Source organism: Comamonas odontotermitis, from assembly GCF_020080045.1.
Taxonomy (GTDB): domain Bacteria; phylum Pseudomonadota; class Gammaproteobacteria; order Burkholderiales; family Burkholderiaceae_C; genus Comamonas; species Comamonas odontotermitis.
The window spans coordinates 4035442-4093112 of sequence record NZ_CP083451.1; the positions used below are offsets into that span (position 1 = coordinate 4035442).

The 57671-nt window shown below is 61.9% G+C and carries 51 protein-coding genes (2 of these 51 only partly in view); 24 read left to right on the top strand and 27 right to left on the bottom strand.

Going from position 1 to position 57671, the window contains the following annotated elements:
- Positions 1–985 (bottom strand): IS3 family transposase gene (locus LAD35_RS18520; RefSeq protein ID WP_396022754.1). Its coding sequence is split into 2 segments (ribosomal slippage): positions 1–628 and positions 628–985, totalling 1263 coding nucleotides (it extends 277 nt beyond the left edge of the window); the frame shifts between segments, so codons are not numbered across the junction.
- Between the two features lie 130 nt (positions 986–1115).
- Here LAD35_RS18520 and LAD35_RS18525 point away from each other — a divergent pair.
- Entirely contained in the window at positions 1116–2024 is a 909-nt protein-coding gene (locus tag LAD35_RS18525; RefSeq protein WP_224150413.1) for an amino acid ABC transporter substrate-binding protein, read from the top strand.
- Positions 2025–2248: 224 nt separating this feature from the next.
- On the opposite strand, the gene LAD35_RS18530 is transcribed toward LAD35_RS18525, so the two are convergent.
- The 5 genes from LAD35_RS18530 to LAD35_RS18550 all read right to left on the bottom strand — a co-directional run bounded on the left by LAD35_RS18530 (position 2249) and on the right by LAD35_RS18550 (position 6695).
- A complete protein-coding gene (locus tag LAD35_RS18530; protein WP_184704033.1) occupies positions 2249–2986 on the bottom strand; it encodes an amino acid ABC transporter ATP-binding protein in 738 nt (245 codons plus the stop codon).
- A 24-nt stretch (positions 2987–3010) separates the two neighbouring features.
- The gene (locus LAD35_RS18535; RefSeq protein WP_224150414.1) at positions 3011–3682 is read right to left on the bottom strand and encodes an amino acid ABC transporter permease; all 672 of its coding nucleotides are present in this window, start codon (positions 3680–3682) and stop codon (positions 3011–3013) included.
- Between the two features lies 1 nt (position 3683).
- Positions 3684–4439 (bottom strand): amino acid ABC transporter permease, encoded by a 756-nt coding sequence (locus LAD35_RS18540; RefSeq protein WP_224150415.1) that lies wholly within the window; start codon positions 4437–4439, stop codon positions 3684–3686.
- Between the two features lie 124 nt (positions 4440–4563).
- On the bottom strand, positions 4564–5463 hold the full coding sequence (locus tag LAD35_RS18545; RefSeq protein ID WP_224152804.1) for a transporter substrate-binding domain-containing protein: 900 nt from the start codon (positions 5461–5463) through the stop codon (positions 4564–4566).
- Between the two features lie 293 nt (positions 5464–5756).
- Entirely contained in the window at positions 5757–6695 is a 939-nt protein-coding gene (locus LAD35_RS18550) for a LysR substrate-binding domain-containing protein (RefSeq protein WP_224150416.1), read from the bottom strand.
- A 306-nt stretch (positions 6696–7001) separates the two neighbouring features.
- Between LAD35_RS18550 and LAD35_RS18555 the strand changes: the two genes are divergently transcribed.
- The 3 genes from LAD35_RS18555 to LAD35_RS18565 all read left to right on the top strand — a co-directional run bounded on the left by LAD35_RS18555 (position 7002) and on the right by LAD35_RS18565 (position 10003).
- Complete coding sequence (locus LAD35_RS18555; protein ID WP_224150417.1) at positions 7002–7595, top strand: TRAP transporter small permease; 594 nt, start codon at positions 7002–7004, stop codon at positions 7593–7595.
- A complete protein-coding gene (locus LAD35_RS18560; protein ID WP_224150418.1) occupies positions 7592–8890 on the top strand; it encodes a TRAP transporter large permease in 1299 nt (432 codons plus the stop codon). The genes LAD35_RS18555 and LAD35_RS18560 overlap by 4 nt, the downstream gene beginning before the upstream one ends.
- 75 nt (positions 8891–8965) lie before the next feature.
- Positions 8966–10003, top strand: coding sequence for a DctP family TRAP transporter solute-binding subunit (locus LAD35_RS18565; protein ID WP_224150419.1), 1038 nt, complete (start codon positions 8966–8968; stop codon positions 10001–10003).
- 119 nt (positions 10004–10122) lie between these two features.
- Here LAD35_RS18565 and LAD35_RS18570 read toward each other — a convergent pair whose 3' ends face one another.
- Together LAD35_RS18570 and LAD35_RS18575 are read right to left on the bottom strand one after the other, a co-directional pair.
- Positions 10123–10944: an aldolase/citrate lyase family protein gene (locus tag LAD35_RS18570; RefSeq protein WP_224150420.1), complete on the bottom strand. Its 822-nt coding sequence runs from the start codon at positions 10942–10944 to the stop codon at positions 10123–10125.
- A gap of 204 nt (positions 10945–11148) precedes the next feature.
- On the bottom strand, positions 11149–12129 hold the full coding sequence (locus LAD35_RS18575) for a Bug family tripartite tricarboxylate transporter substrate binding protein (RefSeq protein WP_224150421.1): 981 nt from the start codon (positions 12127–12129) through the stop codon (positions 11149–11151).
- Between the two features lie 227 nt (positions 12130–12356).
- Between LAD35_RS18575 and LAD35_RS18580 the strand changes: the two genes are divergently transcribed.
- The 5 genes from LAD35_RS18580 to LAD35_RS18600 all read left to right on the top strand — a co-directional run bounded on the left by LAD35_RS18580 (position 12357) and on the right by LAD35_RS18600 (position 19004).
- Complete coding sequence (locus tag LAD35_RS18580) at positions 12357–13139, top strand: alanyl-tRNA editing protein (RefSeq protein ID WP_224150422.1); 783 nt, start codon at positions 12357–12359, stop codon at positions 13137–13139.
- A gap of 77 nt (positions 13140–13216) precedes the next feature.
- Positions 13217–13411: a hypothetical protein gene (locus LAD35_RS18585; protein WP_224150423.1), complete on the top strand. Its 195-nt coding sequence runs from the start codon at positions 13217–13219 to the stop codon at positions 13409–13411.
- A 28-nt stretch (positions 13412–13439) separates the two neighbouring features.
- Positions 13440–13739: a hypothetical protein gene (locus LAD35_RS18590; RefSeq protein WP_184704050.1), complete on the top strand. Its 300-nt coding sequence runs from the start codon at positions 13440–13442 to the stop codon at positions 13737–13739.
- 331 nt (positions 13740–14070) lie between these two features.
- Positions 14071–16338 carry a protein-disulfide reductase DsbD family protein gene (locus LAD35_RS18595; protein WP_224150424.1) on the top strand — a complete coding sequence of 756 codons (2268 nt, stop codon included), beginning with the start codon at positions 14071–14073 and terminating at the stop codon, positions 16336–16338.
- 374 nt (positions 16339–16712) lie between these two features.
- Positions 16713–19004: a DUF5979 domain-containing protein gene (locus tag LAD35_RS18600; protein WP_224150425.1), complete on the top strand. Its 2292-nt coding sequence runs from the start codon at positions 16713–16715 to the stop codon at positions 19002–19004.
- A gap of 180 nt (positions 19005–19184) precedes the next feature.
- On the opposite strand, the gene LAD35_RS18605 is transcribed toward LAD35_RS18600, so the two are convergent.
- From LAD35_RS18605 to LAD35_RS18625, 5 genes are all read right to left on the bottom strand, one after another.
- Positions 19185–21140, bottom strand: a complete 1956-nt coding sequence (locus LAD35_RS18605) for a family 2A encapsulin nanocompartment cargo protein cysteine desulfurase (RefSeq protein WP_263434663.1) — start codon at positions 21138–21140, stop codon at positions 19185–19187.
- A gap of 15 nt (positions 21141–21155) precedes the next feature.
- Entirely contained in the window at positions 21156–22088 is a 933-nt protein-coding gene (locus LAD35_RS18610) for a family 2A encapsulin nanocompartment shell protein (RefSeq protein ID WP_184704056.1), read from the bottom strand.
- A 94-nt stretch (positions 22089–22182) separates the two neighbouring features.
- Complete coding sequence (locus LAD35_RS18615) at positions 22183–22470, bottom strand: helix-turn-helix domain-containing protein (protein ID WP_224150426.1); 288 nt, start codon at positions 22468–22470, stop codon at positions 22183–22185.
- On the bottom strand, positions 22467–23408 hold the full coding sequence (epsC, locus tag LAD35_RS18620; RefSeq protein WP_224150427.1) for a serine O-acetyltransferase EpsC: 942 nt from the start codon (positions 23406–23408) through the stop codon (positions 22467–22469). Before epsC ends, LAD35_RS18615 begins: the two co-directional genes overlap by 4 nt.
- 10 nt (positions 23409–23418) lie before the next feature.
- The gene (locus tag LAD35_RS18625; RefSeq protein WP_224150428.1) at positions 23419–23892 is read right to left on the bottom strand and encodes a rhodanese-like domain-containing protein; all 474 of its coding nucleotides are present in this window, start codon (positions 23890–23892) and stop codon (positions 23419–23421) included.
- A gap of 334 nt (positions 23893–24226) precedes the next feature.
- Between LAD35_RS18625 and LAD35_RS18630 the strand changes: the two genes are divergently transcribed.
- The 8 genes from LAD35_RS18630 to LAD35_RS18665 all read left to right on the top strand — a co-directional run bounded on the left by LAD35_RS18630 (position 24227) and on the right by LAD35_RS18665 (position 33472).
- Positions 24227–24772 carry a hypothetical protein gene (locus LAD35_RS18630; RefSeq protein ID WP_224150429.1) on the top strand — a complete coding sequence of 182 codons (546 nt, stop codon included), beginning with the start codon at positions 24227–24229 and terminating at the stop codon, positions 24770–24772.
- Positions 24773–24973: 201 nt separating this feature from the next.
- The gene (locus LAD35_RS18635; RefSeq protein WP_224150430.1) at positions 24974–26305 is read left to right on the top strand and encodes a dicarboxylate/amino acid:cation symporter; all 1332 of its coding nucleotides are present in this window, start codon (positions 24974–24976) and stop codon (positions 26303–26305) included.
- Entirely contained in the window at positions 26305–27243 is a 939-nt protein-coding gene (locus tag LAD35_RS18640) for an amino acid ABC transporter substrate-binding protein (protein ID WP_224150431.1), read from the top strand. The genes LAD35_RS18635 and LAD35_RS18640 overlap by 1 nt, the downstream gene beginning before the upstream one ends.
- Before the next feature lie 205 nt (positions 27244–27448).
- The gene (locus LAD35_RS18645) at positions 27449–28333 is read left to right on the top strand and encodes an HlyC/CorC family transporter (protein WP_224150432.1); all 885 of its coding nucleotides are present in this window, start codon (positions 27449–27451) and stop codon (positions 28331–28333) included.
- Positions 28334–28444: 111 nt separating this feature from the next.
- Positions 28445–30031 (top strand): apolipoprotein N-acyltransferase, encoded by a 1587-nt coding sequence (gene lnt / locus LAD35_RS18650; RefSeq protein WP_224150433.1) that lies wholly within the window; start codon positions 28445–28447, stop codon positions 30029–30031.
- Positions 30032–30353: 322 nt separating this feature from the next.
- Positions 30354–30878: a bifunctional 3-hydroxydecanoyl-ACP dehydratase/trans-2-decenoyl-ACP isomerase gene (gene fabA, locus LAD35_RS18655; RefSeq protein ID WP_184704072.1), complete on the top strand. Its 525-nt coding sequence runs from the start codon at positions 30354–30356 to the stop codon at positions 30876–30878.
- Entirely contained in the window at positions 30875–32095 is a 1221-nt protein-coding gene (fabB, locus tag LAD35_RS18660) for a beta-ketoacyl-ACP synthase I (protein WP_224150434.1), read from the top strand. The genes fabA and fabB overlap by 4 nt, the downstream gene beginning before the upstream one ends.
- 118 nt (positions 32096–32213) lie before the next feature.
- Positions 32214–33472 (top strand): IS3 family transposase gene (locus LAD35_RS18665; RefSeq protein ID WP_396022762.1). Its coding sequence is split into 2 segments (ribosomal slippage): positions 32214–32562 and positions 32562–33472, totalling 1260 coding nucleotides; the frame shifts between segments, so codons are not numbered across the junction.
- A gap of 99 nt (positions 33473–33571) precedes the next feature.
- Here LAD35_RS18665 and LAD35_RS18670 read toward each other — a convergent pair.
- Both LAD35_RS18670 and LAD35_RS18675 read right to left on the bottom strand, forming a co-directional pair.
- Positions 33572–34162 (bottom strand): hypothetical protein, encoded by a 591-nt coding sequence (locus LAD35_RS18670; RefSeq protein ID WP_224150436.1) that lies wholly within the window; start codon positions 34160–34162, stop codon positions 33572–33574.
- Positions 34163–34176: 14 nt separating this feature from the next.
- Positions 34177–35115, bottom strand: coding sequence for an MBL fold metallo-hydrolase (locus LAD35_RS18675; RefSeq protein ID WP_224150437.1), 939 nt, complete (start codon positions 35113–35115; stop codon positions 34177–34179).
- A gap of 214 nt (positions 35116–35329) precedes the next feature.
- Between LAD35_RS18675 and LAD35_RS18680 the strand changes: the two genes are divergently transcribed.
- Positions 35330–36274, top strand: coding sequence for a hypothetical protein (locus LAD35_RS18680; protein ID WP_224150438.1), 945 nt, complete (start codon positions 35330–35332; stop codon positions 36272–36274).
- A gap of 146 nt (positions 36275–36420) precedes the next feature.
- On the opposite strand, the gene phhA is transcribed toward LAD35_RS18680, so the two are convergent.
- From phhA to hppD, 3 genes are all read right to left on the bottom strand, one after another.
- Complete coding sequence (gene phhA, locus LAD35_RS18685; protein ID WP_224150439.1) at positions 36421–37272, bottom strand: phenylalanine 4-monooxygenase; 852 nt, start codon at positions 37270–37272, stop codon at positions 36421–36423.
- A gap of 54 nt (positions 37273–37326) precedes the next feature.
- The gene (locus LAD35_RS18690; protein WP_317986717.1) at positions 37327–38292 is read right to left on the bottom strand and encodes a Bug family tripartite tricarboxylate transporter substrate binding protein; all 966 of its coding nucleotides are present in this window, start codon (positions 38290–38292) and stop codon (positions 37327–37329) included.
- An 81-nt stretch (positions 38293–38373) separates the two neighbouring features.
- Positions 38374–39498, bottom strand: a complete 1125-nt coding sequence (gene hppD / locus LAD35_RS18695) for a 4-hydroxyphenylpyruvate dioxygenase (RefSeq protein ID WP_224150440.1) — start codon at positions 39496–39498, stop codon at positions 38374–38376.
- Between the two features lie 235 nt (positions 39499–39733).
- On the opposite strand from hppD, the gene LAD35_RS18700 reads away from it, so the two are divergent.
- From LAD35_RS18700 to LAD35_RS18715, 4 genes are all read left to right on the top strand, one after another.
- Positions 39734–40237, top strand: a complete 504-nt coding sequence (locus LAD35_RS18700; RefSeq protein WP_224150441.1) for an Lrp/AsnC family transcriptional regulator — start codon at positions 39734–39736, stop codon at positions 40235–40237.
- 246 nt (positions 40238–40483) lie between these two features.
- Positions 40484–41239: a GNAT family N-acetyltransferase gene (locus LAD35_RS18705; RefSeq protein WP_224150442.1), complete on the top strand. Its 756-nt coding sequence runs from the start codon at positions 40484–40486 to the stop codon at positions 41237–41239.
- A gap of 319 nt (positions 41240–41558) precedes the next feature.
- A complete protein-coding gene (locus LAD35_RS18710) occupies positions 41559–44093 on the top strand; it encodes an IPTL-CTERM sorting domain-containing protein (RefSeq protein WP_224150443.1) in 2535 nt (844 codons plus the stop codon).
- A 52-nt stretch (positions 44094–44145) separates the two neighbouring features.
- Positions 44146–44493 (top strand): hypothetical protein, encoded by a 348-nt coding sequence (locus LAD35_RS18715; protein ID WP_224150444.1) that lies wholly within the window; start codon positions 44146–44148, stop codon positions 44491–44493.
- Between the two features lie 109 nt (positions 44494–44602).
- Here LAD35_RS18715 and LAD35_RS18720 read toward each other — a convergent pair whose 3' ends face one another.
- On the bottom strand, positions 44603–45991 hold the full coding sequence (locus tag LAD35_RS18720; protein ID WP_224150445.1) for a sulfatase family protein: 1389 nt from the start codon (positions 45989–45991) through the stop codon (positions 44603–44605).
- Positions 45992–46066: 75 nt separating this feature from the next.
- Entirely contained in the window at positions 46067–47050 is a 984-nt protein-coding gene (locus LAD35_RS18725) for a Bug family tripartite tricarboxylate transporter substrate binding protein (RefSeq protein WP_224150446.1), read from the bottom strand.
- Between the two features lie 303 nt (positions 47051–47353).
- On the opposite strand from LAD35_RS18725, the gene LAD35_RS18730 reads away from it, so the two are divergent.
- Together LAD35_RS18730 and LAD35_RS18735 are read left to right on the top strand one after the other, a co-directional pair.
- Positions 47354–47896 (top strand): MarR family winged helix-turn-helix transcriptional regulator, encoded by a 543-nt coding sequence (locus tag LAD35_RS18730; RefSeq protein ID WP_224150447.1) that lies wholly within the window; start codon positions 47354–47356, stop codon positions 47894–47896.
- 76 nt (positions 47897–47972) lie between these two features.
- Positions 47973–48860: an ABC transporter substrate-binding protein gene (locus tag LAD35_RS18735; protein WP_224150448.1), complete on the top strand. Its 888-nt coding sequence runs from the start codon at positions 47973–47975 to the stop codon at positions 48858–48860.
- 38 nt (positions 48861–48898) lie between these two features.
- Here the strand turns inward: LAD35_RS18735 and LAD35_RS18740 are convergent, their stop codons facing one another.
- The 7 genes from LAD35_RS18740 to LAD35_RS18770 all read right to left on the bottom strand — a co-directional run.
- The gene (locus LAD35_RS18740; protein ID WP_224150449.1) at positions 48899–49528 is read right to left on the bottom strand and encodes a vWA domain-containing protein; all 630 of its coding nucleotides are present in this window, start codon (positions 49526–49528) and stop codon (positions 48899–48901) included.
- A 44-nt stretch (positions 49529–49572) separates the two neighbouring features.
- A complete protein-coding gene (locus tag LAD35_RS18745) occupies positions 49573–50751 on the bottom strand; it encodes an ATP-binding protein (RefSeq protein ID WP_224150450.1) in 1179 nt (392 codons plus the stop codon).
- Positions 50748–54581: a cobaltochelatase subunit CobN gene (gene cobN / locus LAD35_RS18750; protein WP_224150451.1), complete on the bottom strand. Its 3834-nt coding sequence runs from the start codon at positions 54579–54581 to the stop codon at positions 50748–50750. Before cobN ends, LAD35_RS18745 begins: the two co-directional genes overlap by 4 nt.
- A 3-nt stretch (positions 54582–54584) precedes the next feature.
- Entirely contained in the window at positions 54585–55640 is a 1056-nt protein-coding gene (gene cobW / locus LAD35_RS18755; RefSeq protein ID WP_224150452.1) for a cobalamin biosynthesis protein CobW, read from the bottom strand.
- A 103-nt stretch (positions 55641–55743) separates the two neighbouring features.
- Positions 55744–56514, bottom strand: a complete 771-nt coding sequence (locus LAD35_RS18760; RefSeq protein WP_224150453.1) for a (2Fe-2S) ferredoxin domain-containing protein — start codon at positions 56512–56514, stop codon at positions 55744–55746.
- Complete coding sequence (locus tag LAD35_RS18765; protein ID WP_224150454.1) at positions 56511–57284, bottom strand: ABC transporter ATP-binding protein; 774 nt, start codon at positions 57282–57284, stop codon at positions 56511–56513. Before LAD35_RS18765 ends, LAD35_RS18760 begins: the two co-directional genes overlap by 4 nt.
- On the bottom strand, positions 57284–57671 hold the 3' end of the coding sequence (locus LAD35_RS18770) for a FecCD family ABC transporter permease (RefSeq protein ID WP_224150455.1). It continues 659 nt past the right edge of the window; 388 of the gene's 1047 nt are visible here — the last part of the coding sequence; its start codon lies off the right edge, out of view — the gene reads right to left on this strand; it ends in the stop codon at positions 57284–57286. The genes LAD35_RS18765 and LAD35_RS18770 overlap by 1 nt, the downstream gene beginning before the upstream one ends.

The window sequence follows — 57671 nt, forward strand, 5'->3', positions numbered from 1 at the left end:
ATGCTCTGGTAGTAGCTCGAGCAGTACTGGATGCCCCGATCCGAGTGGTGCACCAAGCGCTGGTGGCTTTGGCGGGCACGCAAGGCCATCTTCAGAGCCTGGGCCATCGGCTCGGTTTGCAGGCTGTCATGCACATGCCAGCCCACGATCTTGCGCGAGTAGGCGTCGGTGACCAGGCTCAGGTAGACGAACTTGTCAGCCGTGGGCAGGTAGGTGATGTCGGCCACCCAGACCTGCTCGCTGGCCCTGGCGCACACCTGCTGCTCGCCCGCCTTGAGCAGGTTGGGATGACGACGAAGCCGGTGATGGCTGTCGGTGGTCTTGTGGTACGCCCGCCGTGCGGGCACCAGCATTCGGGCGTTGCGCAGCACATCGAACAGCGCATCGCGCCCCAGACGGATACCCGCCTGCCCCAGCGGCTCGCGCAGCACATGGTGCAACTTGCGCGTACCCAGCCTGGGCTGGCGAACCCGCCAATCGCGCACCAGCTGCACCACCGCCTCGGCCCGGCTCTCACGCCGTGCGTGGCGCCGTTGGCCCTGGTAGTACGCCTGCCGGCTCAGCCCCATGCAGCGGCAAGCCCTCGCCACGCTCAGCCCTTGGACGAGCCGCTGCGCGAGGACTTGCCCGAAGGCTTTTTTACGACGCGCACTCCATAGTCCTTCTTCAGAACATCAAGCATCGCCTCGAACAGCTGGGCCTTCTCGTTGGCCTCTTTGAGCTGCACTTGCAAGGCCTTGATCTGCTGCTCGGGCGTCAGTGCTTGGGGCGTTTTGTCTGGGGGCATGGCTGCACATGATGCACCACGCCCCCAACCTTGGCGACCATGCTTGCGCAGCCATACCAGCACCGTTGATCGACCCTGGATCCCATAGCGCGTCTGCGCTTGCTTGTATGTCAACTCGCCTTTTTCCACCTGCTCGACCACTGCCAGCTTAAAAGCCAGCGTGTAGTCCCTCTGGGTTCGCTTGGAGCCTGATTCCATGAGACTTGCCTTTTCCTTCAAGAAAAGGTGTCAACCTCCGGCAGGACGGGTCAACCAGAGGAAAAAAGGGAGGGCTGCAGTGCAAGTGCGTGCCCAATGAAAGCATGATTACTGATGAAACTTAGTCCAAATGTTGCTAAGACACCTATTGCCTGCCGCTTCGTTGTTGGTCATTGCCAACATCTGCTTTGCGCAAGATCAAACCTCCTCATCGGGAAGTTGGGACAAGATTAAAAATGCGCGCGCGATCACCATCGGATACCGACCGGACGGCCTTCCATTCTCGTACGCGATAGAAGGATCGAAAATACCGGTCGGTTATGCGATTGATATCTGCCAAGCGTTGGTCGCCAAGCTGCAGCAGGCCATGGCCATTCCCCAACTCGACATCCGCTACCACGCCATCAATGGGCAGACGCGCTTTACCGATCTTGCCAGTGGCAAGATTGACATGGACTGCAGCAATACCACCAACAACAGGGAGCGGCGTGAAACACGGCGCGTTGCGTTCAGCATGCCGTACTACGTGACAGGGGTACGCATCCTCACCCTGAGCAGCAGCAAGATCAACGATATGTATGGCCTAGAGGGCAAGCGCGTCATCACCAGCAAGGGCACCTCCTCCTTTCAAACGCTGAACAGCGTACTGAACAACGGCCTGAAGTTAGAGCATTCCGAATGCCTGCAGCACCAGGACTGCTTCAATGCAGTGCAGAACGGCATAGCCGACGCCTGGTTGATGGACGATGTGCTGCTGGCCGCCTATCGTGCACAGGCCGCCAAGCCCGAGCAGTTCAAGATCGTCGGCAAGCTGATGTCGATCGAACCTCTCTCGGTGATGATGCGCGAGAGTGACACTCGCATGAAGAAGGTGTTTGACGAAGAAATGCGGGCCATGGCGAGCAAACAGGAGATCGCCCGCCTCTACAAGAAGTGGTTTGAGTCGCCGCTGCCAGGCAAGCGCTTCAACCTGAATACGCCGATGTCTTACCTGCTGACCGACATGTTGCGCTACCCCAGCGACAAGTTCGACAACTGAGCCTCAACAGGCCGCGCTAGCCACAGCTTTCGACAAAGCACCTACCGCAGCGGCGCAGGCAGAAAGCGACACGCGTCCAATGCATGCACTCCTATGCGTATGTCGTCACCAGTTACTTAAAAAAGAGCTGCCAGCGCACTCCTGTTGTGGGTTTTATGATGATTTTCATCTAAAACCCAAACAAGACAAGCGCTGGCAGCTCTTGTTTTTGAAGCAGTACCGAATCAGTGCTGCAGGATCTTGCTCAGGAAGTCCTTGGTACGAGGCTGACGGGCATCGGGGTTGCCGAAGAACTCGTCCTTGCTGCAGTCTTCGAGGATCTTGCCGCCCACGTCCATGAAGATCACGCGGCTGGCCACCTTCTTGGCAAAGCCCATTTCGTGCGTCACGCACATCATGGTCATCCCTTCATGGGCAAGGCCGATCATCACGTCCAGCACCTCGCCAACCATTTCAGGGTCCAGCGCGGAAGTGGGCTCGTCAAACAGCATCACGGTCGGGTCCATCGACAGCGCACGTGCAATGGCCACACGCTGCTGCTGACCGCCGGAGAGCTGGCCTGGGAACTTGTCCTTGTGCGCCATCAGGCCCACGCGGTCCAGCATCTTCAGGCCTCGGGTCTTGGCTTCGTCCGCACTGCGGCCCAGCACCTTCATCTGTGCGATGGTCAGGTTCTCCGTCACCGACAGGTGGGGGAAGAGCTCGAAGTGCTGGAATACCATGCCCACGGTGCTGCGCAGCTTGGGCAAATCGGTCTTGGGATCGTGCACTGCGGTGCCGTTGACCCAGATTTCACCCTTCTGCACCGGCTCCAGTGCATTGATTGTCTTGATCAGCGTGGACTTGCCGGAACCCGAAGGGCCGCACACCACCACCACTTCACCCTTGCTGATGCTGGTGGAGCAGTCGTTGAGCACCTGGAAGCTGCCATACCACTTGGAGACATTCTTCATTTCAATCATTTGGATATCCTTTGTATTGCAGCATCAACGGATGATGGCGATCTTTTTGTGCAGACGCTTCACAAACCACGACAGCGTAAAGCAGATGATGAAGTACAGGACGGCAGCCGCCAGATAGGCCTCGACCGGACGGCCGAAATTCTTGCCTGCCACTTCAAAGCCCTTGAGCATGTCGTAGGCGCCGATGGCGTACACCAGCGAAGTGTCCTGGAACAGAATGATGGTCTGCGTCAGCAGCACGGGCAGCATGTTGCGGAAGGCCTGCGGCAGCACCACCAGACGCATGTTCTGGCCGTAAGTCATTCCCAGCGCCTGGCCGGCATACACCTGACCGCGCGGAATCGACTGGATACCGGCGCGCATGATCTCCGAGAAATACGCCGCCTCAAACGCCACGAAGGTGATGATGGCCGACATTTCAGCGCCAATCGGCTTGCCGATCAACAAAGGCACCAGCAGGAAGAACCACAGGATCACCATCACCAGCGGAATGGAGCGCATGCCGTTGACGTAGATCGTCGCTGGCACCGTGAGCAGCTTGTTGCCCGACAGGCGCATCAGCGCCAGCAAGGTACCAAAGAAGATGCCACCCAGGGTCGCGATGATGGTCAGCATCACGCTGAAACCCAGACCCTTGATGATGAAGTTCTGGATCAGGTCCCAGTTGTAGAAGGAAAAGTCAAGATTCAGATTCATCTCAGTGGCCTCCCGATCCGCCGGCAGTAATGAAGCCTGGAATGCGGCTCTTCTTTTCAATGAAAGCCATGATGCGATTGATCACAAAGGCCGAGATCATGTAGAGGCCCGTCACTGCCAGGTAGACCTCGATACCGCGCGAGGTTTCTTCCTGTGCCTGCATGGCGAACAGGGTCAGCTCTGCCACCGACACGGCAAACGCCACGGACGAATTCTTGAAAATGTTCATCGCCTCGCTGGTGAGCGGCGGAATGATGATGCGGTAAGCCATGGGCAGCAGCACATAGCGGTAGTACTGGAACGTGGTGAAGCCCAGCGCCATGCCTGCATAACGCTGGCCACGCGGCAGCGCCTGGATACCAGCGCGCAACTGCTCGGCGATACGGGCAGAGGTGAAAAAACCCAGCGCCAGCACCACCAGCAGGAACCCGGGTACCTGCTTCAATACGGGGAAGATGGCCGGCACCACGTGGTACCACAGGAAAATCTGCACCAGCAGCGGCACATTGCGGAACAGCTCCACCCATGCATTGCCAAAACGCACCGTCCATGGCCGGTCTGGCAAGGTACGCAATGTACCGATGATCGAGCCGACGATCAAAGCGATCACCAGCGCACACAAAGACACGGAGACCGTCCATCCCCATGCAGACATCAACCAGTCCAGATACGTGATATCGCCGTTCTTGCCGAAACAGCCTTGCACGACCTGGCGCTCGATGGTGTCTTCACAAAATACTTGCCAATCCCAATTCATAGGGCCACCTCTTTTTTTGTCGTTGTAGCAATGTTTGGCACCGGCACGCAACTATCAATTACCAGTACCAACAAAAACGCCCCTCCAAACCGCTGGTTGGAAGGGCGGTACCCGTGAGGTGTGCTTACTTGACTTCGTAGGCTTCCATCGGCTTGTCGTTAGGATGCTCCCAGGCTTCCTTGGTCGCAGCCGACAGTGGCAGACCCACCTTCACGTTGTTCGGTGGGATGGGTTGCATGAACCACTTGTCGTACAGCTTGGCCAGCGAGCCATCCTTGATCTGGCGCACGATGGAGTCATCCACGGCCTTCTTGAAGGCGGCGTCGTCCTTGCGCATCATGCAGGCGATGGGCTCGACCGACAGCACTTCACCAACGATCTTGAAATCGGCAGGAACCTTGGACTTGGAGATGTTGGCAGCCAGGATGGAGCCGTCCATGATGAAGGCGTCAGCACGGCCCGATTCCAGCATCAGGAAGCTGTCGGCGTGGTCCTTGCCCATGACTTCCTTGAAGGTCAGGCCATCGGCGCGCTTGTTCTTGCGCAGGGTTTGCACCGAGGTGGTGCCCGTGGTGGTCACAATGGTCTTGCCATTGAGGTCCTTGATGCCGGTGATGCCCGAGTTGGCTTTCACGGCAATGCGGATTTCTTCCACATAGGTGGTGAACGCAAAGGCTGCGTCCTTCTGGCGGGCCTGGTTGTTGGTGGTGGAGCCGCACTCCAGATCCACGGTACCGTTCTGCACCAGAGGCACGCGGTTCTGCGAAGTCAGCGGCTGGTACTTGACTTCCAGCTTGGCCAGACCCAGCTGCTTTTGCAGGTCATCGGCAATGCGCTCCGACATCTCGGTATGGAAGCCCACGTACTTGCCGTTGCCCAGCGTATAGCCCAGGCCCGACGATTCACGCACGCCCAGGGTAATACTGCCGGAAGACTTGATCTTCGCCAGGGTATCACCCGCTTGCGCAAACGCGCTACCTGCAGCAACCGCTGCCACCGCAAAAGCCAGCAAATGTTTCTTCATCATCAGACCTCCAGAAAAATCAGTTTGGTTGTAGTCACGCTGTCAAAAACCATCAAGACACCAATGCGACAACCCGCGCGCTCGATTGTGCACCGGTCAGGCTAATGTGATGAGATCATGCTGACACATCTTCAGCAATTTAAATCCCATCATCATTGCCCATAGCATTTTCCAAAGAAAACCCTAAGCTCCGGCCTGCAAAAAATAAGCAATCCGTAAGCATTGCACAAAATAGTTGCGGGCCGTATTAGAAATTACCCTGCAAATCAGAAAAATAAATAGCGCTATCCATATCAGGGATGGCGTGCGGGATTCCGCGACGACAGATAGTCCCACAGGGCCTGCGCACTGCTTTTGACGGAGTCCTTGGACTGCGGCTTTTCCCGGTAGACGCGAACATCCATCTCCACCTCCCATTGCGCGGAACTGGGATGGTCTGCGCGGACCAGTTTCTTGGCCTTGAGCTCCTTTCGGACTGCACTTTGCGGCAGGAAGGCAATGCCATGACCTTCCATTGCCATCGCTTTCAGGCCTTCGGCCATATCGGTTTCGTACACGCGATCCAGATAGGCGGGCTCTGGCGCCTGTTTCAGTGCCAGATCGGTCACGCGGCTCAAATAAGCGCCAGGTGCGTAGCCCAGAAAGGGCAGGGGCACCTCCGAGGTGCCGGGCAGAGGAAACAGCGGCAGGCCGTCAAGCCCCGGCTTGCAGTATGGTGCCATGGCCTCGCAGCCCAGGCTCACCATTTCGTAGCGCTGCGGGTCGAGCTGGATGGGCTGGGATTCATGGTGGTAGGCAATCAGCAGGTCGCAACCGCCTTCGACGAGGCGCACCACCGCATCGTGCACGTTGAGCGCCATCAGGCGGCTCTTGAACAGGCCGAAATCATTGCGCAGGCTCGACACCCAGGCCGGAAAGAAAGTGAATGCCAAGGTGTGCGGCACGGCAAAGTCGATGATGTCCTTGCCGGAGGAGGCATGCACCCGCAGCATGGAGCGCGTGCTCTGCACCGCCTGCAGGATTTCAATGGCCTGGTTGTACAAGGTCTTGCCTGCGGGCGTCAGCCGGGTCGGGTAGGAGCTTCGATCCACCAGATCCGCCCCGGCCCAGGATTCCAGTGCCTGGATGCGCCGTGAGAATGCCGGCTGCGTGACATGGCGCAACTGCGCCGACCGGCTGAAACTGCGCGTTTCCGCCAGACTCACAAAATCTTCAAGCCACTTGGTTTCCATGCGCGCATTATCCACACGCTTCGCACCGGCCCAACCAATGCAGCGCAATTTGCGGCGAAGCCATTGGTCACTACGGCGACGTGTACCTTGCTTTCCGTGCATATGCGCAACGTTTGCGGGAAATTCATGGCATTTTGCCCTCCGCAACCGCGCCATAATCAGCGGCAACTGGTCTACCCACCAGGCAAATTTTGCTGGTTCAGCAGCCCATCTACCCGATTGCGATGGTCCGCCCACAAGGCGGCTTGTGTTTCATGCCTCTGCGTTTTGTCTGGCTCTGCCGAGCCTTTTTGGACCCCGGTTGTTATGACCCCACCTTCCTCCACCCGTCCGGGCGGCGCCGCCGCGCCTGACACATCCCCTCTCGCTCCCGCCACACCACCACCCGCCAAAGGTCTGTGGCTGGAGGACTGGCTCACGGTGCTGATCATGGCGCTCCTGGCGCTGATCACCTTTGCCAATGTCATCGTGCGCTATTTCACCGACGGCTCATTCGCCTGGACCGAGGAAATCTCCGTCTTCCTGATGATTCTGCTGGCCATGGTGGCAGGTTCTGCTGCCGTGGCGCGTGACCTGCACATCCGCATCGAGTACTTTGCCGACCGTGGCAACGCCCGCCGCCGCAAGGCCTTTGCCCGCTTTGGTGCACTGATGGTGGCCCTGCTGTTTGCTCTGATCTGCGTGCTCAGCATCCGCGTGGTCTACGACGACTACCGTTTTGAAGAAACCTCCCCTGGCATTGGCGTGCCGCAATGGTGGTACTCCGTCTGGCTACCGATTTTTTCGGCGCTGATCACGATCCGCGCGCTGGGCCTGTTCGCGCGCCAGGGCAAGGCCAGCTTTGAAGCACCGGCGGACGATACCGGCGACAGCACGGTCACCACCAAGGAGCTTGCATGATTGCCACGCTCCTGTTCATAGGCTTTATCGCACTGATGCTGATCGGCGTACCCATTGGTGCCGCGCTGGGATTGGCCGGAGCCGTGGCAATTGCACTGGCCAACGCCGATGCGCAATGGTTCGGCCTGCTGGCCGTGCCGCAGAACTTCTATGCAGGCCTGGGCAAATACCCGCTGCTGGCCATTCCGATGTTCGTGCTGGTGGGCTCCATTTTCGACCGCTCCGGCGTTGCGCTGCGGCTGGTCAATTTTGCAATTGCCATCGTGGGGCGTGGTCCGGGCATGCTGCCGCTGGTGGCGATTGCCGTGGCCATGTTTCTCGGCGGCATTTCAGGCTCGGGCCCTGCCAATGCTGCAGCCGTTGGCGGTGTGATGATCGCTGCGATGAGCCGCGCGGGCTACCCTGGCAGCTTTTCGGCCAGCGTGGTGGGCGCGGCGGCTGCAACGGACATTCTGATTCCGCCTTCGGTGGCATTCATCATCTACTCGGTGCTGGTGCCCGGCGCCTCGGTGCCCGCGCTGTTTGCGGCAGGCATGATTCCGGGCGTGCTGGCCGGGCTGGCGCTGATCATTCCGGCGGTATGGATGTCGCGCAAGCACAAGATGGGCGCACTGGAGTCGAGCCTGCCACGCCCACCGTTCTGGAAGAGCCTGCGCGAGGCCGCCTGGGGCCTTGCAGCACCGGTATTGATTCTGGGCGGCATGCGCATGGGCTGGTTCACCCCGACCGAAGCGGCCGTGGTCGCCGTTTTCTATGGCTTGTTTGTCGGCATGGTGATCCACCGCACCATCAGCCTGCGTGACCTGTTCCCCATCCTGCGCGAAGCGGGCGAGCTGTCGGCCGTCATCCTGATCGTGGTGTCACTCGCCGGCATCTTTGCCTTCTCGCTCTCGACGCTGGGCGTGATCGACCCGATCACCACGGCCATCGTCAACTCGGGCCTGGGCGAATGGGGTGTGATGGCGCTCCTGATCCTGATGCTGATCACCGTCGGCATGTTCCTCGACGGCATTTCGATCTTCTTGATCTTTGTGCCGCTGCTCATGCCCATCATGCAGCACTACCACTGGGATCCGGTGTGGTTCGGCGTGATTCTGACCTTGAAGGTGGCGCTGGGGCAGTTCACGCCACCGCTGGCCGTCAACCTGATGGTCAGCTGCCGCATCGCTGGTGTGCGCATGGAGTCGACCGTGCGCTGGGTCGGCTGGATGCTGTTTGCCATGTTCTGCGTGATGGTGCTGGTCATTGCCTTCCCGCAGCTCGCCCTGTGGCTGCCTGCCAAGCTGGGTTATTGATAAAAACATGCAAAAGCGCTTACCCAGTAAGCGCTGATTGCTCACTTTTTAGTATTTCAACAAGGAGACCGTCTGATGAAAACCCGCCAATTCCTCGCCTCCACGCTGGCCGCAGCTGCTGCGCTCTGCCTTGCCGCTCCTGCCGTGCATGCACAGGGCAACTACAAGAGCGAATACCGCATGTCGCTGGTGCTGGGCACCGCCTTTCCCTGGGGCAAGGGCGGCGAGATCTGGGCCAACAAGGTGCGCGAACGCACCCAGGGCCGCATCAACATCAAGCTCTACCCCGGCGTGTCGCTGATCCAGGGCGACCAGACGCGTGAATTCTCCGCGTTGCGCCAGGGCGTGATCGACATGGCGGTGGGCTCCACGCTGAACTGGTCGCCGCAGATCAAGGAGTTGAATCTGTTCGCCCTGCCCTTTCTGATGCCCGACTATGCCGCCGCCGATGCACTGACGCAGGGCGAGCCCGGCAAGCGCCTGTTTGCCCGCCTGGAGAAAGCTGGCGTGGTGCCACTGGCCTGGGGCGAGAACGGCTACCGCGAAATCTCCAACTCCAAGCACGCCATCAAGACGCCTGCCGACCTGAAGGGCCTCAAGATTCGTGTCGTCGGCTCGCCCCTCTTTGTGGACACCTTCACCGCGCTGGGCGCCAACCCCACGCAGATGAGCTGGGCCGATGCCCAGCCTGCCATGGCCAGCGGCGCCGTGGATGGCCAGGAGAATCCCGTGGCCGTGTACCAGGCTGCCAAGCTGTACACCGTGGGCCAGAAGCACATGACGTTGTGGGGCTACATCAACGATCCGCTGATCTTCGTCGTCAACAAGGACATCTGGAACAGCTGGTCCAAGGCTGACCAGGACATCGTGCGCCAGGCCGCCATCGAGGCGGGCAAGGAAGAGATCGCCATTGCCCGCAAGGGCATGATCGAAGCCGACAAGCCACTGGTCAAAGAACTGGCCGCCAACGGTGTGACCGTGACCCAGCTGAGTCCCGCCGAGCGCGACGCCTTTGTGAAGGCCACCCGCCCCGTGTATGACAAGTGGAAACAGCAAGTGGGCGCCGATCTGGTCGACGTGGCAGAAAAGGCCATTGCTGCGCGCAAGCAATAAAAGCTGGCCCCGCGCACAGGCGCGGGCTGTGCAATCAGTACAGAAAGCGCAAGAAGAACAAAGCCACCGGTTTGCGCCGGTGGCTTTTTTTCATGCGCGCAAGAGCGCGAACGGAGCAATCAATACGTGTTCTTCACGGCGCCGTCCGTGCCACGGTAGCTCGCCACCAATTGCCGGGCTGCCGCATGCAGCAGCATGGTATCGGCGCCCACCGCCACGAACTGTGCGCCTGCGGCGAGCCATTTGTCGCCCTGCGCCTTGTTGGTGGACAGAATGCCGGGCGCCTTGCCCGCCTTGCGGATGCGCGCAATCGCGTCGGCAATCATCGCCTGCACCTCCGGGTGGCCGGGGTTGCCCACATGGCCCATCGATGCAGACAGGTCGGCCGGGCCGATGAACACGCCATCCACCCCGGGCGTGGCGGCAATCGCGTCCAGGTTCTTCATGGCCTCCACGGTTTCAGCCTGTACCAGCAGGCACACCTGGGCATTGGCCTCGTGCAGGTAGTTGGGATAGGCCTGCCAGCGCGACGAGCGCGCGAGCGCACTGCCCATGCCGCGAATGCCCTGCGGCGGGTAGCGCATGGCATGGGCGAGGTGTACGGCCTGCTCGGCGGTATCGACCATTGGCACCAGAATGGTCTGTGCACCAATGTCCAGATACTGCTTGATGAGCACCGCATCGCCCGTGGGCACGCGCACCACCGGGTGCGGCGCAGGCATGCCCGGCGGCAGTGCCTGCGTTGCACTGGCTACCGCCTGCAGTTGCGCCAGCGTGCTGCGCAGGTCATTGGGCGCGTGCTCGCCATCAATCAGCAGCCAGTCAAAGCCGGTACCGGCGCTGATCTCGGCCGCGTAGCTGTCGGCCAGCGCCAGCCACAGGCCCAGCTTGACTTCGCCCGCCGCCATGGCTTGCTTGAAGGAATTGATCGGGGTTTGCATGCGTGTTCTCCAGATAGGCAGGCGCCCGTGCACAACGCGGGGCCTTGAACAGGTATTTGGTGCGATTATGGGCTGGAGCGGCGCGCCAGCCCGTCCCGCGCGGAACTGCCCCAAAACAAAACGCACCCGGACAGGGTGCGTTTGCGTGGTGGTATCGACTCTCTTTTTTATAGCGACTTGCGCTAGCCAGTCAAGCGCCAGTGCCTATTCGATCTTGAAACCCGTGTCCTTCACCACCTTTTTCCAGCGCTCGGATTCGGCCTGGATCTGCTGGGCAAACTCTTCCGGCGTCGTCTTGACGGGGATGTAGTCGTACTGCTTGAGCTTGGCCAGCACGTCGGGCATCTGCATGACCTTGTCGATGTTCTGCGACAGGGCAGCAATGACTTCCTTGGGCGTGCCCTTGGGGGCCAGCAGGCCCGCCCAGGAGCTGAATTCCATGTCCTTGATGCCCAGCTCGTTGAACGTGGGCACATCAGGGAAGGACGCAGCGCGCTGCGGCAGGATCACGCCCAGCGCCTTGACCTTGCCGGATTTGATCATCTCAACCGCTGCGAACGAGTCGAACGAGAAATCCACCTCGCCTGCCACCACGGCCTGCATCTGGGGACTCGTGCCCTTGTACTGCGCATTGATGAGGTGCGGCGCCTTGATCACGTGCTTGAACTGCTCGGTGATCAGGTTGATCATCGCGCTGCCCGACGAGATGGTGAGCGGCTTGTCCTTGTTCTGCGCCAGCGCGATCAACTCCTGCATCGAATTGACAGGCAGATCCTTGCGTGCAATCACCACAAAACCCACCGTGCACACCTTGGCCACGGGGGCAAAACTGGCAGCGGCCTCGTAGTTGGCCTTGTAGATGACCGGGCTGAGCGTTTGCGCACCTGCCGTGTTGAACAGCAAGGTGTAGCCATCGGCCTGCGCACGCGCCACCTCGCCGGTGCCGATCATGCCGTTGGCACCGCCCTTGTTGTCGATGACGAAGGATGCCTTCATCAGCTCGCCCATCTTCTGCATCACCAACCGCGCCACCACGTCGGTGGTGCCGCCTGCCGCAAAGGGAACGATCACCCGCACGGGTTTGCTCGGGTAGGCCGCTTGCGCGTGTGCCCATTGCGGCAGGCCCGCAGTGGCAGCGGCACCAGCCAGGGTGGTCAGAAAATGGCGGCGTTGGATGTCGCTCATGGTTTTGTCTCCTATTGCTCGAATGGTGGTTATGGGCCGACTCTGGGCTGATTGTGGGCGGCGCCACCTGCGCTGTCTAATATCAATCGCCAATGCTGTGATTCGCATTCGCTATAGGCCACCGTATGCCAGCCACCTGTGCCGCCATGCTTGCACAGGCGACAAGCCAGGTGCGCCAAACCCACTAGCATGGCTGTCTCCAACGTGTCTTTGCTCCCCTGCCAGAAATGAATTCCGTACCCTCTCCACTCTCCTTGCTACCTGCCACCGAAGAACTGTTCCGCGCCGACAGCTACCTGCAAAACTGTGAAGCCACCGTGCTGGCCGTGACCGATACCGGCATCGTGCTCGATCGCACCGTGTTCTACCCGCTGGGGGGCGGCCAGGCTGGCGACGCGGGGGTATTGCGCTGTGCAGATGGCCGCAGGATTGCCATTGCCGACACCCGCAAGGCCAAGGCGGAAGACGGCCAGCCCCTGCCCTTGGTGCTGCATGTGCCTGCGCAGGAAGACCATGGACTGCAAGCGGGCGACCAGGTCACCGCTGCCATTGATTGGCAGCGCCGCCACCGGCTGATGCGCCTGCATACAGCGTCGCACGTGCTCTGCCACCTGGTGCCTCACCTAGTCAATGGCTGCTCCATCACGCCCGAGCAAGCGCGCATCGACTTTGTGACCAATGAAGCCATCGACAAGGATGCCGTCACCGCAGGCCTGGCCGCCATCGTTGCCCAGGCGCTGCCGGTGCAGATATCCTCCATCACCGACGCCGAACTGGATGCCAACCCCGCCCTTGTCAAAAGCATGAGCGTTCAACCGCCCCGGGGCAGCGGCCGGGTGCGCACCGTTCGCATTGGAGGGGACGGCACAGGGGATATGCCCGCCGTGGATTTTCAGCCCTGCGGCGGCACGCACCTGGTCAACACGACGGAGATCGGCGCCATCGCCATCAGCAAGACCGAGAAGAAAGGCGCCAACAGCCGGCGCGTGATCCTGGCATTTGCGCCGTAGCGTACAAACAACGGGCGTTTTCAGCTATCGTTTTTACAGCGCCTCAACACAGAGAAATTTTGCCCAGGATAAAACCCATGACCAAGGGTAAATACCAGGGTCAGCTGTCACATATTTGTAAAAGTTCCAAGCTTATTGGATCCAAAAACGAAACAATGCGTCTGCAATTTGGTGATTTATCTGCATTCATACCAAAACTAAACTTCATTCCATCGTTAAACAAAACGCTGTCGCGCAAAGACGCACAGCGAGCGATACGGCAGGCCATGTGACCTGCCGCGACTTTGAAAGGAATGAAAAATGAACGCACGTATTCTCGCTATCGCCGCTACCCTGGCTCTGGGTGCCACCGTTGCCAACGCCAACCCTTTTGAAGGCGACCAAGCCATTGCAGCCCGCGCCACCGCCACCAGCGCCGTGAGCCGTGCCGATGTGCAAGCCCAGCTGGCCGATGCCCAGAAGAACCACACCATGGTGGTGCAAGGCGACAAAGTGGCCGTGAACGCCTACGAAATGGGCAAGGGCCAACTCAGCCGCGCTGAAGTGACCCAGGCCGCTCACCAGGCCATGGTCAACGGCTCGATCGTTGAAGGCGAATAATCGTTTCTGACCGCTGGCAGCCCACGACCCTGCCAGCTACCAACCGGGCGGCGCACACACTCCCCGCCCGGTTTTTCTTTGCCAGACCAACGAGCCAACGGGCTGCTGTTTTCAGGAACAGCAGCCTTTTCCTTTGGAGCGTTGCATGGCACCCCGCTTGCATCGACTCCCAGCCGGGGAACCAAACCCGGTGACTGCAGCTCCGACAGGGAGTGACTAATATGGTCAGCGCGCGGGCCGAACGAGCTTGCGCACGGAACACATCAGGCTGGACATCGGCACGCCACGCGCCTCGCGGATGGGCCGGCATTGGAGCGATTTGGGGTTTTACATGGCATATGACGGCAAGCGCCTGCCTTTGCGGGCGCTGTTTTTTACTCTTCTTTTCATAGCTACCAGCGCTCTGTGGACGGGCGCCAACGCCCAAATCAAACTCAATATTGGTGGCAGCGGCAATGCGCCAGCCATGGATACCCCGGCAACCGGCGGCACGGGCAGCCATGTCGTCACCACACCCAGGGTGCGCGCCGAACTGGTGGCCAATGCGCCTGATGGCATCGTTCCGGGCAAAGCCATTGAACTGGGCCTGCTGATCGAACACCAGCCGCAATGGCATACCTACTGGAAGAACCCTGGCGACTCCGGTCTGCCGACTCAGCTGGAGTGGCAGCTCCCCCCCGGCTGGGATGCCGCCGACATCGCCTGGCCCACGCCCCACCCGATCCGCATTGGCAATCTGGTGAACTACGGCTATGAAGGCAAGGTGCTGCTCCCCGTCAAAGTGCAGATTCCCACCACGTTCGCCGCAGACAGCACCAGCGCCACGGTGCAGCTCAAGGCGAGCTGGCTGGTATGCCGGGTGGAATGCATTCCTGAGGAAGGCAGCTTCAGTCTGACCATTCCGGCCAAGAGCAGCACCGGTATGTATGCCGCCGAATTTGCGGCCGCCCATGCCCAGGAGCCTATTGCGCTGCAAGGTGAGAGCAGTGCCACCGTGGAGGGCAGCAAGCTGCAGCTGCGCGTCTCCGGCTTGCCCGCTGCGCTGCAGAACCAATCGCTGCAGGTGTTGCCCGAAACCGCCAACACCCTGCACCATGCGATGGAAGCCGGCAAGGACTTCACCCAGCGGTGGGACGGCGCCGTCTGGACTGCCACCGTACCGCTGTCGGACGCGCGTGGCGACACCCCCACTGAACTGCCCCTGGTGCTGACCACCGCCGAACGCACCGCAACGGGCAGCACCGTTGCCTGGCGCACCGTCGCCCCCATCAGCGGCCAATGGCAAGCCGCTGCCGTGGCCCAGGTATCGCCCGAACTGGCTGCCGCATTGGCCAAAAATGCCGAGCAGCAAGGCGCTGCCCCAGCGGCACCGCCAGCAGCGTCGGGCAGCCTGTGGCTGGCTTTGCTGGGCGGCCTGATCGGCGGCCTCATCCTGAACCTGATGCCCTGCGTGTTCCCGATCCTGGCGATCAAGGTGCTGGGCTTCGCTGGCCATGGCAACCAGTTGCGCGAGCAACGCATGGCAGGCCTGGCCTACACAGCAGGCGTGGTGCTGTCCTTTCTGGCGCTGGGAGGCCTCTTGCTGGCCCTGCGTGCAGCCGGACAGCAGTTGGGCTGGGGCTTTCAGTTGCAGTCGCCCCTGGTGGTGGCACTGCTGGCAACCCTGTTTACCGTGATCGGCCTCAATCTGACGGGCCTGTTCGAGTTTGGCCATTTTGTGCCCAGCAGCCTGGCAGGCAAGCAGGCCAGCAATCCGCTCACCAATGCATTTCTGAGCGGTGTGCTGGCCGTGGCCATCGCCTCTCCGTGTACCGCTCCATTCATGGGCGCCTCCATGGGGCTTGCCATCAGCATGCCGGCAGGGCAGGCGCTGCTGATTTTTGCCGCACTGGGTATCGGCATGGCCCTGCCCTACCTGCTGGCCAGTTGGGTGCCAGCCGTGGTGCGCTGGCTGCCACGCCCAGGGGCATGGATGGACACTTTCCGCCGCGCCATGGCCTTCCCGATGTTTGCCACCGTGGTCTGGCTGGTGTGGGTGCTGGGCCAGCAAAGCGGCATCGATGGCGCCGCCACCTTGCTGGCCTTTCTGGTGCTGCTGGCCGCACTGATCTGGTCACTGACACTGCAGGGTCGCACACGCTGGGTACTTTCTATTCTTTTGATAGCTGGAGGCGCTTATCTGATAAGCGCTACAGGCAAAAATCTCTCCAGCCCAGAACCTCAGATCGCCAGTTCGACCCAGCCCAATGCACGCTGGCAGCCGTGGTCTGCCACGCTGGTGGCCGACACAACAGCCGCTGGCCACCCGGTATTCGTCGACTTCACCGCCGCTTGGTGTGTAACGTGCCAGTACAACAAACGCACCACGCTCAGCAATCCCGAGGTACTGCAGGCCTTTGACGGCAAGCAGGTCACCCTGCTGCGCGCCGACTGGACCCGCCAGGACCCTGCCATTACTGCAGCGCTGAACCAATTGGGCCGCAGCGGCGTGCCGGTGTATGTGCTGTACGCACCGGGCAAGGCCCCGGTGGTGCTGAGCGAAGTGCTGAGCGTGCAGGAGGTGGTGGACGCGGTGCAAGCGTTGCCACCGCGTATCTGAACCTGACTTTTCAATCGTAAATTGCAGAAGGGCACTTTCACAGTGCCCTTCGCTCTCTTGAAGGCCGCTGGAAGGCCGCGTCAGCCTTGCCCTGCAGTGTCGTTTTCGACACAGGCCACCGACCACTGCTTCCTCCTTTGGATCAGTAAAGCCTGCACCCGCTCACCCAAGCAGCGCGGCAATGCTCGCTCTACCACCCACACCGTTGTCGCCACCAAGCCAGTGACTGCGTGGAGATTCCCAACTTAAATAATTAGAAATTTGTAATCAATCGTTGTAAATTGATTTATAAACAGAAATCACAAAGCCAGCCCATCTTGACCATTGCCCACCGTTTGTGGGCAGGCCTTCCATCTCCTCGAAGGGACCGACGCATGATCCGAGCGAACAAGACCAAATGGAACCTGACACTGGGGGCCTTAGGACTATGCTGTGGCTCCACGGCCTTCGCCGTCTGCACCAACACCCCCAACTCGATCGCCGCAACAAACAACAGCAGTTGCACTGCGGCGGGAGGCTCCTACACGCCCACCGTGGGTTGGACCACCTTCATGTCAGCAGGCTACGGAGGCATATTGGATGCCACGGGAGACATGAACATCACCGTGACGCCTTCTTCGACTTACAACCCGTTCAGCACCACTGGCGTCGGTGTCAATGAGGTTCGCAATGGCACTGCAGCGCAGATTAACGCGCAGAGCATCACTCTCGACCTGACGGCCGGCCCGGCCAATGTAGCCAAGATCGGCTTGGGCGCTTCCAATGCAGGCCTCTACAGCGGCAAAGACTTCGCGGTTGACATCCTCATCAACAACCAGAGCACCTCGACCCTCAACATCCCATCATTGGGCTGGTATGCGTACACGCTGTACAACTACGGAATCCTTGCAGGCAATTCTGTAGATGCAGGTGCTGGATCTGCTGCCGCGCAAGCGCTGCTGTACTCCTACGTCACGCTCGACAACGCTGACATCACGATGGATACCACGCCATCCAGTGCATCCGGTGCTCAGCTCAATATCAGCGCAGGCATTCGTGCAATCTCGGTGCAAGGTACGTCTGGCCATGTCACGGTCAAAGGGCTGACCAAGATTGACACCACTGGCCAGTACAGCCCCGGTATCTACATTTCGGGCGGCGACAGCCAGGTTCACCTCAACAACAGCAACATCACGACAAGAGGTAACCTGTCCAACGCACTGAAGCTGGGCAAGGTGCGTGACCTGGGAGCCGGCAGTGCGCGGCTGTATTCCACCGGCACCATCTCCTGGGATACGACGGGAGCGCCCGGTACGCCAAGTGTTCTGCTGCTGGGCGACAACACGCTGTTGCAGGCCGATGGCGCGGGCAGTGCAGGCTCCATCAAATCCGCCGCAGAGACCATTCTTTTCGGAAACCGCGATATCACCGCCCGAACCCTGTCACAGAACGCGAAGGCGAGCTTCAACAACACCAGTTTCAGCACCACATCCGCCACAGCGTCGCTGTTCAAAGTCAGCGCAGGCCAGACGAATGCGTCGCTGGGCCTGAAAGGAGCTTTGTCCCAGTCCGTAGCCGCCAGCAATGGATGGTTGATGGAAGTGGAGAACGCCAGTGCCTGGCTCAACAATCCAGCCTCCGCCACGCTCACGGCCTCCGATGGAGCCACCCTGCAAGGCCTCACCAACAAAGGTAGTACAGGCTCGGACCTGGGAGTCAGCCTGAGCAACTCATCCACCTGGAACCTGGTGGAAAAAAGCAACGGCGACAAGACATCCACCTACACCACATTCGGCATGACGGCAGGGTCGACACTCAACGCCTTCAAGGCGGGAGCGGCAGCATTCGTGATGAACGGGCCGGTGAGCTCGGACGCCTCCACCGTCAACCTGGTGGACGGCGCGCCTGACGATGTACTGACCGTGCAGCCAAGCTACGCCGGCAGCAATGGTGCCGCGCTGGCGGTGGATACCTGCCTCGCAGGCAGCGGCGCGGCGTCGGATGTTCTCCGGGTCGCGGGCGACACCACCGGCACCACCGTGCTGAAGGTGACGCCATTCATCGATGCAGCCTGCCCCGGCGCAGACACCACAACCACCGGCGATGGCAACGGCATTCTCGTCGCGCAGGTAACAGGCAACTCCAACGCCGTCTTCTCGTTGGAAGGCGGAGTCGTCACCCAGGGCAACTACGTCTACAGCCTGGTGAAAGTGGGCAACGACTGGTATCTGCAATCGCAGCTTGGCACTGGCACCATCACCGTCGCCAAGCAGGTGAATGTTCCTGCCGGCGTGCCCGCCTTCAGCGGCGCCATTCCATTCACGCTGACCTGCTCCACACCTGCTTTCACGCAGGCGGGCAGCATTGCCGTCGCCAGCAACCAGGGCAGCGCGGCCCCCATCACTGTCGCAGCTGGCAGCACCTGCTCGGTGGAAGAAGGCGCGTTGCCGACTCCTCCAGCGGGCTATCGCTGGGGCCCGGCCAGCCTGCCTGCGGCCAGCACGCCCATGGTCTCTGCGGGCACGCAAACCTTAACCATCATCAATACCTTGGTGAAAGACACGGTACAACCTCGCACGCCCGCGCCCGTGCCCACCAACGCGCCGCTGGCCTTGGGTGGTCTGAGCGCCTTGATCGGTATGGCGGCATTGCTGCGCCAGCGGCGCAGCCGCAAGCACACCAGCTGATGCGGTATTGCCGCTGAAGGCGGCGCGATGCGCGTTTCTACAGGGGCAGGCAGCTTGAAGAAGGGAGCGTAGCAACGCTCCCTTCTTTGTTTTGCGCCTTTGCGCACTTGCCTGCCTGCAGATCCGCCAATGCGTTGACAAGCGTCATGCAGCGGCAATGCGCGCCCGGCCTTACACCGTTCAACGCCTCTGGCCTGCCAGCCGCCGCACCACAGCCACCAATTGATCGATCTCGTCAAAGGTGTTGTAGAAAGCAACCGAAGGCCGTACCGCAGTCTCCACGCCAAAGCGCCGCAGAATGGGCTGGGCGCAATGGTGGCCGGTGCGCACGGCAATGCCCTCGTCGTTCAGCGCCTTGCCGACTTCTTCCGTCGTGTAACCGGCCAGGGTGAAAGACAGCACGCTCGCCTTGCCCGGCACGGTGCCGATGAGACGCAGGCCGGGGATGGCAGCCAGCTGCTGCATGCCGTAATCAACCAGCGCATGCTCGTACTGGCTGATGGCATGGATGCCGATGCGCTCCACGTACTCCAGTGCCGCGCCCAGGCCCACGGCATCGGCAATGTTGCCGGTGCCCGCCTCGAAGGTATTGGGCAGCGGCTGGAACACGGTCTTCTCGAAGGTCACATCCGCAATCATGTTGCCGCCGCCCTGCCAGGGCGGCATGGCTTCAAGCACTTCGCGCCGCCCCCACAGCACGCCGATGCCGGTGGGCGCGAAGATCTTGTGGCCGGAGAAGACGAAGAAGTCCGCGCCAATGTCCTGTACATCGACCGGCGTATGCGCAATCGACTGCGCGCCGTCCACCAAGGTGGCAATGCCGCGCTGGCGGGCGATCTGCACCACCTCCCTGACCGGCACCACCGTGCCCAGCACGTTGGAGACATGGCCAATGGCGACGATCCTGGTGCGGTCGTTCAGCAGCTTCTGGTATTCGTCCAGGCGGATCTGGCCCTGCTCGTCTACCGGAATCACGCGCAGCCGCGCACCCTTGGCCTGCGCCAGTTGCTGCCAGGGCACGATGTTGGCATGGTGCTCCAGGTGGCTGACGATGATTTCGTCGCCTTCGCCCACATTCTGCCCGCCCCAGGCCTTGGCCACCAGGTTGATCGCCTCGGTGGTGCCGCGCACAAAGATCACCTCGCGCGCGTCAGGCGCATGGATGAAGCGGCGCACCACTTCGCGCGCATGCTCGTAGGCATCCGTGGCGCGGGCGGCCAGCGTGTGGGCCGCGCGGTGGATGTTGGAGTTTTCGTGTTCGTAGAAATGCCGGATGCGCTCGATCACCTGGCGCGGCTTGTGCGTGGTAGCGGCATTGTCCAGCCAGACCAGCTGCTTTCCATTCACGCGCTCGGCCAGAATCGGGAAGTCCCGCCGTACCGCGTTGATATCAAAAGGCGGGTGGCGGTCTGCCTGCGACTGCGGGGTTCTGCCCTGCTCGCCGTGTGGATGGGGCTTGGCCGGTGTGACAAAGCCGCTCGGCAGCTGAACTGCGTGGGCAAAGTAGTACTGCGGTGCGGCGGAAGAAGCCGGTGCTGCTGCCGCCGCACTTGCGCCGCGCGGCCCGCGCAGATCAATGCCATCTAAACCGGAGGCAGGTGCGCCAGCACGGGCCTGCTGGGCCAATGCCAGCAGGCCATCCTCTTGCACTGGTACCGCTGGCGATGGCTGTAAAAAATAATAGCTGCTCGCGCTTTCTGCATGCGCATGAGAATCGGTTTTGACATCGACCGGCACCGCCTGCGGCACGCCTTGCACACTGCTGCCCAGGCGCGGCTCGTAAGCGGGCAGATTGCTCAGCACGTTGTCGGGCACGCCGTTGCCGGCCTGCGCATGCGGCAGCAAAGCAGGCGCCCGGTGGGCGAGCGACAGCACGGGCGTTGGCGAAGCCGGCAGCAGGTTGGCACCCGGTGCCACGCCCTGCGGTATCGGTGTGCCCGGCACGCCCGGACCCAGACCTGCAGGGCTCGCCAAGGGCGAACCCGGCGGCGCAATGTTTACGGGCGCCTGTATGCCTGGTGGCACAGCGCCAGCACCCGGACGCTCGCTGAACAAGGCGCTGGCCATCTGCGCCAGCACCTCAGGGGAAATGGGCGCGGTCGCCAGATCCGGCGCGCCCGTGACGGTGGAAACCATGGCAGCCCCCTTCGCTTATTTATAGGTATCGGGGTAGTCGTGGTACTTGTTGATTTCCACGTCATCCAGAACCGCCAGCGCATCCGGGGTGAGCACGGCCAGCGAGCAGTACAGTGAAATCAGATAGCTGGCGATGGCATGGTTGTTGATACCCATGAAACGCACCGACAGCCCCGGCCCCTGCTCGCCCGGCAGGCCGGGCTGAAACAGCCCCACCACGCCCTGGCGCTTGTCGCCCACACGCAGCAGCAGGATCTTGCTCTTGCCATCGGCCACCGGCACCTTGTCCGAAGGGATCAGCGGCACACCGCGCCAGGTGATGAACTGGCTGCCGAAGAGGCTGACGGTCGGCGGCGGCGTGCCGCGGCGCGTGGCCTCGCGGCCAAAGGCGGCAATGGTCAGCGGATGGGCCAGAAAGAACGCAGGCTCCTTCCACACCTTGGTCAGCAGCTCGTCCAGGTCATCGGGCGTGGGCGCTCCGGTCAAGGGGAAGATGCGCTGCTCGTCCGTCACCTGGGCCAGCAAGCCGTAGTCGGGGTTGTTGATCAGCTCGCTTTCCTGGTTTTCCTTGATCGTCTCGATGGTCAGGCGCAGCTGCTCCTTGATCTGATCGTGCGGGCTGCTGTAGAGGTCGGACACGCGGGTGTGCACATCCAGCACGGTGCTGACGGCGTTCAGATAGAACTCGCGCGGTGCCTCTTCGTACTCGACAAAGGTGCGGGGCAGCTGGTTCTCGTGCTCCTTGGCGGTGCATGCCACCTTGATGGCTTCAGGGTTCTTGACTTGGTTGAGCCGGTAGATGCCCGCCTCCACCGGCACCCACTGCAGCAAGTGGGTGAGCCAGCGCGGGCTGATGGTTGCGAGTTGGGGAACTGTCTTGGTGGCATTGGCCAACTGGCGTGCTGCCACATCGCCCAAAGCGGTGGTACCGCCCACATTTGCTGTCATAAAGCACTCCGTTGTGATCGAAAGGAAGGTTGAGGGATGCCGAAATTGTTGGCGAGCGCCTTGCCGCGCTCAACCGGCTATAGCCGCCAAGTGGCTAAACAGTGGCTGGCGCCTGGCTGCAGAGGTGCTGAATCTGTGCGGACCGCGCCAGGTAATGCTGGTGCAGGGTTTCGCCGCGCTGCACCAGGGCGGACTGCGCCAGATCCATGGCACGCGCCAGCTTGCCCACGGTGGCCAGCGATACCGCCACCCGGCCGCGCTCCACCTCGCCAACGTAGGAACGGTTCAGATCCGCGCGCGCCGCCAGTTGCTCCTGCGACCAGCCCAGCGCCTCGCGCGACTGGCGCACAGCCAGCCCGAAATGGTGGGAAAAACCATTCATAGCGCCGCCTCCGCCGCCAGCCGCACGCGCCGCTCGGCCTGGGAGACCGCCTGCGCCTGCAGCGAGGCCTGCGTCACGCTGGCGCCTGGCGGCACATCCTGCGTCAGCCACACATTGCCGCCGATCACGGCCCCCGCGCCCAGTGTGACGCGCCCCAGGATCGTGGCGCCCGCATAGATCACCACACCGTCTTCCACCACCGGGTGGCGCGGCAGGCCTTTTTGCAGGTGACCCTGCGCGTCCTGCTCAAACCGCTTGGCCCCCAAAGTCACCGCCTGGTAGATACGCACCCTGCGGCCGATGACGGCGGTTTCGCCGATCACGACGCCGGTGCCATGGTCGATGAAAAAGCCCGCGCCGATCTGCGCGCCCGGGTGGATGTCGATGCCGGTTTCACTGTGCGCCAGCTCCGCCACGATGCGGGCCAAAAGCGGCAGGCCTTGCTCGTAGAGCTGGTGCGCGAGGCGGTGGTGGATAAGCGCCAGCACGCCGGGATAGCACAGCAGCACCTCATCGACCGTGCGCGCAGCGGGGTCTCCCTCGTAAGCAGCCTGTACATCGGTGTCGAGCAGATGCCGGATGCCGGGCAGCGCCAGCGCAAACTGGTGCGTCAGCCCATGGGCCTGGCTGGCCGCTTCTGCCAGGTCGCGCCTGCCGTAGCGCAGCTCCAGTGCAATCTGTGCCTGCAGGCCATGCAGGGCGGCATCCAGCGTATGCGCGACGTAGTAGTTTTCACTCTCTTGCAGCAGATCATGCGGCCCCAGCCGCATGGGAAACAGCACACCCTTGAGCTGGGCCACTACCTGGGCGAGTGCATCGCGTGAAGGGAATTCACGCCCGCCCGGCTCCTGCGTGCGCTGGTGCGCCTGGCGCCATTGCTGGCGTGCCTGGGCCAGCGCTGCGCTGACTTCGTCTATGGGAAAAGAACTGGTCGTCATGGCACGCTCCTCAATCCTGCACCCAGGGGAGGTGGTGAAAGCGCCAGCCATCGCTGCCGCCACGGTGCTGCGTGGCGTCGATCCCGCCTTCAAATCCTTCCAGCACATTGAACACCTGCGTAAAACCCGCTGCAGCAGCCGCCTGCGCCGCGAGGACCGAGCGCTTGCCACTGCGGCACAGCAGCAGGGCGACGGCCTCCTTCCCGCCATGCGCCGCGAGTCTGGATTCCAACTCGCGCACAAAACGGGGATTGCGCGTCAGCGCCGTACCGGTAGCCCAGGGCACATGCACGCTGCCGGGTACATGGCCGACAAACTTCAGCTCTTCCGCAGAGCGCACATCCACCAGCACCGCCAAGCCCTGCTGCACCAGTTGCCAGGCCTGTGTGGGCGATACGCCTCCGGCGTAGCCCAGCCCTTGCAACTGCGCCTGCTGCCAGGCGGCTTCCAGAGCGGGCGGGAGAGAGATTTCCAAGGTAGTCATCGCAGGAGCCTTTTCATTCGAAAGATGGGTATAGCCACCAATTTAGGCGTCGGCCTACAAATCAAAAACGAATAAAAACAAGCTTGCTAATGAAATTTTCGCATATTCAGCCATGAGCGGATGCGCCTCTGGCCTCTAGCTTCCACTACGGAATCGGTCTATATTGAAACCACGGTTCAGAGGAGGTCCCTCAACGGGCCACCACTGCACTTACATGCCGCGCTGCGCTTCCGAAATGAAGCAGGAGCGGAGTCACCCAGGGCTGCAATGCCCGCCGCAAGTGCGCAATACCGTGCCTGCGGCCAGGCAAGACAGCCACCACAAGGAGACCACCATGGCTGTCATCACGCATGCAAACCCCCACGCCTCCATGCAAACCGCGCCACAGGGTCGGCACGCGCATTTCAGTGCGCGGCGCGTTTGCCTGGGCGTCCTGCTGCTGTGCATCGGCATTGCGGCGTTGGCCCTGCCGCTGGTGCGCGATGCGCTCAATCTGGTTCAGGCACAGGCGCACTGGAAGCCTCTGGAGCATTGGCTCGCCCAGGCGCCCATGGCCAGTTGGCTGATGATGTTTGTCTGGGGCACCCTGGTGCCGGCATCGCTGCTGGTGATGCTGCGCTTTCACCGCAATGTGCTTGGAGTGCTGGCGGCGCTGGCCTTTGCTGTCGTGGCCGTGGTCTGGTACGTGCACATGCCGCAACAATCGCAATGCACGGCCTTGTACAACGACAGTCTGTGGTGCGCCGCCATCGCCTGGGGCTACAGCCTGAGCCTGGGCATTGCCAATGCCGTCTATCTGTTTGCCCTGGTGATGCTGCTGCTCGGCGGTATCAGCTTTGCCGCCATGCCCAAGGACGATGAGGACGAAAGCCCCGCCTGAGAAAGCCGCTCAAGAGCCCTGCAAGCAATGCTGAACAGCCAGCGCTGTCCTCCATGTGCCACGGCCTCTGCAGCGTTAAAGGCAGTTTATATAACCTAGGTCAACTAGGTAAAAACCGAGGGGGGAGAAGATGGCTGGCCGCCATGGCATGGATGTAAGCTATGCATTGAAAACAATCGATAGCAAAAAAGGATTATTACCATGGCTTCAGCAGCGGGCAAAAAAGGCATCCCGGTCGCGTTCCTGATCCTGGGCGCGATGGTACTGGGCATCTTGATCGGCTACCTGATCTACATCGAGTTCCCCGACAAGGGCGCCGCAAAGGATATTGCGGGCTACATATCCATCGTCTCCGATGTATTCCTGCGGCTCATCAAGATGCTGATCGGCCCGCTGGTGTTCTCGACCCTGGTCGTCGGCATTGCACACATGGGCGATGCAGCATCGGTGGGACGGGTGTTCCTGAAGGCCATGCTGTGGTTTGTCACAGCCTCCCTCGTATCTCTGGTGCTGGGTCTGGTGCTGGCCAATGTGCTGCAGCCCGGCCACAACCTGGGCCTGCCGCTGCCCGATATCGGCGCCTCCGCCAATCTGGCCACCGGCAAATTCACGCTGAAGGAATTTGTCAATCATCTGATTCCCAAATCCTTCGCCGAGGCCATGGCCAACAACGAAATCCTGCAGATTGTCGTGTTCTCGATGTTCTTTGGCGTGGCACTGTCCGCGCTGGGCGAAAAAGGCAAGACCCTGGTGGCTGCGATTGATGAACTCTCGCATGTGATGCTCAAGATCACCGGCTATGTGATGAAACTCGCTCCACTGGCAGTGCTGGCGGCCATGGCCGCCACCGTGGCGGTGAACGGCCTGGGCATCCTGCTCAAATTCGCCGTGTTCATGGGCGACTTCTACCTGGGCCTGTTCCTGCTGTGGGCACTTCTGGTGAGTGCGGGCTTTGTATTCCTTGGCCCACGCATTTTCAAGCTGATTGTGCTGATCAAGGAAGCCTTCATGCTGTCGTTTGCCACCGCCAGTTCCGAAGCGGCCTATCCCAAGATCCTCGACGCACTCGACCGTTTTGGCGTCAAGCGCAAGATTTCCAGCTTCGTCATGCCGATGGGGTACTCGTTCAACCTCGACGGCTCAATGATGTACTGCACCTTTGCCACCTTGTTCATTGCACAGGCCTATGGCATTCATCTGCCCATGTCCACGCAGATCACCATGCTGCTGATCCTGATGCTGACGTCCAAGGGCATGGCAGGCGTTCCGCGCGCTTCGCTGGTGGTGATTGCCGCAACGCTCAACCAGTTCAACATTCCGGAAGCTGGCCTGCTGCTGATCCTGGGGGTCGATACCTTCCTCGACATGGGCCGCTCGGCCACCAATGCGGTGGGCAACTCCATCGCCTCCGCCGTTGTCGCCAAGTGGGAGGGCGAGTTGCTGCCCGAAGCCGAAGCCGCCGAACTGGCCCGCAAGCTGGATGCCGAGGCGGCCCTGGCGGCCCATCCCCTCCCCACACCGGACGTCGCCTGATGATGCGCGCGGTGATACGCTCCATCTCCAGACTATGCCGGGTGCGCCCCTGGTTGCTGCTGCTGGCGCTCGCGCCGCTGGCTGCCAGTGCCCAAGCACCAGCCGCCCCGGTGGCGCTGACGGGTACTCTGGCCAAAGTCCACCAGAAGGGCGAGGTGGCCCTGGCCTACCGGGACAGCTCGGTGCCGTTTTCGTACCTGGATGCACGCGGAAAGCCCATTGGCTACTCCATTGAGTTGTGCAAGGCAGTGGTTCATGCCATGGAAGTGGCCGTGCACAAGCCGCTGGCCATCCGCTGGGTGCCCGTGACCTCGGCCACACGCATGGACGCGATCACCAGCGGCCAGGCCGACCTGGAATGCGGCTCGACCACCAGCAACAAGGAACGCCAGCAGACCGTGGCGTTTTCGCCCACCTTTTTTGTCTCGGGCACCAAGCTGCTGGTCAAAAAGGGATCGCCAGTGCGCGACTACATGGGACTTTCTGGCAAAAAAGTGGCCGTGACCGCAGGTACCACGAACGAGAAGACCATGCGCGACCTCTCCACCCGTTTTCAGTTGAACCTGCAGATCATGTCCATGCGCGACCATGCCGAGTCCTTTGCGCAGGTCACGAGCGGCGCAGCCGATGCCTTTGCCACCGACGACGTGCTGCTCTACGGCCTGGTGGCGCAAACGCCGGGAGCCCGCGAGCAGTATGCCGTCGTCGGCGATTTCCTGTCCTACGACCCCTACGGGCTGATGTATCGCAAGGGCGACGCCCCCATGGCGCAACTGGTGACGGAAGCCTTCCAGGCGCTGGCAGCCGATGGAGAGATCGAACGCCAGTACAACCGCTGGTTTCTGAAAAAGCTGCCGACCGGCCAGACCCTGGGCCTGCCGATGAGCCCCCAGCTCAAGATCATTCTGGAAAGCCTGGCGGCCACGCAAGGCGAATAGGACAGAAAAAAGACAGAAGCAGGACAGGGTCACTCACCGATCAATAGCAACCTACACCCTGCCAGCGTGCGCTGGCAGCTCAAATTACCTCAACCCGGGCGGCGCGGAAACCTGGCCACTGCAATCAACAGCGAAATCGGAGGAATTTTTCAATCCGTTATGCTGGCAGCTTGTTTCACTACCGCACGTCCTGCATTCCAAGACAGTGTCAGACCCCCATCCTTCGCGATTCCCTGACAAGGAAGACAAAAAAACCTTTTTGCAAAAGGTGGTGGAGTTCATCCACCCGGCGCCAGATTCACCCGATGAACTGATCGAAACCCTGGCCGAAGCCGAAAACAACGATGTAATCAATGCCGACTCGCGCGTCATGCTGGAGCGCGTGATCCGGATGGAGGACATGACCGCAGGCGACGTGATGGTTGCCGCGACGCGCATGGACCTGGTGGACATCGACTCCGATTTTGAATCGGTGCTGCACACCGTCATCAACACTGCGCACTCGCGCTTCCCAGTCTTCCAGGGTGAGCAGGAAAACATCATTGGCATCCTGCTGGCCAAGGATCTGCTCAAGCTCCAGCGCTCGCCCCAGCTCAATATCCGCTCCCTGCTGCGTCCGGCAGTGTTCGTACCGGAAAGCAAGGGACTCAACGATCTGCTGCGCGAATTTCGCGGCAACCGCAACCATCTGGCGATCGTCATCGACGAGTTCGGCCGCGTGGCCGGTCTGGTCACGATCGAAGACGTGCTGGAACAGATCGTTGGCGAGATCGAGGACGAATTCGACCTGCCCGAGGAAGAAGGCGATATCTTTGCGCTGGCCGACGACACCTTCCGCATCTCCGGAGACACGCCGGTCGAGCGTGTGGCCGACGCGTTCAAGGTCACGCTGGAGAGCAGCGACGCCGACGAATCCTTCGAAACCATTGGCGGCCTGATCGCTCATGAACTGGGCCATGTGCCCAAGCGCGGCGAGCACATCATGCTGGGCGGCCTGCACTTCGAAGTGCTGCTGACCAAGGGCGGCGCCGTACGCTGGTTCCGCGTGCAGCGGGCTGCGCCCGTGTCAGACCCCGAGGCAGATGCCTGATCACGGCGCACAGCCCAGGCGCCATACGCATCGCGTATAGTGCGCAAGGCGGCAGCAGACGGTGACGTCGCTGCCGTTTTTGTTTTGACGTAACCCCATTGCTGCCCTACCGTGCCCGCATCCTTTTCGCTGTATGAGACGCCGCGCCGCTTTCCGTGGCTTTTCCTGTTGCTCTCCATCGTGGCCGGGGTGCTGCAGGCCTGGTCGCTGGCCTGGCCGTGGCGGCTGGACGGGTATGAAGCCTGGTATGGCCAGCCCCTGTGGTGGCTGCAGATCGTGTCGCTGGCCGCATTGCCGGCCATGCTCAGCCGCCAGCAGCGCGCCTGGCATGGGGTGCTGCTGGGCTGGGGCTTTGCCACGGCATGGCTGTGCGCCACCTTCTGGTGGCTGTTCATATCGATGCACGTCTATGGCGGATTGGCTGCCCCGCTGGCGGTATTGGCCGTTCTTGCACTGGCCGCGTTTCTTGCAAGCTATTACGCCGCAGCCTGCGGACTGTTCGTCGCCTATAAGGGTGAGCGCCTGACCCGCGCCGTACTGCTGTTTGCCGCGTTATGGCTGCTGGGCGAGCTGGCTCGGGGGCAGTGGTGGACCGGCTTTCCCTGGGGGGCGGGTGGCTATGCCCACACCGATGGCCCCCTGGCGGGCCTTGCGCCTTTTGTCGGGGTGTACGGCATTGGCGCGGCGGCAGCGGCCATCGCCGTGGTGCTGGGCGGCCTGCGGGCACGCCATGCATTCCAGTGGCAAAGCTATGCGGCTGTGGCCCTGTTTGCAGCAGCGCTGTGGATAACCCATCAACCGCAACAGGATTCCGCCACCGGCACCAGCCGCCCGCCCGTCTCTGTCGAACTGTTGCAGGGCAATATCTCCCAGGGTGAAAAATTCCAGCCCAGCTCAGGCATTCCGCAGGCGCTCAGCTGGTATGCGGAGCAACTGAAGGCCAGCCAGGCCGATATGGTGATTGCGCCGGAAACCGCCATTCCAGTACTGCTGCGCCAGACACCGGACAATTACTGGCCCGCACTGCAAGAGCGCTTTTCCAGCGGCAGGCAGGCCGCATTGATTGGCGTGCCACTGGGCGATTTTGAAGTGGGCTACACCAATTCGATGGTGGGCCTGGCGCCCGGACAGCCTGCCGCCTACCGCTATGACAAGCACCATCTGGTACCGTTTGGCGAGTTCATTCCGCCCATGTTCCGCTGGTTCACCGATCTGATGCAGATTCCGCTGGGCGACTTCAACCGGGGGGGCATGAACCAGCCATCGCTGGCCTGGGCGGGCGAACGCTGGGCACCCAACATCTGCTATGAAGACCTGTTTGGCGAAGAGCTGGCCACCCGCTTTGTCGATGCAGCCGCTGCGCCCACCATCCTGGTCAATGCCAGCAATATCGCCTGGTTCGGCGGCTCGATTGCGATTGACCAGCATCTGCAGATCAGCCGCATGCGCAGCCTGGAGCTGGCGCGCCCGATGATTCGCGCCACCAACACCGGCTCCACAGCCATCATCAACCACAGGGGCCAGGTAGAGCATGCCCTGCCCCACCAGACCCGCGCCGTGCTGCAGGCCCAGGTACAAGGCGTGGATGTCCCCCCCACCCCATTTGCGCGCTGGGCCGGTCATTTTGGCCTGTGGCCGCTCTGGCTGGCAGGCTTTGTGGTGCTGGCAGGAGCCATGCTGACGCGGCCACGCCAGTGATTAACCCCGCAGCACCCGGGGTACGCGAGATCGCCGATGATGACGGCAACTGCATGCAGATGCATGCCGCACTGCCAGAACATGCGCCGTGCATGTTGACTTTCTGGCATCTTCAGGGCTGGCAAGCATCAAATGTAAGTGCTGTTAAAAACGACCAAAGCGTGCTTTTTTTCGACATAGCACAGTGCAGTCCACGGCTATGTATGGCTGCATTTGCGCGATAAAGCTGGATAATGGATAGCGGCAGTGTTTAGCTGCCGTCCGGGAAAAGCGGCCCATGACTGCGCCCCGGATCCCTGGAGTTGGACTGACTGGATATTCAATGGCTGAATCTTTTTCCTATGAGCAACTGATCGCCTCTGGTGAGGGCAAGTTGTTTACCCCCGAAAGTGGCCGTCTGCCACTGCCGCCGATGCTGATGTTCGATCGCATCACCCATATTGACGAGAACGGCGGCGCGCACGGGCTGGGAAAGATTGTGGCGGAGCTGGATGTCAATCCGGAACTGTGGTTCTTCAAGTGCCACTTTCAGGGCGACCCGGTCATGCCGGGCTGCCTGGGGCTGGATGCCATGTGGCAGCTGATCGGTTTTTACCTGACCTGGCTGCGCCTGCCGGGCCGCGGCCGCGCGCTGGGCGCGGGCGAAGTGAAGTTCACCGGAGAAGTCGGCCCCGACGTGAAACTGGTCACGTACGAGATCGACATCAAGCGTGTGATCAAGCGCAAGCTGAACATGGCCATCGGAGATGCACGCCTGCTGGCCGATGGCAAAGAAATCTATGTAGCCAACGATCTGCGCGTGGGCCTGTTCCTGCGTGACGGTGACGGCAAGGAAAACGCAGCATGAAGCGTAGGGTGGTCATTACAGGGGCCGGTATCGTCTCCTGTATCGGTGTGGGACTGGAAGCCGTGGAGACTTCGCTGCGCGAAGGGCGCTCCGGCATCCAGCACATGCCTGTGTTCAAGGAACTGGGCCTGCGCAGTCAGGTGGCCGGCATTCCACAGATCAATGTGGAAGAGTTCATCGACCGCAAGCAACTGCGCTTCATGGGCGATGCAGCCGCCTACGCACAGATCTCGCTGCAACAGGCGATCGAGCAAGCGGGCCTGAAGCCTGAACAGATCAGCCACCCACGCACCGGCCTCATCATGGGCTCGGGCGGAGGCTCGCCCGCCAACCAGATCGAAGCGGCCGATACCCTGCGAGAAAAAGGCATCCGCCGCGTCGGCCCCTACCAGGTCACACGCTGCATGGGCTCGACCGTGTCTGCCAACCTGGCGACCAATTTCAGAATCAAGGGCATCAATTACTCCATCACCTCGGCCTGCTCCACCTCGGCGCACTGCATTGGCGCAGCCGCGCAGCAGATTGCCTGGGGCATGCAGGATGTGATGTTTGCCGGCGGCGGTGAAGAGCTCTCCTGGGGCCTGGCACTGCTGTTTGACGGCATGGGTGCCATGTCCAGCAAGTACAACGAAACGCCTGAAAAAGCGTCGCGCCCCTACGATGCCAACCGCGATGGCTTTGTCATCGCTGGCGGCGGCGGCGCACTCGTTCTGGAGAGCCTGGAGCACGCCCAGGCGCGCGGCGCCAATATTCTGGGCGAGATCGTCGGCTTTGGCATCTCCTCCGATGGCGAAGACATGGTGGCGCCTTCCGGCGAAGGCGCCGTGGCGGCCATGCAGCAGGCCATCGAGGGGCTGGATGGATCCATCGATTACATCAACACCCATGGCACCTCCACGCCCGTGGGCGACGTGCCCGAGCTGCACGCGATCCGCAAGGTGTTTGGCAACCGGATTCCGCCGTTCTCCAGCACCAAGTCGCTCACCGGCCACTCGCAGGGCGCCACTGGCGTGCAGGAAGCCATCTACAGCCTGATCATGCTGATGAAGGGCTTCATCGCAGGTTCTGCCAATGTCGAAACGCCTGACCCGGCCGTGGGCGATATGCCCCTGGTCACCAAGGCACGCATGGCCGAGCTCAAGCAGGTGCTCTCCAACAGCTTTGGCTTTGGTGGCACCAATGCCTGCCTGGTACTCAAGCGCTGGGAAGCTGCCTGAGCCGCACCATCGCCTGCTAGGCACTTGCAAGAAAAGCGCCTTCGGGCGCTTTTTTCATGGGCTTTGACCCGTCCTGAATTGGGTTGACACCTTTCTGAAGAACAGAAAGGAAAGTCAAATGGAACAGTGGGTTAAGAGAACGCAACGGGACTACACGCTGGCTTTTAAACTCGCAGTAGTCGATCAAGTAGAAAGAGGTGAGCTGACCTACCGGCAGGCCCATGAGCGGTACGGAATCCAGGGCGCCTCAACTGTACTGGTGTGGCTTCGCAAGCACGGACGGCAGGACTGGAAAGCTGCATCATCAAGGGGCAAAGGATTACAGAAGATGCCTGAATCGCCCAAGCTGCTGACTCCAGAGCAGCGCATCAAGGAGCTGGAAGTGCAACTGAAAGAAGCCCGCGAGAAAGCGGCCTTCTTTGAAGCGGTAGTGAACGTGCTCAAGCGCGACTACGGAGTCCAAGTCACAAAAAAGCCTGCGGGCAAGTCCTCACGCAAAAGCTCGTCAAAGGGTTAAGCGTCACGAGGGCTTGCCGCTACATGGGAATCAGCCGCCAAGCGCACTACAAGCGCCTGGTCTGCCAGCGTGCACGCAGCGAGCGGGACAAGGCGGTGGTGGAGTTGGCCAGTGAAGAGAGGCGCCATCAGCCACGCATTGGCACGCGCAAACTGCTGCACTTGCTCAAGCCGCCGCTTGAACAGGCGGGAATCCAGATCGGGCGCGATGCACTGTTCGTTGTCCTGCGCCAAGCACGCATGCTGGTGCTGCCACGGCATGCGTACCACAAGACCACCAATAGCCATCATCACTACCGCAGGCACCCCAATCTACTCAAGGAGGGCCCGACCAAAACAGTGGCAAGTGGTTGTGAGCAGCTATGGGTCGCTGACATCACGTATCTACCCACCAAGGAGAAGACTGCCTATCTGAGCCTGGTGACCGATGCCTACTCGCGCAAGATCGTGGGCTGGCACGTGCACGATAGTCTGGAGACCAAGCAGGTCAGCCAAGCGTTGAAGATGGCACTGCGTCAGCGGCGAACAGATCAGCCGCTCGTACACCACTCTGATAGAGGTGTTCAGTACTGCTCGGCTCAATACCAGCGCATCCATGCACGCAACCGCATCACCTGCTCCATGACCGATGGCTACGATTGCTACCAAAACGCTCTGGCTGAGCGGGTCAATGGAATCCTCAAGATGGAATACTTGTTGCAACGACCTGCCGATCTCTCGCAGGCCCGCACCATGGTGGGCGAATCGGTACGGCTGTACAACGAGCGTCGGCCGCACCTGTCCCTAAAATACAAAACGCCCGATGCAATACATCGGGCGTCTCTCGCCAACCAGCTTGGGCTGGAGATTAGTCGCGAATAGGTGTCAACCTATGACAGGACGAGTCACTTTTTATCGAGTTTCTATTATTTTTATAGCTATTGGCGCCCATCAGCCAAGCGCCAGCTGCCATTTTTGATTCTAGGTTTGCATGCGCAAGGCATACACCCAGACTACGAGGTGCGCCCAGGTGAGCAGATACAGCAAACGATTGAGCCGCTGCGATGGCGCGCCATAGGCCTCGCTGCCGTAGATGCGCTGCTTCAGCTCTGGCGTCAGGTGCAGGAAATCAAACAGGCCCATGGCCGGCTCCTGCCCGATGGAGCTGGGCGAACGAGCCTGCATGTACTGCTGCCACCAGCTGCGCAAAACGGTATCGCCCGCAATCACATGGCGCACCAGGCGCGATTCGATGAGCAGCCACACCACAAGAATGGCAGCGGCAATCGGCAATGCCACCACCAGCAGCGGGAGCCTGCCCTGCCATGCGCTGGGCAACAGGATCAGATAGTCGCTCACCACCAGCAGTCCGGCTGCGCACAGCAGCAATACCCGTCGCAGAATACCCGTCAGGTTGCGCCGGTAGACGGGTGTGCCAATGGGGATGTAGCGCACCATCGCATGCGCACCCGCGTGGTCGATCAGCCAGAACAGGGCACACAGGCCGCTTCCGGTCAGCAAGGCCTGCAGCCAGGGCTGCGTCTGAATCTGGACAAGCAGTGAACTCCACACAGTCAGCGCTCCCCCTACTGGTTCACCAGCAGTTCGCCCTGGTGCAAGGCTGCCCCCGAGCGCTCCAGATCGGCCACCAGAGAGGCATACCAGTCGCTGGCGGGCTGATCGTTGAAATAGGCGGCATGCAGCATGGCGTAGTACGGCGTGGCAGCCAGCCATGCATACACCCGGTTCAGAGGCATCTGCTGCCACTCCAGCAGCTTGTACTTGAGCAGCACCTTGGCGGCATAAAGCGCATGGCGCTCGGGGCTGCGGGCAAAGCCCTCCAGCCTGCGCCGCGCAGTGGCCAGCGCCGCGCACACATCCACAAACAGGCTGCCGTGCCCGGGCAGCACCACAGCGGGCTGCAGTTGCTCGATGACATCCAATGTGGCGGCGACTTCGTCAAACGCGGCAATGCCTTCGATCTCCGGAAAAACTACGCCAAAGCCGTTTTCCCACAGGGCATCGGCCGATATCAGCGTGCGCGATTGCGGCTCGAACAGAATGACCGAATGCGGATCATGCCCGGGTGCCGCATGCACCTGCCACTGCTGCAAGCCCAGCAGAACCTCTGCTCCTGGCTGCAGCACGCCATCGGCGCGAAAACGCGGGCAGTCCTGGCCCGTGGGTCGGTAGGTCAGCTGCGTCTCGTCCCAGTCCATCACCGCCTGGGCGTGGCCAGGTGGAATGAAGGTCTGCGCGCTTGGCCAGCGCTGCTGCAGCGCTGCGTTGCCGCCGCAGTGGTCGCTGTGCAGATGGGTGTTGGCCAGGCACTGCAGGGGAACACCTTGCAGCACCGATTCCACCAGCGCCACGGTCTGTTCGGCATGGCTGCAGTACCCCGTATCCACCACAGCCGTCACCCCGGCAGCAAACACCGTGTTGTTGGCAGACAGCCAGCCACGCTCGATGAATTGAAGGCCGACAGGCAGGGCAACCGTGGGGCTCGATAACAAGGGATCCGACATAAATAAAAGTGCAACAAATCCAGGTAACAGACTATATCTTGATCAGAATTTCATCGATTCATTAAATGATCTGATATATAAAATTGATTAAAAATCAGGAATTGCAAGGCCGTCTGCTCTGCATCCATCGCGGCATTCCAGGTTCAACAACATCCACAACAAAGGAAGACATATGCGCATGCGCTCCACATCTACGGTATTTTTGCCTTCGCTGATGACAGCACTTGTGCTGACCGCCTGCGGCGGAGGCGGCAGCGACGATGATGACGATACGCCTCCGCTGCCCACTCCCACCTATGGCATTGGCGGAGAAGTGACGGGCATGGCCAGTGGCAAATCATTGGTGCTGCAGAACAACGGCATCCACGATCTGACGCTGTCGAGCAATGGTGCGTTCGAGTTCTCGGCCAAGGTGGAAGCTGGCAAGCCTTACGACGTCACGGTGGCAACGCAGCCGCAATCGCAGACTTGCATGGTCACCAACGGCAGTGGCTCAGCCAGCGCCACCGTGGCCAATATCCAGGTGCAGTGCACAGACGAACCCATCAGTACGGATACCAGCGCGGCCTGCTTTTCTTCGGACAAGCCCTATGTCACTGGCAGCGTCTGGACCTATACCACCCCGGGTGCAGCCCCATCGCCGGACAAGACCAGATATGAGGCAATGGGTGAAGCCACCTTTGAAGGAAAGCGAACCTACCGGGTACGCCAAACGTTTAACAGCACTCCATTTCGCAATACCTACACCAACAATGCCGATGGCATGAACTATGTCCACGGGCATAGCGGCGGTAGCGGCGATGTCTATGTGCGCTACATCTACGAGGAGACTTACACACCGGCACTGGCCGTGCCGCTTGCCATCCCACTCAACCGGCCGCACACCGCCAGCTATACCAACGACAACAAAAACAATATCCAGAACACCACGACCCAGGTCGTCCAGACCACGGCCTACCTGGGACGTGAAACCATCCAGACCGCATTCGGTACCTTTGAGACCTGCAAGATGCAGTACACCATTCAGAGGAATGGCGGCCAGCCCGAGGTGAATACAGACTGGGTCATTGCCACCGGAAAGCTGACGGGGCTGATTGCACAAAGCAATGCCAATGGCACCACCACCCAGCCTACCAATATCGAGGTGAACTGGAACTGAGAGCCAGCGAGGCTGCACACCCATGAAGCATCTGCCGTCTCGCAACGGCGGATGCTTTTATTTTGATAGCAATTGGCACAATACCAACAAGCGCCAAAGCCCGAAAATCTCTGGCTATCTGCTTCAGTGGCGTGCCATGGCCCGTGCTATGGCGCCAGCGTTGTCTCGCCTGGCAGCAAGGCGTTGGCAGCAATGGTGGGCTGTTCGCGCAGTTTTTCGTACAGCGGGGCAAAATCGGTCGCCGCGAAATCCAGCAGTTGCTGCATCGAATCGATGACGAAATAGGTCTGCTGGAAGGTGTCGATCTTGTAGCGTGTGCGCATGGCGCGCTCCAGCTGCAGCGGCAGACGATGCGGCTCGGGGCTGGTCACGCTGTAGGCCAGCTCGCCCGAAGAGCTGAGAATGCCCGCACCGTAGGCCCGGACGCCACCTGCCTCGCGGATCAGGCCGAACTCGATGGTGTACCAGTACACACGCGAGAGCAGCTCGCAAGCGCCCAGCTCCGAGGCGCGCAAGCCCCCTTGCCCATAGGCCTGGATGAAGTCGGCAATCACCGGGTTGAACAGCAGCGGCACATGGCCGAACAGGTCGTGAAAGATATCGGGCTCGACCACGTAGTCGAACTCTTCAGGCTTGCGAATCCAGTCGGTCACGGGAAACTGGCGGTTGGCCAGCAGGCTGAAAAAGGGCACTTCCGGAATCAGACCGGGCACGGCCACAATCTCCCACCCCGTGGCAGGCTTGAGGCGTGCATTGATGTCCTCAAAGCGCGGAATGCGGTCTTCGGCGCCGAGCGATGGCAAGGCATCGATGAACGCCTGACTGGCCAGCCCGGGCAACAGTGCCTTCTGGCGCGCATAGAGACGGCGGTAGGTATCGTGGTCCGCCTCCGTATAGGCCGCGTAATCCTGCGCGCAGGTGTAGTCGCTGCTTGCGCGGCTGTAGTCGCCGCGCGGCGGGCGGTCGGATTGACCATAGACCACAGGTGCTTGTCCCATTGTGTACTCCTATCTCGTTATAGAAGACCACCAGCACCTGCGAACCGCAAGCGCTCAGTTGGCCTTGATCTTGATCGTATTAATCAAAAATTGAAACTTGCGGCCCTCCTGGCCGACAAAGTGCGACAACTCCTGCAAACGCATGTCTTCGGGCGCAATGCCCATCTTGCGATAGGCATCCTTGAACTGAGGGTCGGCCAGCGCCGTCTGGAATGCATAGGCATAGCGCTGCGCATCCTTGTCGGGCAGGCTGGCCGGGGCAAATACGCCAAACCAGGTGGCCACATCGAAACCAGGCATGGCCTCGTTCACGCTGGGCACCTTGGGCAAGGCCACATTGCGGTCCGGCGTGGTCACGGACAGGGCCACCAGCTCGCCACTGTTGATCAGCGGAAGCGCGGAGGCGAGGTTGTCGAACACCATGTCCACCTCACCGCCCATCAGCGCCTTTTGCGCAGGCGCTGCGCCGGCATAGGGGTGGTTCTGCAGTTGCAGGTTGGCCAGCGACCTGAACATCTCGCTGGCGATATGACCAATGCTGCCGTTACCACCGGTACCCATCTTCAGCACCCCCGGATTGGCCTTGATATAGGCCACTGCATCCGATGTGCTTTTGATCCCCAGTTGCGCCGCGCGTTCCTTCTTCATCACCAGGACGTTGGGCACGCGAGCGACCAGGATCAATGGCTTGAAATCCTTCTGCGCGTCATAGGCAGGGGGCGTTCCCAGGTAGGGCAGCACCGCGTGCGTCGCCACGGCGCCCATCACCACCAGATTTTCCTGGGGCTTGGCATGGGCGATCAGGGCCGCACCCGTGGCACCGCCTGCCCCAGGCTTGTTGGTGACGGTGATGCTGCCCAGCGCCTGCTTGGCGCCTTGGGCCAGCATGTGGGCGGAGGTGTCCAGCGGACCGCCGGGCGGATAGGGCACGACGAAGGTCAATGGCTGGCTGGCATTCTGCGCCAGCGCACCAAAAACCGAACCACACAGCAGCGCGGCGAATACAAAAGAGCGTTTCACAATGTTTCCAAGGTAACTATGTTGAGCGCTCCGGAGTATAGAGAGAGTGGCTACCGCCCGCCAGGAATCCTTACAATAAACTTACAAAACACCCCGGCGCATCTGGTCCAGTTCGATGCTTTCGAACAGCGCCTTGAAGTTGCCGTTGCCAAAGCCATCGTCGCCCTTGCGCTGGATGAACTCGAAGAAGATCGGGCCCAGCTGGTTTTCGCTGAAGATCTGCAGCAGCAGCTTGCGGCCCGCGCCGTCCACCAGAATCTTGCGCTTTTTCAGCTCCGCCACGTTCTCGCCGTGGTCGGGCAGGCGCTTGTCAATCAACTCATAGTAGGTATCGATGGTGTCCAGCAGGCGCACGCCTCCGGCGCGTAACTGGTCCACGGTGTCGTACAGGTTGTTCGAGCCCATGGCGATGTGCTGAATGCCTTCGCCGTTGTACATGTCCAGGTATTCCTGAATCTGGCCCGCCTTTTCCTTGCCCTCTTCATTGATCGGAATGCGGATCTTCCCGCAGGGGCTGGTCATGGCCTTGCTCTTGACGCCGGTGACCTGTCCTTCAATATCGAAGTACTTGACCTCGCGGAAGTTGAACAGACGCTCGTAAAAATCCGCCCACTCGTCCATGCGGCCACGGTGCACGTTGTGCGTCAGGTGGTCGATATAGGTCAGGCCAAAACCCTTGGGGTTGAGCGCTTCTTCGGCGGTCACGCCAGGCAGCGGTTCAAAATCGACGTCGAAAAAGCCGATATTGCCGATATCACCCGGCTGCGCGCCGTTCTTGCCGCGCCAGCGGTCCACCAGATAGATCAGGCTGTCGCCAATGCCCTTGATCGCGGGAATGTTCAGCTCGCCAGGCCCCGCCTGGCCGGCATAACCCCAGGCACCCAGGTTCTGCGCACGCTCGTAGGCCGCCTTGGCGTCCTGTACGCGGAACGCAATGGCGCACACACTGGGGCCATGCAGGCGGGCAAAGCGCTGGGCAAAGCTGTCGGGCTCGGCATTGATGATGAAGTTGATATCACCCTGGCGGTACAGGGTGACGTTCTTGTGGCGATGGCGTGCGACAGGCTTGAAACCCATGGATTCGAACACCTTGCCCATGGCCACCGGATCGGGTGCGGCGTATTCGATAAACTCGAAGCCATCGGTGCCCATGGGGTTGTCCCAGGTGGTGAATTCGATGGTCTGGTGGGGGGTAGCGGCTGTCATCGCAGGTCTCCTGTGAATCGTCTTGAGGCGAGAGCGCGAGGGCGATCGCCCCGCGCGGAAAACAATGCCACTGTACCGATTCTGACCCGCATGTTTTTGGCGATTTGAAGCATGAAAACTCTCTTTTATATTATTTATCTGCAATTTTCTTTAAATTCATGCAATAAAATTGCCTGAATTGAAGAACATTCGCTGTTGCAGTGCAATATCGCCGGTTTCCCATCCTGCCTTCGCCATGAATTCCACACCCTACCCTCTGGACAAACTGGACCGCGCCATCCTCCAGCGCCTGCAGCACAACGGCCGCGAAACCTATGACGTGATCGGCGAGCAGGTGGGTCTATCGTCCAGCGCCGTGCTGCGCCGCGTCAAACGACTGGAGGAAATGGGCGTGATCGAGCGCTATGTGGCCCTCGTCAAACCCGAGTCGGTAGGTTTGTCGATGACGGCCTACCTCAATGTTCGGCTGGAGAAATTCACCGAAGCGAGCAAGCGCAACCCGCTGGACCTGTTCCGCGCCAGCGTGCAGACCTGGCCCGAGGTGGTGGAATGCGTGGCCCTGACCGGTGACATGGACTACCTGCTGCGCGTGGTGGTGGCCGACATGGCCCACTACAGCCGCTTTGTGATGGACACCCTGCTGCGCCACCCTTCCGTGCAGGATTGCAAGACCAGCTTCGTGCTGGACCGCGTCAAGGTCACCACAGCCCTGCCCGTGCAGCCCGGCCTGTCGTCCTGAGGGACTGTGCGCGCAGGCAAGTTGTTCCGGCGTTGCTTTCTCCCCCGCACTTTGTTTGAGCCAACGCAGTATTTGCCCTGTACCCTGACCTTTGTTGACAAGCCCTTTTTACAGCAGCAAACGGCCGCAAAGCCGCGCCAGTGCTGGCTGCAATATCCTCTGTAAGCGGAGGGTAAGGTTTACACATGGTAGATGCTGCATTGCAGCATGATTGATAATACACGGGTTAACCCGTATATTTGCATCATGATCACGACGAAAGAATGGTTCCCCTCATCCGTTGCCAACGGCATGATGGCTTTTTTCCCCTTCTTTGGCCGTATGGGCAATGGCAACCAGCAGAACCCCGACGGCAGGAAGCGCAGCACTTCTTCCTCTATGGTTCCGATCCGCGCCCTCAGTGAACGCCATCGTCCTCGCATCCTCGCCCACTTGCTGAGCCTGGACGAGCATGACCGCTATCTGCGCTTTGGATATGCCGCCAGCGACGCGCAGATCCAGCGCTACGTGGACAACCTGAATTTCGAGCGCGACGAGATCTTCGGCGTGTACAACCGCAGCCTCAAGCTCATCGCCATGGCTCATGTGGCCTATGCGCCAGCGTCGTCCGACATGGAAAGCTGCGCAGAGTTTGGCGTGTCGGTGCTCAAGACCGGCCGAGGCAAGGGCCTGGGCAGCCGCCTGTTCGAGCGTGCGGCCATGGACGCGCGAACCAAGGGCGTGCACCTCCTGTTCATCCATGCACTGTCGGAAAACACCGCCATGCTCAAGATCGCCCGCAAGGCCGGAGCCACGGTGGAGCGCGACGGCTCCGAATCCGAGGCCTACCTCAAGCTGCCTCCCGCCCGCCTGGACACCCGCATGGCCGATCTCGTGGAAGACCAGATGGGCGAGATGGACTACCAGTTCAAGAAGCAGGCCCGCCAGTTCTGGGACTTTCTGGCCACCGTGCAAGAGGTACGCCGGGATGTGCAGGAAGGCCGTCACAAGTCGGGTCAGTAACCCGTTACTCCTGAAACAATAGCTGCTTGTGCCCGTCAGATGGGCGCAAGCAGCTATTTTTTATGGATATGGTACGGCACGGTCTTCCCTGCACTGGCAAAGGCCAATCACCAGTCGGCAAGTTCATCGTTTTCCCGAGTACCTGGCATTGTTCTCTTCTGAGAAACGCACAAAAGAAACATTTAGTTTCAAATAAATACAACTGCAAGGCCCGCTACTGCTGTCCATCTGACTACATTGTGGTTCCTCAATAGGTCTCATTACGCCAATTTATTGCGCTCACTAGGCCTATCACAAAGATAAATTACCAGGAGACAACATGGCGGTAGCCTATCCTTTCTCGCGCCCGCGCCATCAGCGGGCCCCTCAGTGGCATTCCATCCAGCGCGCCGTTCTGGTGGTGTTGGCTCCTGCGTGGGCCGCATCCGCGTCTGCGCAGGTCTATACCAACTACGACGGCAGCTCCAACACCGATCTGGCCGAAGCCGCCCAGACCTGGGCCGACCACGGCGAGTTCAAGGGCGATTGGGGCCTGGGCGCCATGAACGCGCAATTTGCCTACGCGCGTGGCTTCTCGGGCAAGGATGTGAAGGTGGGCTCGGTCGACTCCGGCCTGCGGCTCAACCACGTCAAGTTTGTCAACCGCGATCCCGTCGCCATCACGGTCTCGGGCACGTATCTGAACAGCGGCTATCTGGTGCCCCCCACCCGCAAAGGTGCCTGGAATGCAGGCGACGCTTTCAACGTGAATGGCGCCATCAACTACGACTTCACCAAGCCCTCAGCAGAGCGAGTCAACGACAACCACGGCAGCCATGTCTCGGGCACCATTGCTGCGGCCAAGACAGGTGATGCAACCAGCATGATGGGTGTGGCCTTCAACAGCAGGTACTACATCGCCAACACCAACGGGGCCGACGCCGCAATCTACGGCTCCAACATGGATTACAACTACTTCAAGGCTGCCTACGGCGACCTGATCGCACAAGGGGTACGTGTCACCAACAGCAGTTGGGGCAGCCCCGGCACCACCCGCGACACCTCGACGCTCACCAGCCTGGTGCGCAACTTTGGCAAGTATTTCCTGGCCACCCACGCCCGGCTGGAGCCCGATGCGAAGGACAAGACCTGGCTGGATGCGGTTGTTGACGTCACCCGCGGCACCGAGGCGCTGCAGGTGTTTGCAGCTGGCAATACCCAGTACCCCAATGTCAACCTGCGCTCGGCGGTACCGTTCTTCAAGTCCGACATCGAAGCCAACTGGATCGCGGTGCCAGCGCTGACCAACACCGCTCCGCTGACGCTTGCCTCGTTTTCGCAGCATTGCGGTCTGGCCAAATACTGGTGTGTCTCGGCGCCAGGGCATCTCATCAAAAGTCTCAGCGCAACGGCCAACGAAGCCACGCAAACCACCGCCTATGTCAGCTCCAGCGGAACCTCCATGGCCGCGCCTCATGTGACCGGCGCGTTGGGCGTGCTGATGGAGCGTTACCCCACCCTCTCCAACCAGGCGGTGCGTACCGTGCTGCTGACCACCTCGCGCCACCTGGGCGATGGCCCCGAAGATGTGCCCAATGCGCGCTTTGGCTGGGGTGTGCCGGATATGGACAAGGCCATGTCCGGCCCGAGCCAGTTGCTGGGCACCTTCGAGGCCCAGATTGCTGGCAGCGCCTCGGACGTATGGACCAACCCGATCACTGAGGCCGCTCTGAAGCAGCGCAGGGTGGACGACCAGCAGGAAATTGCCGAGTGGCCCACCAATCGCGACCTGCTGCAGAAAGAGAAATTCAATATTCCGGCCATCACGCCCGAAGTGTTGGCGGGCTATGAAAACGCACTGGTCAAGCTCAAGGCCATATTCGACCTGCCGACAACGCCAGCCTCTGCCGCCGACAATCTGCGCAACGAGTTGCTGGCCGATGTGACCTACGGCAAACCGTTGCTGGCAGCACTGGAAGACCAGAACCTGTACCCCGACTGGCGTACCAATGCCACGTTCAAAACCACTTACGACAAATTTGTCAATGGCCGGGATCTTGCTGCCATGGCGGCCTATATCCAGGCCTATGCAGGGTACAACAACACCAGTGTGGATGCAGGCCTCGCCGCGTGGCAGGCGCGTATCGACCAGTTGGCCGCCAAGACCGATGCAGACTACGTGGGCACGCTGGTCAAGACCGGCACGGGCAACCTGACGCTGGCCGCCAATGCAACCCATACCGGAGGCACCCGCATTGATGCGGGCAGCCTGCGCACCGGCGTGGAAACCGCACTGGCCACCAGCCAGATCATCATTGCGAGCGGTGCCACCCTCGACATCACCGCAAGCGGCAACGCGAGTGCGGCAGGTATCCGCAATGGCGGCACCGTCAACCTGGCAGACGGCATTGCCGGCCAGACCTTGACCGTGAACGGCCCTTGGGTGGGACAGCAAGGCACCGTCAAGCTGGATCTGGCGCCTGCAGCCGCCGCCAAAAGCGCCACGGCCACCACCAAGGCCGCCGTCGTGCCGGATACGATCGTGATCAATGGCGCGGTGAGCGGCCAGACCACGCTGAGCCTGTCCGGCCTGCAGAATATCGACCCAGCCACCCTCAACGGACTGCAGCTCATCAAGAGTACGCAGCCTGTGCCCGCCAACAGCTTTGTGCTGTCCGCACCGCTGGTGATCAACGGCCAGACCTATACCCTGCAGTCCAGCCAGGACGGCGGGCTGATGCTGGCCCTGGTCACCACGCCACCGGCCACCGCCACTGCCGTGCCTTCGCTGGGCACCTGGGCGTTGGGTATGCTGTCGGCATTGCTGGCAGGGTTCGCTGCACTGGGCGCACGCCGCCGCCGGGCCCAAGGCTGAGAGGCGTCTTACCGCCCTATCCATTGAACATTGATTGATTCAGGAGACTTTGATGCACATTCGCACATCCCTGGCCCTGGCGGCAACGCTGCTGGCATCCACGGTGACCCATGCCGAAGGCTTTACCGCCTATTTCGTACAGCGTATCAACAACGGACAGTTGTCCAAGCAAGTCACCTGTGAAGTGCTGTCCATGCCCAGCCCCACGGGCCTGCAGGGCGTCATCACCGCCAAGGCCCAGGCGGTGGATTTTGACGGCAAACCACTGTCTTCGGCGCTGCTGCTGGGCGACGGATTCCCCGTGGGCGCCGATTGGGATGCGGCCAAAGGCTGCAAAAACAATGGCGTCCCCCAACCCGTACCCGCGCCGCTGAGCAAAATACCGGCCGCCACCAAGTAGCGCGAGTGCAGCGGCACCCGTGCCGCGTTGCCACTGCGCAAATAAAAAAGCTGCCAGCACCCTTCTCAAGGGCGCTGGCAGTTCTGTTTTTGCAGCACCAGCCGCTGTTTCAACGCTGCGGCATATCGTCCTCGGTGTAGCACAGGCTCACGGTCGCGTCGTCGGGGATGGCTGGCATCGTCGCACTCCAGCTTTCCCAGGCAAGCAGCATGCTGGCCAGGCGCTCGGGCATCACGGTCGCGAGATTGGCGCGTTCGCGCTCATCCGCCTTCAGATTGAAGAGATAGTCAATGCCATCGACGCGCAGGTACTTCCAGTCGCCATGGCGCATGGCGCGCTGACCGCGGTGGTTCATGCGCCAGAACAGTGGTCGGTCATTGCTCCACAACGGGTTTTCCAAAAGCGCCATCAAGGATTGGCCGTCCAGCGGAAAGTCGGCCTGGGGCTTGGCGCCACCGATGTGCAACATGGTTGCGCTCCAGTCCATGGTCATGCAGGTCTGGCGACTTTGGCTGCCCGGCGCAATCAGGCGCGGCCAATGCGCCACCCAGGGCACGCGGATGCCGCCCTCGGTCAGATCCATCTTGCCGCCAACGAGCGGCCAGTTGTCCGAAAAGCGTTCGCCACCGTTGTCGCTGGTAAAGACAATCAGCGTGTCCTCCAGCAGGCCCTGCGCCTGCAGGCCCGCCACGATGCGGCCGATGCCCTCGTCCATGTGGTGGATCATGCGGCGGTAGGTATCGACGCTGCCGCCGTGCAGGTGGTAGATGGCCTGCTGGTTCTCCACCAGTTCGCGCGAAAGCGCCTCGTCGTCGCGCGTCTCCCACGGCCAGTGCGGCGCGGTGTAATGCACGCTCAGGAAGAAAGGCGTGTCTCCCCGAGCGCCTTCTGCCATGCGCTCGATGTAATCCAGCGAGTAGTCGGTGATCAGGTCGGTCAGGTAGCCTTGCTGTGCACGCTCGGCCTCGCCAAACCACAGGTCATGCTGGCCGTTGGCGCCGCAATGGGTGAAGTAATCCACACCGCCCGACATGGGACCGAAGAACTCCTCATACCCCGATTTGAGCGGGCTGAAGTGCGGCGGATAGCCCAGATGCCACTTGCCCATCAGCGCGGTGCGGTAGCCAGCCTCCTTCAACAAGGAAGGCAAGGTGGGCATGTGCGGCGGCAGGCCCAGGTCGGGGTTGCCGCGCGTGGCGGTGCGGATGGGCTCCTCCAGCGCACCGCGCAGCCGGTACTGGTAGCGCGCCGTCATCAACGCAAAGCGCGTGGGCGAGCACACGGGCGAGTTGGAATAGCCCTGCGAGAGTAGTAGGCCCGCCGCTGCCAGTGCATCAATGTGGGGAGATACGGCGCCAAAGCTGGCATCGCGCCCGCCATAACAGCCCAGATCGGCATAGCCCAGGTCATCGGCCACGATAAAGATGATGTTCGGTCTTTTCAACACAGTATTCAGATCAAATCTGCCCTCAGCGCGCACCTGGTGCGCGCCTGGCATTCAAAAACAATAGCAATCAGCACCCTGCTCCCAGAGACCGGCCTCCAGCGCCCACGGCGTGGCTCTCAACATCCATCAAGGCTTGTAGCCGGACGCCTGGATCACCGGCGCCCATTGCTTCCTGTAGGCCTCCAGGCGTTGCTGCGTCTGGGCCCTGTTGCTGACCACCGGATCCAGGTAGTTGGCAGCGAACTGTTTGTGTACCTCGGGGTCCTTCATTACCTTCTGGATCGCATCGGCGTAGCGCTGTACCTGCGCAGCCGGCATCGCCTTGGGGGCGAAAAAGGTGTTCCAGCCTGCAGCGGCCAGGTTCACGCCAGCTTCCTTCAAGGTAGGCACCTGGGGCACGGCAGCATTGCGCGCGTCGCCGCTCACAGCCAGAATGCGCAGCTTGCCCGCGTTGTGCTGCTGCACCAGGGTGTCGAGCGTATCGACCGCCACCGGCACCTGCCCGCCCATCAGATCGGTCAGCAGCGGCGACGAGCCTTTGTACCCCACGGCTTCGGCCTGCACGCCCGCCTGCTGGCCCAGCATCAGCGCAAAAAAGTGCGGCAGGCTGCCTGTCGCGGGTACGCCGATGTTGGCTTTGGCCGGATTGGCCTTGAGCCACGCCAGCAGATGCTGCATCTCCTTGACCGGCACGGCACTCGACACCGCCACGCCAAACACATAGCTGTTCACCTCGCTCACCGGCACAAAATCCTTGTCGGCGTCGTAGCCCAGATCGCCCACCACCAAGGGCGCCACCACCATCACGGCGGGGTTCGCCAGCATCAGCATCGGCTGGCTGGCCGGGACGTTTTTGACGTACTGCGCCGCTACACGGCCGCCAGCACCCACCTTGTTCTCTACGATCACGCTCGCGCCGATCTCGGCCTGCAGCTTGTCGCCCACGATGCGCGCCACGCGATCCGTCGCACCGCCGGGTGGGTAGCCCACGATGATGCGCACCACCTCCTGCGCCTGGACAGGCGTGGCCCACAAGGCGGCCGTGGTGGCCAGAACAGGCGCTGCGGCCAGTGCCGCCGAGCGGCCAATAAATTGACGGCGTTGAACCATGGGGAACTCTCCTTGAATCGTTACAGCAATGCTGCTTGGAGCCACTACCACAACCCTTGATACGTCGTTACTTCGCCTTGTCGTACGTCTGTACTGCCTGCGGCTTCGCCTAACGCGGCCCGGCGCCTCGTCTCAAACGCAAATCTACGATTTGCTGGGTTGTGCTAGTAGCTCTTATGTTGCCGGTGCTTTGATGACTGGCGGAAATAAGCTTGTGTCACCCGCTGCGCCTCGGTCGTGTTACCTCAATATAAAAAGCACAGGCACAATTGTTCTAATCAACTGTTCACAGGATTTACCCGCATGCCGCGCCTGCCGCAGCCCGCCCCCGCCAGCACACCAGCGCTCGCCAACCCGCAGCAGCCGGGTGATCTGCTGATGTACCGCCTGCACAAGCTCTCGTCCGCTGCCGGGCGCCTGGTTACCCGCATGCTGGAGCGGCGCTATGGCATCACGCGGCGCGAATGGGGCGTGCTGATGTGGCTGGCTCGCGCGCCAGGTCTGTCGCCTTCTGAGCTGGCCGCACACCTGGAGCTGGACCGCGCACGCATCTCGCGCGCCATCGCATCCATGCAAGCCAAGGGCCTGCTCCACAAAGAGGCCTCCAGCGCCAATCGCCGCAGTGCCGCACTGCAGCTCACAACTGAAGGCCTGGCTCTGCACGACGAACTGCTGCCGCAGGTGCGCGCCATCAACCTGCAACTGGCCTCAGTGCTCGATCCCCTGCAGCAAAACCAGCTGGAACGCAGCCTGGAGCTGCTGCAGGCGCAGGCCAGTGCACTGGAGCACGGCGACGCCGCTGGCAGCTGCGCCATCTATCCGCCGCGCCAGTCCGGCAAACGGTAGGGCTTCACTATTAAAATATGAGCATCTGGCGCCTGCAGATTGCATACGGCCAAGGCATTCCCATCACGACAAGAAGATGAACGACTATCTCAAGGTACTGGCGCTGTCCTCAGCCATCTCCGTGCTCACGCCGGCTGTGCTCGCCAATGCTGGTAGTGCTGTTCATCTCGTCGATGCCAAGCAACGAACCATTGCCTTTGCGGCGCCTGCCCGCCGCATCGTCTCGCTGCAGCCATCATTCACCGAGGCCATCTGCGCGTTGGGGGGGTGCGACACACTGGTGGGTGTGGACCGCTTTTCCACCTGGCCCCAGCAGGTGGCCTTGCTGCCCCAGGTGGGCAGCCTGCGCGACCCGGATATCGAACGCATCGTGGCCTTGAAGCCCGATGTGGTGCTGGCGCGCCCGGGCCACAAGGTGGACGAACGCCTGGAGAGCCTGGGGATCAAGGTGTTGACACTGAACGCCCAGACCTACGAAGACATGGCGCGCGAGCTGGAAGTGCTGGCCACCTTGCTGGGCCGGCCCGGCGCAGGCACACGGCTGTGGCAGCAAATGCACGAGCGCATGGCCGTGCTGCGCAGCGAAATGCCCAGGCAGTGGCAGGGCAAGAAGGTGTACTTCGAACTGCACAGCGGCATGGCGGCTGCAGGCGAAGCCTCGTTCATTGGCCAGACCCTGCATGGCCTGGGACTCGTCAACATTGCCGGGCGCGATCTGCCCATGTACCCCAAGCTCGGTCCCGAATACGTGGTACGGGCCAACCCCGACGTGATCATCACCATGGCCGACATGCCGGTGCCACCCCCCAAGCGCCAGGGCTGGGGCAGCATTGCCGCCCTGCGCAACCAGCGCTATTGCCGCATTCCCAATGCGGAGTTCGATGCACTCGTGCGGCCCGGACCGCGCATTGACGAAGCAGCACGGCGCATCGTGCAGTGCCTGCGGCAATTGCCACTGCCGTAGGCGCAAAGCGCAGTACCCAAGATGGCCGCTGCGCCCGTTCAAAATGGTTGCAGCCGCACGGCACCGGGCCAGGCTTTTGCCAGGCGCTCCGCTCCACCGAAACCGCGCTGGCCTGTGCGAGCAGCGGGCTCGCAATCCACCAGAACGTGCAAAGGCGCAGGCGCCCCCTCCTGCACCAAGGACAGCACATCGGCGCTGCGAAAATCGCTCAGCACCCAAAGATGCGGGCGCGCCTCGGGCCGCTTGGCCAGAAGCTTCCAAGCTGCATGAAAGGCAGGTGCCAAGGGCGTTCCGCCGCCACCGAGCAGTGGCTCGATCAACTCGGCGTTCCACTGCGGCGCCCGGCGCGGCAACAGCTTCCACTGAAGCTGCCCTGCGCCAAAGCACAACAGCGCCACCGGCAAGCGCTGCAGATAGGCCCAGCGCAGCCATTGCAGCAGCAGTCCCTTGGCTTTTGCGAAAGCGCCGCTCTCCAGCATGGAGGCCGAGCAGTCCAGCGCAAACACATGGAGCGCCTGGGGCTCGCCCAGGCTCCGGCGCCAGCGCAGATGCTCGTCTGCCAGAGGCTGGCTCTGGCGCGCGCGCAATGTTGCAGGCCAATCCAGCACAGCCCCCGCTTCGCGTTGCGCCATGGGCTGCACATGGCCTGCAAGCGCAGCACTGGCCATGGCTGCAAAAGCCTGCCCCCGGCCGGAGCGGTATGCCGATGGCGTCAGCGCGGCAGGCCGGGGGCGCGGGCTTTTTTTGCGGCCAGTGCCTCCATGGCAGCCTGCGCCAACGCATCGGCCTGCAGCGCAGCAACCGGCGCACTGGCCATAGGCTGGGGCGCCCCCCAATCGGGTGGCGGTTGCTCCAGATTCCGCTCCGGGGGACCGCTCTGCACTGGGTTTGCGGATTGCTCCGGTAGTGCCGATGGTGCAGACGCCGCTGGAGATGGGTCGGGCAATGATTCGGGCGACGACACGGGCGATTGCTCAGCCGTTGGCGCAGACGCGGACGATGGAGACGGGGCCTGCCGTTGCGCGGCATCACCTGCCGTCTGGTTGGCCCGATGCAACAGCACCAGGGGCGCCACTTGTGCCACATGGCGGCTTTCGATGGTTTTGCAGCCCTCCCAGACAGCCAGCGCGCGTGCCGCACGCAGCATCACCAGATCGGCGCGCAGCCCGTCCACGCAGGCGGCGATACACTGGCGCGCCACTTCCTCATGCACCGCATCGCTCCATGGCAGCTCGGCGGCTTCGGCGCAGCGCGCGCGGGCCTGCCTCAGGCGTTCGGCCATGTGTGTCTGCTGGGTGGCGTGTGTCGCCAAAAAATCAACAGGATCGAGGTCAAATCGCAGCCGCGCCTTGACGATGGCGCTGCGCAGCGCCGGGTCCTGCGCATTGGCAAGCTGCACGCACAGGCCCAGACGGTCCAGCAATTGCGGGCGCAGCATGCCTTCTTCGGGGTTCATGGTGCCGATCAGCACGAAGCGCGCCGCGTGATCATGCGAGATACCATCGCGCTCCACACGGTTCACGCCCGAAGCTGCAACATCCAGCAGCACATCGACGATGGCGTCGGGCAGCAGATTGATCTCATCGACATAGAGAACGCCACCATGCGCCCTGGCCAGCAAGCCGGGGGCAAAGGCCACCTCATTGCCCGACAGCGCCTTGGACAGATCGAGGCTGCCCACCACATGCTCGATGGACGCCCCCAGCGGCAGCGTAACAAAGGGCGCGGGCGCCAACAGATCGGCCAGCGCGCGCGCCGCCGTCGATTTGGCCGTGCCGCGCGGCCCCTGGATCAGCACGCCGCCCAGCGCGGGCTCAATGGCCGCGAGCAGCAAGGCCTGCACCAGTTGCGCCTGGCCCTGGATCGCAGACAAAGGGAATGTCGGTGTCATTGCCGTACCCGTCCTTCCATGAATTCCTCCTGCGCCAGCATGTGTGCCAGCAGCGCATCGTGCAGCGCGCTGGGCTGTTCCCACATGCCGCGGTCAATGGCTTCGAGCAAGAGGCCCACGATATCGCTCAGGGCCTGGGGATTGTGGTCGCGCAGAAATTGCCGCACGACCTCATTCTGCACATAGGCTTCGGTGACCAATGCATAGTGCGCGTCTGACACCAGTTGCGTGGTGGCGTCGAAGCCAAACAGATAGTCCACCGTCGCCGCCATCTCGAATGCCCCCTTGTAGCCATGGCGCATGGCGCCCGTGATCCACTTGGGGTTGGTGACGCGTGCGCGCACCACGCGGCCGATCTCTTCGGCCAGCGAACGGACCCTGGCCGATTGCGGGTTTCCGTGGTCGCCGTGGTAGACGGCCGGCTCGCCACCGCCCAGGTGGCGCACGGCGGCCACCATGCCGCCCTGGTGCTGGTAGTACTCGCTGGAATCCAGCAGATCGTGCTCACGGCTGTCCTGGTTCTGCAGCACCACATCCAGGCCCTGCATGCGGCGCTCCAGCGCCTGGCGTGCCGAAACCCCATCGGCCTGCTGTCCGTAGGCAAATGCGCCCCAGTGCAGGTAGTGGCGAGCAAAATCACCTGCATCGTTCCACTGGCCCGAGCGCAGCAGCTCGTGCATGCTGGCACCATAGCTGCCCGCAGGGGCACCGAATACGCGCCACAAGGCCTGCTCGCGGGCCTGGGCTTCGTCCATGCCCTGCTCCACCCATGTGGCGGCATCGCGCAGCACGCGGGCGCGAATGGGGTTGTCCTCGGCATCCTCGTCCTGCGCTGCCACGGCGCGCACGGCAGCATCGAACATCTGCACGACGCCCGGAAACGCGTCGCGGAAAAAGCCACTGATGCGCAGCGTCACATCCACGCGCGGACGGCGCAGGCCTACACGCGGAATGACCTCGAAATCCACCACACGCTGGCTGCCCGGCGCCCATTTGGGACGCACGCCCATCAGTGCAAAAGCCTGGGCGATATCGTCGCCACCCGTGCGCATGGTCGCCGTGCCCCAGACCGAAATCCCAATGGCTGCGGGGTACTCGCCATGCTCCTGCAGGTAGCGCGCGATCAGCCGCTCGCTGGCCTGCTGGCCCAGCGCCCAGGCAGTCTGCGTGGGGATGGCGCGCGTATCCACGGTGTAGAAATTGCGCCCCGTGGGCAAGGTATCGCAACGCCCCCTCGAGGGTGAGCCGCTGGGCCCCGGTGGCACAAAGCGCCCCCGCAACGCACGTGAGAACTGGCGCAGTTCTTCATGACCGCAGGCATCGAGTGCTGGCGCGATCTGCTCGTGGATGCGCGCCAGCACCTGTTGCGTCTGCGGCCAGCCATGGGCTGCCGCTGGTTCCTGCAGCACGCGCAGCGCCAGCAGCTCCAGGCGCTCGCGCGTGTCGCCGCCATGGCGCCAGGGGCTCGCATCCAGATCGGCCAGCACCTGCGGGCGCGGCCCATTCCATGCGGCAGCGGCATCCATGTCAAGCGGATTCCAGTCGCAACCCGGCAGCAGGTCGGCAGCCAGGGCATGGAGCAACCCTTGCTCTCCCGGCGCCGGATAGCGCGCGAGCGCCAGCAAAGTGCTGTCGCGCAATGCGCCCTCAGGCGAGCTGCCGAAGATGTGCAGACCGTCGCGAATCTGGGTTTCCTTGAGCTCGCACAGGTAAGCGTCGATGCGCTCCAGCAGTTGCTCGTCCTGCTCACCCGGCCCGGCTTGCACCCCCAACTCGCGCAGCAGATCCTGGCTGCGGGCGGCCTCCAGAATCTGGCCGCGCAGCATGGTAGCGCGGCGCTGGTCCACCAGGAGTGCGTCGTAGTATTCGTCCACCAGCCGCTCCAGCTCCTGCATGGGCCCGTGGCTTTCGGCGCGCGTGAGCGGCGGCATCAGGTGATCGATGATGACGGCCTGGCTGCGGCGCTTGGCCTGCGCGCCTTCGCCAGGGTCGTTGACGATGAAGGGATAGACATGGGGCAGCGGCCCCAGAATGGCATCAGGCCAGCACTGCTGCGACAAGGCCAGACTCTTGCCCGGCAGCCATTCAAGATTGCCATGCTTGCCCACATGCACCACGGCATCGACCGCAAACGCATCGCGCAGCCAGAAGTAGAAGGCCAGATAATGGTGCGGCGGCACCAGTTCGGCGTCGTGGTACTGGGCGTAATCGTTGCCGCCATCGAGCGAGCGCGCAGGCTGGATGCCGACGAACACATGGCCCAGCTGCACTCCGGCCACCATGAACCAGCCATCGCGCAACATCGGGTCCTGCTCGGGCGTGCCCCACCGCCGGGTGATGGCATCGGCCATGCCCTCCGGCAGTTGCGCCAGGCGCTGGCGGTAGGCCTGCAGCGAGTAGCCCTGGTGTGCACGGCGCAGTGGCCACCTGGCAGGGTCATTGGCAATGCCTTGCTGCAGGCGCTCCATCAAAGCCAGACCGTCTGCGGGCCAGTCGGCAGGATCGCCCAGATTCCAGCCATCGCGCGCCAGTTGCGCCAGCAGCGCGATCACCGATGCGGGCGTATCCAAGCCCACGCCACTGCCCATCCGCGCTTCGCTGCCGGGGTAGTTGGCCAGCACCAGTGCGACACGCTTGTCGGCAGCGGGCTTGCTGCGCAGCACGCACCAGCGCCGCGCCAGCTCGGCAACCCACTGCACCCGGTCAGGCTCTGCCTGGTAGGCCACCACATCGGTCTGCGTCAGCTCGCAACGGTGGGCCAGCCCCTTGAAGCTCATGGCGCGCGTCATGATGCGGCCATCCATCTCGGGCAACACCACCTGCATGGCAATGTCGCGCGGGCGCAGGCCCTGGTGGTCGGCCAGCCAGTCATCGCGGTTGGCGCCGCTGGCAATCACCTGCAGCACCGGAATGTCACCCGCGAGGGCATCAGCCTCTGTTCCCGCACGCGCATGTTCGCCCAGTGCAGCAAATGCGGTGGTGTTGAGGATGAGCTGCACATCGTGGGCCGCACACAGCGCGCGCAGGGTTTGCAGGCACAGCGAGTCCTTCAGCGATTCCAGGGCCAGCGGCAGCGGGTTCATCCCTTGGGCCAACAGCGCCTCTGCCATGGCATCGAAGGCATCCGTATTGGCGGCCAGCAGGTGCGAACGGTAGAACACCAGCATGACCACCGGCGCGCCCTGCGTCCATCGTGCCTGCAGGTCGTCCAGGCCAGCGATGTGGCCCGGTCCGGCGTGGCCCTGCTCAGAATTCACCCACGCGATAGGCACATGCACCGCCACGGGGGGAAGCACACGCACCGGCACGGCGTCCATATCGCTGCCCAATCCCCAGGCCGCACCCATGCGCAGAAACTCACGTGCATTGGCAAGGCCCCCTGCGCGCAGGTACTGCCACAGCGCGCGGCTTTGCGCGGGTGCCAATGTGCCCTTGGCCAACAGCTCGGCATCTTCCTGGCTGTCTCCCGAGAACATGGCCAGTTGCTGCCCACGCTGCAGTGCAAGCTTGCGCAGTTGCTTGATGCCATAGGGCCATGCCGATTCTGCGCCCAGGTGATCAACGATCACCAGCCTGGCATGCTGCAGTACCTCATCGATGTACAGATCCAGCGATGCGCTCTGGCGCAGGTGCAGCAGGTTCGCCAGGCGCAAGGTGGGAACCGCCCCGGGCGCTTCAGACTGCCGCCATAGCCGGTATGCATCGGCCAGCAGAGACAGTGTGGTGTCGGCCGAGCTGAGCACCACCATCTCGGCGGGCGTCTGGTCCAGCCGGGTGATGATGCTGTCGTCTTCGACAAAGCCACCCGGGCGGGTGCTGAGCAAGTGCATGGTTCAGACTTCCGCTGCAGCCAGCGCCGTGCGCAGCAGCCCTGCATCCAGCCCCTTGCCGATGAACACCAGCCGCGTTGCCTGGGCTTCGCCCTCCTTCCAGGCGCGGTCGAAGTAGGCATCGAAACGCCGCCCCACGCCCTGCACCAGAAGTCGCATCTTCTTGCCCGGCAAAGCAGCAAAGCCCTTGACGCGCAACACCGCGTGCTGCTGCACGATGCCTTGCAGCGCCTGCATCAGGCGTTCGCGGTCCACAGCCCCCAGGTCGATGAACAGCGAATCGAAGTCGTCATGGTCATGCTCTTCGTCGTGGTCATGGTTGGAGTGCCGTGCATCGATATGGATTTCTGCCGCACGCTGTTGGCCCAGCAGCACGGACAGCGGCACGCTACCCTGCACGGCCTCCACCATCTTGACCTCTGCCGGCACCTCATCAGCCACCAGGGCACGCACCTGCGCCAATTCCTCCGGCGAGACCAGGTCTGCCTTCGAGAGCACCACCAGATCGGCGGCAGAGAGTTGGTCCTCAAACAACTCGTGCAGGCTGGCTTCATGGTCGAGGTTGGGGTCTGCCAGGCGCTGCGCATCAACGGCATGCGGATCATGGGCAAACTGGCCAGCCGCAGTTGCGGGCGCGTCCACCACGGTCACCACCGAGTCCACGGTGAAGACACTGGCGATCTCCGGCCACTGAAAGGCCTGCACCAGCGGCTTGGGCAGGGCCAGCCCGCTGGTCTCGATCAGCAACACATCGATATCGGCGCGGCGCTCCGCCAAGGCCTTCATCACCGGGAAGAACTCTTCCTGCACAGTGCAACACATGCAGCCGTTGGCCAGTTCGTAGATCTGGCCTTCGGGCGCGTCGGCGCCGCCTTCGTCCTTGCAACCGATGGCACAGGTACGGAGGATTTCGCCGTCAATACCCAGCTCGCCGAACTCGTTGACGATAACTGCCACGCGCAGGCCCTGGGCCTTCTCGAGGATATGGCGCATCAGCGTGGTCTTGCCGCTGCCCAGAAAGCCGGTGACGATGGTGGCGGGAATCTTGGTGGTTTGCATGGTGTGAACTCCTGAGAGGTGAAGTTGGATAGCGGATCGCGCTCTAGGGATGAGGGCTTCAAATCGTTTTTATTTGAAATGCTTGCGTATCAATCGCCAACTGCTATGGTTTCTGATCAATCTGCGGTGGTCCATGCACACGCAGCGCCGGGTCCACTTCGCGATGCAGCACATGGCGGGTGAGCACGTGGCGGATGCCGTCCGCATCCAGCGGTCCGTACCACACGCCTTCGGGGTAAACAATCATCAGCGGTCCGTGATTGCAGGGATACTGGCAGCTCGTCTGCAGCGGACGCACGCATTTCTTCAAGGCAGGCGTGTCATTGACGACACTGGTAAGCACAGGCCACAGCGCCACCGCCCCTGCTGCCGCACAGCGCGGCCCCGTACACCACAGCGCGTGGTGGGTATGCTCCGGCACGCTGGACCAGCCCTTGGGATCGTGCTGCCAGTCCTCATCACCTACCATGGCAGGCACATCGGGCTGGTGCGTCAGCGCGTTGCGCACAGCCAGGGCCAGCAGTGCAGGCAGCGGCACGGTCTGCGATAGCGGCTCGGCAAAGACAAGGCGAGGTCCGCCATCACCCCGGCTGGCGAGCCAGCGCATGGTCACCTTGTGCAGCCAGCGGCGCAGTGCAGCCTCGTCCGGCAGCATCAGCGGCACAACGGCAATGGTTCGCGCACCGGCATCCGCACTGGTGGAAAGCGCCGCAGGCAGATCCGGTTGCCAGCGGTCAACGAAGGCGGGCAGCACCTGCACACCCGGCCATTGCGCCGATAGCTGCCGTGCCAATTCCGTCAGCTCGCCGGTGGTCGATCTGGCGACACCGCCGCGCCCCAGCAGCACGATGGCAATGGATTCATCTGTCGTCATGGTCCATCCCACTCCATCCAGTAGGCAATGCGGGGTCGGCCGGTGGCCGGGTGGTCATCAATGGTGGCGCGCACACCAAATACGCGCGCCATTGCTTCGGGTGTGAGTACCTCGCGCGGCGCTCCATTGGCTACGAGCGCGCCTGCCTCCATCAGGTACAGCCGATCACAGAACTGGGCGGCGATATTGAGGTCGTGCAGCACGACCAGCACGGTGAGTTGGAGGCTGCGCACCAGCCGCATCAGCTCCAGCTGGTAGCGAATGTCGAGGTGGTTCGTCGGCTCGTCGAGAAACAGCAGGCGCGGCTGCTGGGCCAGCGCACGCGCCAGCAGCACACGCTGGCGCTCGCCGCCGGAGAGCGTAGCCATGCTTTGCCCGGCAAGCTGCGCGGCGCCCACACGCTCCAGGCTCTCGGTAACGACACGTCTGTCCTGCAGGCTGTCGGCGGCAAAACGTCCCTGGTGCGGCAGGCGGCCCAGCATCACGGTCTCCTGCACCGAGCTGTCGAAGGCTGGCGCACTGTTCTGTGCCAGCACGGCGGCTTGCCGCGCAAACGCACGCGCATCCATCTGCCAGACATCCTGCCCCTCCAACCGCACCTGTCCGCGTTGCGGCGGCAGCACGCGGTAGAGCATGCGCAGCAGTGTCGACTTGCCGCAGCCATTGGGGCCGATCAGGCCCACACACTCGCCTGCGCCCACATGCAGCGCGGCATCCTGCACGATGGCGCGCTGGCCTACGGCAAAGTGCAAACCTTGTGCCTGCAGCATCAACGATCCTCCCGCACGGCGCCGCGCCACAACATGGCAATGAAGAACGGCCCGCCAACAAAGGCCGTGATGACGCCAACCGGTATCTCCATGGGCGCAAACCATGTTCGTGCCGCGCCATCAACCAGCACCAGAAATACCGCACCCATCAGCGCCGCAACAGGCAGTACGCGCCGGTGGTCGCTGCCCACCAGCATGCGTGTGACATGCGGGATGACCAGACCGACAAAGCCGATCGCACCGCTCACTGCCACCATCGTTCCAGTGAGCAGCGACACCACAACAAACAGTTGCCGGCGCAGCCGCTCGGCTGCCACGCCCAGTGTGGCGGCGGCCTCATCACCGGCCAGCAGCGCGTTCAGTGGCCGCGCCTGCGCCAGCAGCCAC

What these genes read in the sequence shown, in the direction of transcription:
- LAD35_RS18525 (WP_224150413.1), top strand. Translation starts at nt 1,116, where the DNA reads ATGTTGCTAAGACACCTATTGCCTGCCGCTTCGTTGTTGGTCATTGCC.
- LAD35_RS18530 (WP_184704033.1), bottom strand. Translation starts at nt 2,986, where the DNA reads ATGATTGAAATGAAGAATGTCTCCAAGTGGTATGGCAGCTTCCAGGTG.
- LAD35_RS18535 (WP_224150414.1), bottom strand. Translation starts at nt 3,682, where the DNA reads ATGAATCTGAATCTTGACTTTTCCTTCTACAACTGGGACCTGATCCAG.
- LAD35_RS18540 (WP_224150415.1), bottom strand. Translation starts at nt 4,439, where the DNA reads ATGAATTGGGATTGGCAAGTATTTTGTGAAGACACCATCGAGCGCCAG.
- LAD35_RS18545 (WP_224152804.1), bottom strand. Translation starts at nt 5,463, where the DNA reads ATGAAGAAACATTTGCTGGCTTTTGCGGTGGCAGCGGTTGCTGCAGGT.
- LAD35_RS18550 (WP_224150416.1), bottom strand. Translation starts at nt 6,695, where the DNA reads ATGGAAACCAAGTGGCTTGAAGATTTTGTGAGTCTGGCGGAAACGCGC.
- LAD35_RS18555 (WP_224150417.1), top strand. Translation starts at nt 7,002, where the DNA reads ATGACCCCACCTTCCTCCACCCGTCCGGGCGGCGCCGCCGCGCCTGAC.
- LAD35_RS18560 (WP_224150418.1), top strand. Translation starts at nt 7,592, where the DNA reads ATGATTGCCACGCTCCTGTTCATAGGCTTTATCGCACTGATGCTGATC.
- LAD35_RS18565 (WP_224150419.1), top strand. Translation starts at nt 8,966, where the DNA reads ATGAAAACCCGCCAATTCCTCGCCTCCACGCTGGCCGCAGCTGCTGCG.
- LAD35_RS18570 (WP_224150420.1), bottom strand. Translation starts at nt 10,944, where the DNA reads ATGCAAACCCCGATCAATTCCTTCAAGCAAGCCATGGCGGCGGGCGAA.
- LAD35_RS18575 (WP_224150421.1), bottom strand. Translation starts at nt 12,129, where the DNA reads ATGAGCGACATCCAACGCCGCCATTTTCTGACCACCCTGGCTGGTGCC.
- LAD35_RS18580 (WP_224150422.1), top strand. Translation starts at nt 12,357, where the DNA reads ATGAATTCCGTACCCTCTCCACTCTCCTTGCTACCTGCCACCGAAGAA.
- LAD35_RS18585 (WP_224150423.1), top strand. Translation starts at nt 13,217, where the DNA reads ATGACCAAGGGTAAATACCAGGGTCAGCTGTCACATATTTGTAAAAGT.
- LAD35_RS18590 (WP_184704050.1), top strand. Translation starts at nt 13,440, where the DNA reads ATGAACGCACGTATTCTCGCTATCGCCGCTACCCTGGCTCTGGGTGCC.
- LAD35_RS18595 (WP_224150424.1), top strand. Translation starts at nt 14,071, where the DNA reads ATGGCATATGACGGCAAGCGCCTGCCTTTGCGGGCGCTGTTTTTTACT.
- LAD35_RS18600 (WP_224150425.1), top strand. Translation starts at nt 16,713, where the DNA reads ATGATCCGAGCGAACAAGACCAAATGGAACCTGACACTGGGGGCCTTA.
- LAD35_RS18605 (WP_263434663.1), bottom strand. Translation starts at nt 21,140, where the DNA reads ATGGTTTCCACCGTCACGGGCGCGCCGGATCTGGCGACCGCGCCCATT.
- LAD35_RS18610 (WP_184704056.1), bottom strand. Translation starts at nt 22,088, where the DNA reads ATGACAGCAAATGTGGGCGGTACCACCGCTTTGGGCGATGTGGCAGCA.
- LAD35_RS18615 (WP_224150426.1), bottom strand. Translation starts at nt 22,470, where the DNA reads ATGAATGGTTTTTCCCACCATTTCGGGCTGGCTGTGCGCCAGTCGCGC.
- epsC (WP_224150427.1), bottom strand. Translation starts at nt 23,408, where the DNA reads ATGACGACCAGTTCTTTTCCCATAGACGAAGTCAGCGCAGCGCTGGCC.
- LAD35_RS18625 (WP_224150428.1), bottom strand. Translation starts at nt 23,892, where the DNA reads ATGACTACCTTGGAAATCTCTCTCCCGCCCGCTCTGGAAGCCGCCTGG.
- LAD35_RS18630 (WP_224150429.1), top strand. Translation starts at nt 24,227, where the DNA reads ATGGCTGTCATCACGCATGCAAACCCCCACGCCTCCATGCAAACCGCG.
- LAD35_RS18635 (WP_224150430.1), top strand. Translation starts at nt 24,974, where the DNA reads ATGGCTTCAGCAGCGGGCAAAAAAGGCATCCCGGTCGCGTTCCTGATC.
- LAD35_RS18640 (WP_224150431.1), top strand. Translation starts at nt 26,305, where the DNA reads ATGATGCGCGCGGTGATACGCTCCATCTCCAGACTATGCCGGGTGCGC.
- fabA (WP_184704072.1), top strand. Translation starts at nt 30,354, where the DNA reads ATGGCTGAATCTTTTTCCTATGAGCAACTGATCGCCTCTGGTGAGGGC.
- fabB (WP_224150434.1), top strand. Translation starts at nt 30,875, where the DNA reads ATGAAGCGTAGGGTGGTCATTACAGGGGCCGGTATCGTCTCCTGTATC.
- LAD35_RS18675 (WP_224150437.1), bottom strand. Translation starts at nt 35,115, where the DNA reads ATGTCGGATCCCTTGTTATCGAGCCCCACGGTTGCCCTGCCTGTCGGC.
- LAD35_RS18680 (WP_224150438.1), top strand. Translation starts at nt 35,330, where the DNA reads ATGACAGCACTTGTGCTGACCGCCTGCGGCGGAGGCGGCAGCGACGAT.
- phhA (WP_224150439.1), bottom strand. Translation starts at nt 37,272, where the DNA reads ATGGGACAAGCACCTGTGGTCTATGGTCAATCCGACCGCCCGCCGCGC.
- hppD (WP_224150440.1), bottom strand. Translation starts at nt 39,498, where the DNA reads ATGACAGCCGCTACCCCCCACCAGACCATCGAATTCACCACCTGGGAC.
- LAD35_RS18700 (WP_224150441.1), top strand. Translation starts at nt 39,734, where the DNA reads ATGAATTCCACACCCTACCCTCTGGACAAACTGGACCGCGCCATCCTC.
- LAD35_RS18705 (WP_224150442.1), top strand. Translation starts at nt 40,484, where the DNA reads ATGATCACGACGAAAGAATGGTTCCCCTCATCCGTTGCCAACGGCATG.
- LAD35_RS18710 (WP_224150443.1), top strand. Translation starts at nt 41,559, where the DNA reads ATGGCGGTAGCCTATCCTTTCTCGCGCCCGCGCCATCAGCGGGCCCCT.
- LAD35_RS18715 (WP_224150444.1), top strand. Translation starts at nt 44,146, where the DNA reads ATGCACATTCGCACATCCCTGGCCCTGGCGGCAACGCTGCTGGCATCC.
- LAD35_RS18720 (WP_224150445.1), bottom strand. Translation starts at nt 45,991, where the DNA reads ATGCCAGGCGCGCACCAGGTGCGCGCTGAGGGCAGATTTGATCTGAAT.
- LAD35_RS18725 (WP_224150446.1), bottom strand. Translation starts at nt 47,050, where the DNA reads ATGGTTCAACGCCGTCAATTTATTGGCCGCTCGGCGGCACTGGCCGCA.
- LAD35_RS18730 (WP_224150447.1), top strand. Translation starts at nt 47,354, where the DNA reads ATGCCGCGCCTGCCGCAGCCCGCCCCCGCCAGCACACCAGCGCTCGCC.
- LAD35_RS18735 (WP_224150448.1), top strand. Translation starts at nt 47,973, where the DNA reads ATGAACGACTATCTCAAGGTACTGGCGCTGTCCTCAGCCATCTCCGTG.
- LAD35_RS18740 (WP_224150449.1), bottom strand. Translation starts at nt 49,528, where the DNA reads ATGGCCAGTGCTGCGCTTGCAGGCCATGTGCAGCCCATGGCGCAACGC.
- LAD35_RS18745 (WP_224150450.1), bottom strand. Translation starts at nt 50,751, where the DNA reads ATGACACCGACATTCCCTTTGTCTGCGATCCAGGGCCAGGCGCAACTG.
- cobN (WP_224150451.1), bottom strand. Translation starts at nt 54,581, where the DNA reads ATGCACTTGCTCAGCACCCGCCCGGGTGGCTTTGTCGAAGACGACAGC.
- cobW (WP_224150452.1), bottom strand. Translation starts at nt 55,640, where the DNA reads ATGCAAACCACCAAGATTCCCGCCACCATCGTCACCGGCTTTCTGGGC.
- LAD35_RS18760 (WP_224150453.1), bottom strand. Translation starts at nt 56,514, where the DNA reads ATGACGACAGATGAATCCATTGCCATCGTGCTGCTGGGGCGCGGCGGT.
- LAD35_RS18765 (WP_224150454.1), bottom strand. Translation starts at nt 57,284, where the DNA reads ATGCTGCAGGCACAAGGTTTGCACTTTGCCGTAGGCCAGCGCGCCATC.